Origin of the sequence: Streptomyces phyllanthi (assembly GCF_009377205.1) — a bacterium.
GTDB lineage: Bacteria > Actinomycetota > Actinomycetes > Streptomycetales > Streptomycetaceae > Streptomyces > Streptomyces phyllanthi.
Map to the genome: position 1 here is coordinate 1 of NZ_VJZE01000009.1, position 57,081 is coordinate 57,081.

Consider the following 57,081-nt stretch of genomic DNA (forward strand, 5'->3'; position numbering starts at 1 on the left):
GTGCGGCAGTTTTGAGACGGAGCTGAAGGAGTTCAACGGCGAGCGCGATCACGTGCACCTGCTCGTGCACTACCCGCCCAAGGTGGCCTTGTCGAAGCTGATCAACAGCTTGAAGGGCGTCAGCTCCCGATACCTGCGCGCCGAGTACACCGGCCGCATCAACCACATCGGACTGGGCTCCGTCTTCTGGTCCCGCTCCTACTTCGCCGGGTCATGCGGCGGTGCACCGCTCAGCATCGTCCGCCAGTACATCGAGGGCCAGAAGCGGCCTACCTGACCGTCACCCCAAGGCGCAGCGAACTCCGGCGCTGCGCGCCTCCGGCCCGAGGATGCGTTTCCCTCCCCGGCTGAAGCCGGGGATCCCCACACAAGATCAGGGATGGACCGAGCCGTCGAGCATGGGGGTGACGTGCACGCCGAGGAACGGAAGATCGGGATCGGGCACCGGGTAGACGGGGTTGGTGATCAGTGCGCGGCGTGCGGGCCGTATCTCGGCGTACTCACCGCGGAACGGCATGATCCGCACCGATGGCCGGTCACCTGCCGCTTCGGCGATCTTGTCGCTGTGCAGGCCCGCGCAGTTGACGAGGACTGGCCCGGAGTTCGCCCCTGGGCGTGTGGATCACCGTGCGGTCGAAAAGGGGTGGCCCCTAACGGGAAGGGACGAGCGGAAGGGCGTCCTCGTATGCGTTCACCGGCCGGGCGACCTTCTTGACGGTGTCGGCGTCGAGCGCGGCCGGGGCGGACCTCGTGCCCAGAGTCCCGCCGGGGTGCCAGGTGCCCGTGACGGACACCCAGGTGTTGGTGCGCACAGCCGGGCCCCCGTGGATCCGCACCTTGACGAACTGGGCGTCCGCCGCGCAGCACAGGAAAATGGTCCGTGTCAGGTACCAGCCGTCACCCTGCTTGTCGGGCGTGACGAAACCGGTCATCCGGACCCGGCGTCCCTTGATGGCCTGCTCGGAGTCCTGCTGCACGCGGCTGGTGAAATCGGTGAGGGTCATCGGGACCGGCGAGGTCGCGGGAAGCGGATCGAAGTGTTCCTGCTCCGTGACCGCCTTGGGTGCCTCGCGGGAGGCGGTGTACGCGCCCAGGGCCGGCGGTGCGTAGAAGAGCAGACTCAGCGCGGGGAGGAACAGCAGCCACGCGGCGCGGGGCGCGGTGGAGTGGTCGTGATCATGACCGCGGTCGCTGTCGTCGTGGCCGCCGTGCTCAGGTCGCTCGTCACCTCCGCCCGGCCTCCGGTACGACCAGGCCTCCGCCGCTCCCAGCAGGAGCAGCAGCACTCCCGACGCGATCAGCAGCGGACGCATCCCCTCCTTCACGTACCTGAGGCACAGGTCGGTGAAGAGCGAGGCGTGCAGCAGACCCAGACCGATGAGGACGAGCAGGATCACCTGGAGGGGACGTCTCACAGCAGCACCCCTCCGACCAGCACGCTGCACAGGACCGCGACGACCGCCGTGGCGGCGGAGAAACGGACCGCGAAGTTCCGGCCGAACGTACCCGCCTGAAGGGCGATCAACTTCAGGTCGACCATCGGCCCGACCACCATGAACGCCAGTTGCGCGAGCGGGGAGAACCCGCTGAGCGAGGCCGCGACGAACGCGTCGGCCTCGGAGCACACCGCGAGCACGATGGCGAGCACGGCCAGGAACAGCACCGACAGCCAGAGCGAGCTGGAGAACGTGTCGAGCACGGAGCGCGGGACCATCACGTTGAAGGTGGCCGCCGCCATGGCCCCGACGACCAGGAAGCCGCCGGCGTGCAGGAAGTCGTGCTGGAAGCCGCGCCGGAACTCGGTCCAGCGGTTGTGTCCCGGCTGGTGTCCGGTGTGCCGCGCGACCGGCCTGAGCCACTCCTCACGGCCCAGGAGAAGCCACAGCCAGCCCATCACGGCGGCGGTGGCGAGCGAGGCGAGCAGCCGGGCCGGCACCATCACGGGACTGCCGGGGAAGGCGATGGCTGTCGCGGTCAGGACGACCGGGTTGACGGCGGGCGCCGACAGCAGGAACGCGAAGGCGGCGGCCGGGGGGACCCCCCGGCCGATCAGGCTGTTGGCGACGGGTACCGACGCGCATTCGCAGCCGGGCAGGACGACCCCGGCGGCTCCGGCGACCGGGACGGCGAGCACGGTCCGCCGGGGCAGCATCCGCTGGAACAGACGGGCCGGCACGAACGCGTTGATCGCGCCGGACAGGGCCGTTCCGAGCAGCAGGAAGGGCAGCGCCTGCAGGGTGACGGCGAGGCAGACGGTCCGCCATGCCTGCATGGCCGGTTCGTCCCCCCACCGGCCGATGACGAAGAACGCCGTACCGGGAAGGGTGGCCGCCGCCAATAACAGGAGCGGCCAGAACCGTGGCCAGCCCCGGGGGGCGTCATCGGCCGCCGCGGGAGCCGCGACGGCCGCCTCCGCTTCCTCGACCAGGTCACCTGTCTTCTGCACGCCAGCTCCGAAAGCCAGATATTCGGATCGAACACAACGGACTCCGGACCCCACACCCGCCTCCCCGGCACGCCTGCTCCGGGGCCTCTGGAGGGGATCCATGCGAAGGCAGACCCTAGCCGCAGCGCCGGCAACTCGAGGAAGTGGGTCGGGACTTCACGGGACGTCGGTCACAGCGCCGCAGGCAGTCCGGGCCCCGTGCGGCGCAGTCGCAGCCGAGGTCGCAGGGCAGCACCGTGCGGCGCGCAGGCCGGGTCGCGAACTTTCTCCGGCGAAGTTCGATCCAGGACCTGACAATGAAAATGATTATCGATAGCGTCTTCCCGTGGCACAGCCGGCCGCCTCCCCTCAGAGGCGTCGTCGGGCTGCCCTGATGCCAGAACCACGCAGCGCGAAACGGGACGAAAAGGGGAGCCGTGGCTCATCTGTTGGTGGTCGAGAGCTGGGTCGGTTCGATGAGCAGGCTGCTGCCACGGGCGATACGGGAGGGCGGGCACGAGTTCACGTTCCTCACGCGGGATCTGCACCACTACCTGCGCTCGGCGCCCGAGGGCACAGCGCACCCGCTGCTCGGGGCGCGCAACGTGATCACCGCGGACACCAACGACATCGAGGCCCTGTTGCCCGAGGCCGAGCGGCTGCACGCGGTCCTCGGCTTCGACGGGGTCATCACGTCCTGCGACTACTACCTGCCGACGGTGGCGCGGATCGCCGGGCGGCTCGGCCTGCCCGGCTCCAGCCCCGAGGCGGTCGAGAACGCCTGCCGCAAGGACGCCACCCGCCGGGTCCTCAGTGACGCCGGGGTGCCCGGGCCGCGTTTCGCCGTGCACGAGGAGTGGGCCGACATCGCGCGGGCGGCACGGGAGATCGGCTACCCGCTGGTGGTCAAGCCCGTCGACCTGTGTGCGGGCATGTACGTGCGGCGGGTGGACGGCGAGGAGCAGCTCGCCGCCGCCGTACGGGCGCTGGCCGGCTTCCCGGTCAACGCCCGTGGACAGCATCGGGAGCCCGCCGTCCTGCTGGAGGAGCTGCTCGACGGCCCCGAGGTGAGCGTCGAGACGGTGTCGCACGCGGGAGCCGTCCACGTGGTGGGCGTGACCGACAAGAGCGTCGGCGGGGCGCCCGCGTTCGTCGAGACAGGGCACATGTTCCCGGCGGCCCTCACGTCCGCCGACACCGAAGCCGCCGAGCAGACCGCACTGGGCGCGCTCAAGGCGCTCGGGCTGGTGGACGGCGTGGTGGCGCACACCGAGATCAAGCTGACCTCCGCCGGACCGCGCGTAGTCGAGGTCAACCCGCGGCCCGCCGGCAACCGCATCACCAAGCTGGTCCGCCATGTCACCGGCGTCGACCTGGCCGCGGCCTTCGTGGAGGTGTCCCTCGGCCGTGCGCCCGACCTGCGGCGCCGGGAGACCGGGCTGCGCAGTGCGGCCATCGGCTTCCTCGTACCGGGCACCTCGGGCACCCTCGAGTCACTGGACGGCGGCCGGCTGCGGGACGCACCGGGAGTGCTGGAGACACAGCTCGCCGAGCCCGGCAGGCAGGTGAAGGCGGCGGGCAGCAACAACGAGTACCTCGGGCACGTCATGGCGGGCGATGCCGAGGGGCTGGGCGCCCGCGACCGGGTCGAGGCCCTGCTCGGTGAGCTGCGGTCCGGGCTGGTGATCCGATGACGGCCGCCACCGGCACAGCCCGCACGGCGGCGTTCGCGACATGCGCGTCGTACGACGAGCTCGTGGAACGCGTCCGCGCCGGTGAGCTCGGCCCGGACCCGGCCGCACAGCGGATCGCCGTGGCGTTCACCACCCGGCAGGCCGTACGGCACGACGGGCGCGGCACCGGCTACCGCAACGAGGTCCTCAGCCTGCGGCTGGCCGGGGCCGTCGGCTCGTGCGCGGTCGAGCCGGGGGCTCTGCCCTGCGGCGCGATCGACGACTGCGTCGGCGCCGACGTGCCCCGCCTGCTGGAGCATCCGCTGCTGCCGGTGCGCGTGGCCGCCCTGGACGCCTACCTGATGCACGTCGCCCCGCACGGCCCGGCTCAGGGGGCGCGACCCGTCCCGCTGCCCGCCGGGACGTCGCTGGAGAAGTCCCGGGCCCGGGCGCGGGCCGTCGTCGAGCTGCTCGATCTGCCTCCGGGCACGACGGTGCTCGTCGTCGGTGTCGTCAACTCCCTGCTGGAGGCGCTGCGTTCGCGCGGACTGGGCTACGTTCCGTGCGATCTCAAGGGCGGGGCGACGGAGTGGGGCGAGGAGGTCGTCACCGGCGCGCTCAGCGAGGCCGGCCGCTGCGACGCCCTGCTCGTCTCCGGGATGACGCTCGGCAACGGGACCTTCGAACCGCTGCGGCGGCACGCGCTGGCGCACGGCAAGCAGCTGGTGATGTTCGCCCAGACCGGCAGCGCCGTACTGCCCCGCTTCCTCGGCCACGGGGTGAGCGCGGTGTGCGCCGAGCCGTACCCCTTCTTCTGGCTCGACGGCGGTCCCGGCACCCTGCACCGCTACGGCGGCCCGCGTCCGGGGGGCGAACGATGACCACGACGGCCGTACGGCCCGCCGCGCGCCCGGAACTGCTCTCCCTGCTCGGCCGCACACCCCTGGTCCGCGTCACCGCCGAACTGCCCGGCCCACACCCCGGCTTCTGGGCCAAGCTCGAAGGGCTCGCGGCGGGCGGTATGAAGGCCCGGGCCGCCGTGTCGATGCTGCTGGGCGCCCGTGAGCGGGGCGAACTGCGGCCGGGTGCCCCGGTGGTGGAGTCCACCTCCGGCACCCTCGGCATCGGGCTCGCCTTCGCCGGCCAGGCCCTCGGCCACCCCGTCGTACTGGTCGGCGACAGTGAACTGGAGCCGTCCATGCGGCAGTTGCTGCGAGCCCACGGGGTGCGGCTGGAGCTCGTGGACCGCCCGGCGCCACGGGGCGGCTGGCAGGCCGCGCGGCTCGCCCGGCTCCAGGAGCTGCTCGCCGTCCTGCCCGGCGCGTACTGGCCCGACCAGTACAACAACCCCGACAACAGCGCCGGTTACGCCTCCCTGGCCGCCGAACTCATCGACCGGCTCGACCACCTGGACATCCTGGTGTGCAGCGTCGGCACCGGCGGCCACAGCGCCGGCGTCATCGGGCCACTGCGGCGCCGCTGGCCCGCACTGCGGCTGATCGGCGTGGACTCGACCGGCTCGACGATCTTCGGCCAGCCCGCCCGGCCACGGCTGATGCGCGGCCTGGGCAGCAGCATCCATCCGCGCAACGTCGCCTACGAGGCGTTCGACGAGGTCCACTGGGTCGGCCCGGCCGAGGCCGTGGACAGCTGCCGTTGCCTCGCCCACTCCAGCTTCGTCAGCGGCGGATGGAGCACCGGCGCCGCCGCCCGCGTCGCCGCGTGGGCCGCCCGCGTCCACCCCGGCGCGGTCGTCGCCACCGTCTTCCCCGACGGCCCGCACCGCTACCTCGGCACCGTCTACGACGACGACTTCGCCGCGGCCCACGGCCTCGACCCCGCCACGGCGGCCGCCCGGCCGGTGGAGATCCCGCACCCCCGCGCGGCCGAAGCCACCGGCTGGGTGCGGTGCACCCGCGTCACCGACCCGCTGAAGGCCCTCCCCCATCCGGAAAGGAAGCCGTGAAGACCGGCCTGCACACCGTACGTCTGGACCTCAGCGAGCCGCTGCGTATCTCCCGCTCCACCATGACCGCCCGCGAAGCCGTGTGGCTGACCGTCGAACACGACGGCGTCACCGGTCACGGCGAAGCCGTCACCAGCGTCTACTACGGTCTCGACACGCGGACCCTGGAACGGCTCCTCGCGGCTGCCGGTACGGACCTCGCCCGCTTCCCCGGTCCCGAGAGCGCCCTGGAGGCGCTGAACGCGGGCGAGTTGGCCGGTGAGGGCACTCCCCCGGCCGTGACCGCCGCCGTCGAGGCCGCGCTGCTCGACCTCGTCGGCAAGCGGGCGGGCAGCCCTGTCCATCGGCTCCTCGGCGCCGTGGCACCTCCGGCCGCGGCCACGGCCCGCACCATCGGCATCACGTCCCCCGCCCACGCGGCGGCACAGGTACGCGGTCTCACGGCGAGCGGCTTCGAGGTCGTCAAGGTCAAGGCCGGATCCCCCGACCCCGAGGACGACGTGGAGCGCGTCCGCGTCATCCGCGACGCCGCGCCCCGGGCCCGGCTGCTCCTGGACCCCAACGGCGCCTGGACCGTGGCGCAGACCGAGGCGCTGCTGCCCCGGTTCGCCGACCTCGGTGTCGAGGCCGTCGAACAGCCCCTGGCGCCCGGCACCCCGGAGGCACTGGGCGCGCTGGCCGCACGCTCGCCACTGCCCGTCATCGCCGACGAGGACGCCGTGACCCTGGAGGACGTCCGCCGGCTGGCCGGACGCGTCCAGGGCGTCAACGTCAAGCTCGCCAAGTGCGGCGGCGTGCACGCCGCGCTGCGTATCGCCGAGGCGATCGACGGCAGCGGCACGGAGCTGATGCTGGGCTGCCTGACCGCCAGCAGTCTGGGCCTCGCACCCGCCGTCCACCTCGCCGACCGGGCCCGCTGGACCGACCTCGACGGGCATCTGCTGCTCGCCCGTGACCCGTGGCGGGGCATCGGCGGCGAGGACGGCGTCGTACGGGCAAGTGACCTCCCTGGCCTCGGAGTCCAGGAGGTGAGGGCGTATGAGGACGTGGCGTGAGATCCGCCGCTTCCCGCTCGCGGTCCAGCTCCTGCTGGCCAACCAGCTCGGCGTCAACACCGGCTTCTACCTGCTCATCCCTTACCTCGCCACCCACCTCGGCGAGAACCTGGGCATGTCGGCCGCCGTCGTCGGTGTGGTCCTCGGCGTGCGCAACCTGAGCCAGCAGGGCCTGTTCATCATCGGTGGCTCCGCCTCCGACCGGCTCGGCGCGCGCGGCGTCATCATCGCCGGCTGCGCCCTGCGCACCCTCGGGTTCGCGCTGTTCGCGCTCGGCGACAGCCTGGCCGTCCTGCTCGCCGCGTCCGTGCTCAGCGGCTTCGCCGGGGCGCTGTTCAACCCCGCCGTACGCGCCTACATCGCCCAGGAGGCGGCCGAGCGCAAAGCCGAGGCGTTCGCCCTGTTCAACGTGTTCGCCACCGCCGGAGCCCTGATCGGACCGCTGTTGGGCAGCGCGCTGCTGCTGGTGGACTTCCGTACGTCGGCCCTGGCCGCCGCCGGGATCTTCGCGGTCCTCACCGTCGCGCAGGCCCTGGTGCTGCCCGCCCGGGAGGTCGAGCCGAGCAGGGGCACCGTGCTCGCGGACTGGCGCGAGGTCCTCGGCAACCGGGCCTTCCTGGCGTTCGCGCTCGCCATGGTCGGCATGTTCACCCTGGAGAACCAGCTGTACCTGCTGCTGCCCGACGGAGCCCGGCAGGCCACCGGCTGGGACGGCGCCGCCGGCCTCGTCTTCCTCGTGGGCACCCTCGCCAACCTGGCCCTGCAACTGCGCGTCACCCGAGCCCTCAAGGAGCGCGGGAACCGGGCACGTTGGATCTCGGCCGGGCTGGGCCTGATGGCGCTGGCGTTCCTGCCGCCCGCCGTAGTGGCGAGTGACCCCGGCGGCCCGGGCGGTACGGCCGACGCGGCGCTGCGTGCCCTGCCCGTCCTGGCCGGCGCCCTGCTGCTCCACCTCGGGGTGATGGTCGCCCAGCCGTTCGTGATGGAGATCGTCCCCGGCTTCGGCCGGTCCGAGCTGACGGGCACGTACTTCGGGATCTTCTACGTGGTCTCCGGGATCGCCGCCGCCGTCGGCAACACCGTCGTCGGCTGGGCCATGGACACCGGGGAGCGGGGCGACGCCGGCTGGCTGCCCTGGGCGTGCTGCGCCCTGTTCGGGCTCGCGTCCGCGCTGGGCGTGGCCTGGCTGCACCGGCTCGGCTCGCTGCCGACGGCGCCGAAGCCCTCCGTACCCGCGACGGCCTGAGGAAGGACACGCCATGCGCCCCTCGACCGTTCCGCCCAACCTGCTCACCGACAACCCCGAGCTGTACGAGGCCCGCTTCCCCGACCCCGACCGGCTGGCCGGGCGCTGGGCGGAGGACTGTCTGGGGCGGCACGGCGCGGGACCGTGCGTACTGGACGTGGGCTGCGGTACCGGCCGCGACGCCGCCCACCTCCACGGCGCCGGCCGCACGGTGACCGGCGCCGACATCTCCGAGGCGATGCTCACCCACGCCCGCGTCCATCACCCCGGGCCCGAGTACGTCCATGCCGACCTCCACGGATTCGACCTGGGCCGGAGCGTGTTCGACGCCGTCGTGTGCCTGGACAGCGCCCTGCTGTACTGCCACACCAACGAACAGCTCGACGCCTTCCTGTCCTGCTGCCGCCGCGCCCTGACCCCGGGCGGTCTGCTGGTCGCCGAGATGCGCAACGGCGCGTACTTCCTCGGCCGTACCGAGCTGCTCGATGTGCCCACCGTCAAGGAGTTCACCTGGCGGGGCACCGTCCACCGTTCCACCACCGTCCTCACGGTGGACCGTACGGCCCAGCTCCTGCGCCGCAGTCGCGTGTGGACCACGGACGACGGGTCCCCGCCCGTCGAGCAGCGGTCCGCGTGGCGGCTGCTGTTCCCGCAGGAGTTGCGCCGCCTCCTGGCCGCGCAGGGCTTCGAGGTCCTCGAGCTCCACGACGGACCGGGCCCACGTACCGAGCCGCCCTGGCACGAGGGCCTGCTCCCCGGCCGTACCGCCGACGCCGACCGGCTGCACCTGGTGGCCCGCCTGACCGGGTCGGCCTGACCGGGCCCGCCTCCGCCTCCTGACGCGCGAGAACCTGCCGCCTCCTCTCTCTTTTTTCCCGCCGCGACCGCAGCAGCCACCCACACAGCAGCCGTCCACACAGCAGCCGTCCACACACATGGAGGAAACCCGCATGCACGACGAATCCACCCGCCGTCTCCCGTCCCAGGAGCGCTTCCCCGGACTGCGCCGCCGCGGCTTCCTCGCCGCGACGGGCGCCGCCTCGCTCGGTGTCGTCGCCCTCGCCGGATGCGGTGGCGGCTCCGGCCCGGGCGCCGACGAGAGCAAGGGCGATGGCGCTCCCAGGAGAGGCGGGCGGCTGCGCGCCGCGTTCGCGGGCGGCGGTGCCAGTGAGACCCTCGACCCGCACCTGGCCAACCTCTTCGCCGACGCCGCCCGCGCCAAGGCTCTCTTCGACAAGCTCGCCGACTACGGCGCCGACCTGTCGGCCCAGCCCCGCCTCGCCGAGAAGTGGGAGGCGAACAAGGCCCTGGACCGCTGGCAGGTCACCCTGCGCGAGGCCGCCTTCCACGACGGCAAGCCGGTCACCGCCGAGGACGTCCTCTACAGCTACCGCCGTATCGCCGACCCCGGGCAGGCGTTCCGCGCCAAGGCGTCCCTGGAGCCCATCGACCTCGACGCCAGCCGCGCCACCGGGCAGCGGTCGATCGAGTTCGTCCTCAAGCGCCCCACGGCCGAATTCCCCAACATCCTGGCCGCGTTCGGCGCGTACATCGTGCCCGAGGGCGCGACCGGGTTCGACAGGAAGCCGATCGGCTCCGGCCCCTTCCGCTTCGTCTCCTTCGCCCCGGGCCGCTCCGCCGTCTTCCGCCGCAACGACGACTACTGGGACGGCGCCCCGCACCTCGACGAGATCGAGTTCGTCGTCGCCAACGAGGAGTCCGCCCGCGTCAACGCGCTCCTCGGCGGCCAGGTCGAGTACGCCCATGAGCTCAACCCCGCCACCGCCCGCGCCCACGAGGGCAAGGGACAGATCGAGATCGTCCGGCTCCGCAACAGCGCGATGCAGGGCTTCGCCATGAAGACCGACCGGGCGCCCTTCGACGACAGGCGGGTGCGTGAGGCGTTCTTCCTCATCGCCGACCGCGAGGAGCTCGTCGACGGCGCCCTGTCCGGCGCGGGCGTCGTCGGCAACGACCTGTTCGGCAAGGGCTACGAGTACTACGCCGACGGCCTCCCCCAGCGCGAGCAGGACCTCGACCGCGCCCGCGCCCTGCTCAAGCGGGCCGGCGCCGAGAAGTTGAAGGTCACCCTCGACACCTCGGCCGTCGCCGCCGGGTTCACCGAGGCCGCCGGCGTCTTCCGCGACCAGGCGAAGGAGGCGGGCGTCACGATCGACGTCAAGACGGGCAGCAAGGACTCGTACTGGAGCGACATCCTCGACAACGGCGCCCTGTGCTGCTACCGCTCCGGCGCCATGCCCATCGAGGCCCACATCTCCCAGCGCCTGCTCACCGGCTCCACCACCAACGCCACCAAGTGGCAGCACAAGGACTTCGACGCCCTCTACCAGCAAGCCCAGTCCACCAAGGACAGGACCGGGCGCGCCGCGGTCTACGAGCGGATGCAGCGCCGCCTGTACACCGAGGGCGGCTTCCTCATCTGGGGCTTCGCCGACTGGATCCTCGGTATCGCCCGCAACGTGAAGGGAGTGGAGGAGAACGCGCCCGCCAACACGCTCGACTGGGCCCGCTTCGACAAGGTGTGGCTCACGTGAGCGGACTGCGCTCCTTCGTCGCCCGGCGGCTACTCCTCGGCGTCGCGCAGACCGTGGCCGTGGTGCTGCTGGTCTTCGCGCTCACCGAGGCGCTGCCGGGCGACGCCGCCGTCGCCCTGGCCGGCGACCAGCCCGACCCGGCCCGTATCCAGGCGATCCGCGAGGCCATGGAACTGGACCGGCCCGCGTACGAACGGCTGGCCGACTGGGCGGCGGGTCTGCCGCACGGCGACTTCGGCACCTCCCTGGCCTCCGGACGCCCGGTCAGCCGGTACGTCGCCGAGGGCTTCGGCCCCACCCTGCTGCTGGCCACGCTCACTGTGGCGCTGCTCGTGCCGGTGGGCTTCGGCCTCGGCGTGCTCGCCGCCCGACGCGTTGGACGCCTCGCCGACCGGCTGATCAGCTCGGTGACCCTCGCCGTGTACGCGGTGCCCGAGTTCGCCCTCGGCGTGCTGCTGGTGACCGTCTTCGCGCTCCGGCTGGGCTGGCTGCCACCGACCGCGGTCGGCTACGGCACCGACCTGCTCGGCCACCCGGCCGCACTCGTCCTCCCCGTGCTCGTCCTGCTCTCCCGGCCCGTGTGCTCGCTGGCCCGCCTGGTGCGCGCCGGCATGATCGACGCGCTCGCCTCCCCGTACGCGGCGCAGGCCCGCCGCTACGGCGTTTCCGGCGTCCGTATCCACTACGCGCACGCCCTGCCCAACGCCCTCGCCCCCGCCGCGCAGCAGCTGGCCCGCACCATCGACTGGCTGCTGTGCGGTGTCATCGTCGTGGAGGCGCTGTACGTGATCCCCGGACTCGGCACCGTACTGCTCAACGCCGTCGCCGAACGCGACGTACCCGTCGTGCAGGGCCTCGCCGTGGTGTTCGGGGTGCTGACCGTCGTCCTCAACCTCGGCGCCGACCTGGTTGCCCACCGCCTCGCGCCACGGGCGGGGGTGGCCGCGTGAAGAACCCGCGCACCGGCCGCTTCGCCCTCGGCCTCGCGGTCGTCGCCGTACCCCTCGTCCTCGCCCTCCTCGGCCCGGTGTTCGCGGAGGAACCGGGCCGGCGCGCCGTGTCCTTCACCGCCGGCGACGGCCACTGGCTCGGCACCGACTTCGTCGGCCGCGACGTATGGCAACAGGTCCTGCACGGCGGCCGCCCAGTCGTGCTGACCGCCCTGGCGGCAACCACTCTGGCCTGTCTCGTGGCCCTGCCCATCGGCCTGGTCAGCGCGCTCACCCACCGCCGCCTGCTGGAGGAGCTGCTGATGAGGCCCCTGGACATCCTGCTCGCCGTCCCGTCGCTGCTGCTGATCCTGCTGGCCGCCACGGTGTTCTCCCCCGGCGCCGTCGGTCTCGCCCTGCTGGTCGCGCTGATCAACGTGCCCGACGCGGCCCGCCTCGTACGCGCCGCCGCCATGGAGGCCGCCGCCCGTCCCGCCGTCGAGGCGCTGCGCATGCAGGGCGAGACCTGGTGGCGCCTGGCCGTCGGCTACGTCGGCCGGTCCATGCTGGGCACCCTGGCCGCCGACGTCGGCACCCGGCTGACCGGCGTGCTGTACCTGGTCGCCACGGCCGCGTTCCTCGGCGTCGGAGTCGCCCCGGACGCCGCCGACTGGGCGGTCATGGTCGACCGCAACCGCACGGGCCTGTTCCTCCAGCCCTGGGCCGTGGTCGTACCCGCCCTGCTGATCGTCGCCCTGACGATGGGCACCAACCTCCTCTTCGACGCCGCGCTGGCGGGCGACCGCCGAAGCACCCGGGTCCAGGACACGAAGCGCCGGGGCGCACCCGAGTCCCTCCGCAGCCGAGCAGGGAGTGAGGCACGCCGGTGAACCTGGAGAACCACCACGACGACACGACGGAGCCGGCCGCCACGGGCGGCGGACCCGGCGACACCGCCGAAGAGCCCGTGGCCGGGATCCGCGACCTGCGCGTCGAGATCGACGGCAGGTCCGTCGTCGACGGAGTGACCCTCGGAGCCCTGCCCGGCAAGGTCACCGCGCTGGTCGGCGCCTCCGGCAGCGGCAAGACCACCACCGGCCTCGCCCTGCTCGGCGAGTTCCCACGCGGCGCCCGCGTCACCGGCGACATACGGCCGGCAGCCGACGGCCTCGTCGGCTACATCCCCCAGCACCCGGCGGCCGTCCTCAACCCCGCCCGCCGTGTCTCCGCCCTCCTGACCGACATCGCCCGCGCCCAGGTCCGCCACCTGCCCCTGGGCAAGCGCCGGGCCGCTGCCCGCGAACGCGTCCTGCGGGCGCTGGCCGATGCCCAGCTCCCGGACGCCGAGGCCCTGTCGCGGCGCTACCCGCACCAGCTCTCGGGCGGCCAGCAGCAGCGCGTCGTCCTCGCCCAGGCCCTGCTGCTCGGTGCCCGCGTCATCGTCGCCGACGAGCCCACCACCGGACAGGACGCCCTGACCAAGAGCCGCGTCGTCGACCAGCTCGCCGCCGTCGCGGCACGCGGCATCGCCGTCGTCCTGCTCAGCCACGACCTCGACGTCGTCCGCGCGCTCGCCGACGACGTCCACGTCATGCGAGCGGGCCGGGTCGTGGAGTCGGGCCCCGCACAGCACCTGTGGCTGGAGCCCCGACACGAGTGGACCCGCCGGCTGCTCGACGGGCAGCGGGAGCTCCCGCGGCCCGAGCCCGCAACCACTGCCGCACGACCGGTCCTGCGGATACGCGACCTGACCGCCCGCCACCGTGACAGGGCACACGGCACGACCGTGGTGCTGCGCGTTCCCGGACTCGATCTGCACACCGGCGAATGCCTGGCCGTCGTCGGCCGCTCCGGCAGCGGCAAGACCACCCTCGCCCGCTGTCTGGCGGGACTCCACCGTGCCCACGACGGGGAGATCCTCCTCGACGGCACTCCGCTGCCTCGCAGCCTGCGCGACCGCAGCCGCGCGCACCTGGCAGCCGTGCAGTACGTCTTCCAGGACGCGCGCGCCGCCTTCGACGAGCACCGCCCCGTCCTGCACCAGGTCGCCCGCACCGCGACCCGGCTGCGCGGCACCGACGGCCGCGCCGCCAGGACCGAGGCCCTGACCACCCTGACCCGCCTCGGGCTCACGGAGGACCTGGTCCGCAGACGCCCCGGCCGGCTGTCCGGCGGCGAACTCCAGCGCGCAGCCCTCGCCCGCGCCCTGCTCGCCCGTCCCCGCGTCCTCGTCTGCGACGAGATCACCTCCGGCCTCGACACGGTCACCCGCCGCGGCATCCTCGACACCCTCGCGGCACTGGTCCGCGGCCACGACGACCTCTCCCTGGTCCTGATCACCCACGATCTGGGCACCGCGGCCCTCGCCCACCGCATCGCCGTCCTGGACGCGGGCGAACTCGTCGAACAGGGCCCGGCACACCGCGTCCTGACCGAGCCGAGCCACCCGTTCACCGTCTCGCTCATGGAGACCACGGCACGTCTGGCGGCACGAACGGGCCTCTCCCGGTGATCAGCGCCGAGCCCCGGGCCGGGACCGTCCGCATCCCCTCGCTGCCGGGGCGCGTGCCGCCAGCGCCTCCAGCAGCAGGTCCACGGCCTCCTCGAAGGAGCTGTCCGCCATCCCGGGCAGCTCCGGACGGACCGCGGTGAGCGCCGGGTACGCCACCGGGTCCAGGTCCTGGTAGACATCCCTCCACGCCCGGTGATCGGCCTCGCGCTGTTGCCGCGGCAGTGCCTGGAACGCCGCGTCCGCGGCCGCGTGGCTGAGGACGGTGTCGATGAAGGCCAGATAGAGCCGTGCGGCGGAGGCCGGCTCGAAGCCCGCCGACAGCAGCAGGCCGATTCCCGTCTCCACGGCCCGGATCTCGCTCTTGCGCCGCGTCACCCGGTGCGCGGCCATGGCAGCCGCCCGGGGATGGGCGACGTACCCGGCACGGACCCGCAGGGCCATCTCGCGCAACGAGGCCACCCAGTCGTCTCCGGGGACGAACCCCTCCATCGCGTCGCCGATGATCCGGTCGGCGATGGCCAGCACCAGGTCGTCGGTGCCGTGGAAGTAGCGGTACAGAGCGGTCGGGTCGCAGCCCAGTGCCGTACCGAGCCGGCGCACGCTCAGCGCCTCGGGGCCATGCTCGCCGATCAGCCGCAGGGCGGTCTCCACGATCAGGTCCTCCGACAGCAGGACCCCGGAGCGGGTAGGTCGTCGGCGTCTGCGCTCCTGCGGGACACGGGTGGCCATGGCTGTGTTCCTCCCGGTCCTCTCGTTCCTCACACCGACGGGGGCTTGCGTACCGTTCAGTGAACGGCCCTCGGCCGCCTTACGTCAACAGGGTTGACCCAATGCGGACGGCGGCTGTTCCATCACCTCACCGCGCGGCTCTTCCCCGTCCTCCGTCCCCCGAGGAGCCCTCCATGTCGTCCGCACCGCCCCTGTCCTCCCCGCCGAGCCCGTCCGCCGGATCCGGCCCCGTCCTGCGCCGTTCCCTCGGCGTCGTCGACGGCGTCGCGATCGCGGCGTCCAGCACCGCGGCCACCACGAGCATCGCCATCGGCATGGGCACGATCGCGACCATCGTGGGCCTTCAGGCCCCGGCGCTCCTGCTGCTGGCGTTCCTGCCGGTACTCGGCATCGCCACCGCCTACGCCCGGCTCAACCGCTCGGAACCGAACATGGGCAACGGCTATGTCTGGGTCGGCAAGTCCCTAGGCCCCTGGCCCGGCTTCCTGACCGGTTGGGTCACCCTGGTCGGCTCGATCATCTTCTGCGCCTACACCAGCGCGATCATGGGCTCGGTCGTCCTGATCTTCGCCAACAAGGCGGGCCTGCACAGCCTCGCCGGCATCGCCCTCGATCCGACGTCCACCGGTGTCACCACGGCGGTCGGGCTGGTGATCCTCGTCGCCCTCACGGCCATGGCCGTCACCGGGATGCGGGCCACCGCCCGGTTCCAGTTCGCCCTGCTCGTCTTCGAGTACGCGGTGCTGCTGGGCTTCTGCGGCTGGGCCCTGGTCACCGGCGACCACGCCTTCTCCCTCTCCTGGTTCAACCCCTTCGAGATCACCAGTGGCACCGCCTTCGCCCAGGGCATGGTCCTGGCGGTGTTCTTCTTCTGGGGCTGGGACGCGGCCTTCAGCGTCACCGAGGAGACGAAGAGCCCGGGCGACTCGGCCCGGGGAGGTTTCATCGCCCTCTTCGCCATGCTCGGCCTGTTCCTCTTCGCCTCGGTCGCCTTCCAGCGGGAGATGAGCCTGGGCGAACTCGTCAGGAACGGCCCCCAGGCCCTCCCGTACCTCGGGGAGAAACTGGCCGCCGAGCCCTGGGCCACCCTGCCCCTGGTCGCGCTGATGTTCTCCGCGTTCGCCTCCGTGCAGGCCACCCTGATCCCCACGGCACGCGGACTGCTCGCCATGGGCCGCGACCGCACCATGGGACCGCTGTGGACCCGCGTCCACCCGCGGTACGGCACCCCTGCCGCCGGCACGGTCGTCGTGATGTCCGTCGCCGCCGTGATCGCCCTGCTCGCCGTCGCGATGCCCAGGCTGAGCGACATGCTGCTGGCCGCCGTCAACGCCATCGGCCTGATCGTCGCCCTCTACTACGGCCTCACCGCGCTCGCCTGCGCCGTGCGCTTCCGCTCCGCGCGGCACGAAGGACCGCGCGAGGCGCTGCTCGCCGTCGGCGTGCCCGCCGTGGCCGGTCTGGCCCTGCTGAGCCTGGGCGGATACCTCGGGTACCAGTACCTGACCATGAGCGACCACTTCGAACTGAGCCCGGACAACGGCTGGTTCATGTTCTCGCTGCCCGCCGTGATCGTGCTCGCCGGCCTCGGCATGGCGGCCGTCGCCAAGTACGTGCGGCACTCGCCGTACTTCACGACCGGCCACGGCACCGACGCCGACGCCCTCGCCCTCCCGATGGACCGCACCGCGGTCTGACCCTCGTCCCTCCCCCCCCATGGAGTTCACCCCCATGTCGCACACCCGGGTCACGGGGCCGGCCGATCTCGTCCTCACGGGCGGCCCCGTGCACACCGTCGATCCCGCGCGCAGCCGCGCCACCGCCGTGGCCGTGCGCGGCGGGCGGATCGCCGCCGTCGGCCACGACGAGGTGCACGAGCTGATCGGCCCGCGCACCGAGGTCGTCGACCTCGCCGGGAAGCTGCTGCTGCCCGGCTTCCAGGACGCCCACGTCCACCCGCAGGGCGCGGGCCTCGAACTCGGCCTGTGCCACCTCGGCGACACCGTCGATCCGGCCGAGTACCTGCGCAGGATCAGGGCGTACGCGGACGAGCACCCGGACGTCGAGTGGATCGCCGGCGGCGGCTGGTCCCTGGAGGCGTTCCCGGGCGGCTCCCCCACGGCCGCCGCCCTCGACGCGATCGTCCCGGACCGGCCCGTCTTCCTGCCCAACCGCGACCACCACGGCGCCTGGGTCAACAGCCGGGCACTGGAACGCGCGGGCATCGACTCCCGCACCCCCGACCCCGCCGACGGCCGGATCGAGCGCGACGCCGAGGGCAACCCCACCGGGATGCTCCAGGAAGGCGCGGTCCACCTCGTGGGCCGACTCGTACCGGACCCCACGCCCGGGGAACAGCTCGCCGCCCTGCTGCGCGCCCAGGCCGTACTGCACTCCCACGGCGTCACCGCCTGGCAGGACGCCATCATCGGCACGTACACCAACATGACCGACCCGGCGCCCGCGTACCGTGCGGCCCTCGACCGGGGTCTCCTCACCGCCCGCGTCGTCGGCGCCCTGTGGTGGGACCGCGAGCGAGGTGCCGAGCAGATCGCCGACCTCGCCGCCCGTCGTGGGGAGCTGAGCGGAGGCCGGTTCCACGCCACCACCGTGAAGATCATGCAGGACGGCATCACCGAGAACCACACCGCCGCCCTGCTCGACCCGTATCTGACCGGCTGCGGCTGCGCCTCCGGGAACAGCGGCATCAGCTTCGTCGAGCCCGGAGAGCTGAGGAAGTACGTCACCGAACTCGACGCGCTCGGCTTCCAGGTCCACTTCCACGCGCTCGGTGACCGCGCGGTGCGCGAGGCGCTCGATGCCGTGGAGTCCGCCCGTACGGCCAACGGATGGCGCGGCACACGGCACCACCTGGCGCACCTCCAGGTCGTCCACCCCCACGACATTCCGCGTTTCCGCACGCTGGGCGCGAGCGCCAACCTGCAGATGCTGTGGGCCGCCCACGAACCGCAGATGGACGAACTGACCCTGCCCTTCCTCGGCGCGGAACGCGGGACACGGCAGTACCCCTTCGGCGATCTGCTGCGCGCGGGCGCGACGCTCGCCGCGGGCAGCGACTGGCCGGTCAGCAGCCCCGATCCGCTGCAGGCCATCCATGTCGCCGTCAACCGGATCGCCCCCGCCGCGCCCGAGGGCACCCCGGTCTTCCTGCCGGAGCAGCGCCTCGACCTGGGGGCCGCCATCGCCGCGTACACGGCGGGCAGCGCCTACGTGAACCATCTTGACGGCACCACCGGCAGCATCACCCCCGGCAAGTCGGCCGACCTCGTCGTCCTCGACCGTGACCCGTTCGCGGGCCCGCCCGAGGAGATCGCCGCCACCCGCGTCCTGGAGACCTTCGTCGACGGGCGACGCGTCCACGCGGCACCCGACGCCTGAGCCCGGGTCATGGCCGTCGAGTCAGCCGCGGAGGGCCGCGCGATAGGCGTCGGCGAGCGCGTCGAACTTCTTTCGCTGCTCGTTCCGCAGGTCGCGGGCCTCCGTGGTCCCGGGGTCCAGGAGATGACCGAGCGGGTTGGCGCGGCGCCGGAAGCCGATGCTCTCCCACAGTGCCGTGATCTTCTCGTTGGCCCGCGTCCACTGTTCGTGGGTCGGCGAACGACGCTCGTCCCCGGCGTACTCGCTGATGTGCGTCGCCACGGTAACGGCGCTGCACCCGTCAGCCAGGGCCCAGATCGCCTGGGATGCGAGGATCGGCCCCAGCCCGAAGCCGCGCCAGGCGCTGTCCAGTCGGATGTCGTAGAGGACGAGCAGGTCCCCGTCGGAGGACACCACGCTGTCACGGAACGCCTGCCGGTAGCCGCCGTTGCCCAGGTCGTAGAGACCGAGGACCAGATGGAAGAGATCCTCGTCGTACGTTTGCGCATCGGCCCACGGGAAGGGGCTGAACCGGTCGTCGTGACGCAGGCGGAAAAGCGTCATGGAGCCGATGACGCCGCCCGCGGTCCTCTCCTTGAACCGTTCCACGCGTGGGGACACCGTCCACTCGTCGAGGCCGTCACGGTCTCCCTCGGGGCTCACGTGCTGCGAAAGGTGGTACTCCAGGGTCAGGCGCCGGGGATCGCCCGGCAGGTCGTCGACAGAGCGCTTGAACGGCATCATGTCTCCGCACCCTAGTGATCGGACCTGGTCGACGAGTCCGCCCGGGCCCGGCGCGATGCCGGGCTCCTGGCGAGGTGGCTCAGCGCACGACGAGGACGATCTTCCCCGTGGTGCGGCCCGTCTCCCCGTGGGCGTGTGCCTTGGCGGCCTCGGCGAGCGGGAAGGTCGCGCCGATGGGGGCGCGGAGCCTGCCTTCCTCGACGAGTTCCGCGATGGCGCGCATGCCCGCGTGGTCGGCCTCCACGAGCATCCCGTCCAGCCGAACGCCCAGTTCGGCGGCCTTCCTCTAGTCGGCCTCGTTGTCGCGTGGGCTTCGCCACGGGCACGTCCCTTCGACAGCACCTCCACGCGGCCATCGGGGTGTCACCGCCGGCTTGTCGGCGGACGTTCCGGGCGGAGGGCTGGAAGGTCGACTCCGGCTGAGCCGCGGTCGTTCCTTGCGGGCCGACGCGGTCGGCACCATCGGCCTCGCCCGGTTCCCGGCCCTGACCGCCTCGGGCGCCGACCACCTCAGCACACGCTTACGGACCGACCGGACGTTCCGCGCCCTGTCCGCGGCCCCGCGCATCGGCTGCGCCGCCGCCTTCACCGCCTGGCGCGGCGGCTGCTTCCGTTCCGTTCACCGGCGCGGGGATCGTGCGTCGCGGGCCTCGGGCGAGGACGTGGAAGAAGAGAACGGCCATGACGGCGACGCCTGCCCACATGGCCTGCTGCCAGCCATCGACGAAGGACTCCCGGGCGGCGCGGACCAGCGCCCGCGTGTGTGAGCCTGCCCCGTTCGCGGCCTCGATGGCGTTGGCGACGCCTTCGCGTGCGGTGTCGGCGGCACCCTGTGGAACGCCATCGAGCCGGGAGTCGATGGCGTCGCGGTAGCCGGCGGACAGGAGCGCTCCGAGGAGGGCGACACCGAGCGCGGTGCCGAATTCCCGGGTGACGTCGTTGAGTGCGGACGCGACGCCCTGGCGCCGGCTGGGCAGAGCGCTGGTGATGGCTTCGGTGGCGGGTGTCATCGACAGGCCCATGCCGATGCCCATGGCGAGCATGCCGGGAAGGACGGAGGGGTAACCGCCGTCGACGGAGACGAGGGCGGCCATGAGAGCAAGTCCTGCGCCGGAGAGGAGGATTCCGGTCGCCATGGTCGCTGTGGGACCGACACGCGCAGCGAGTCGCGGGGCGAGGCCGGAGGTCGCCATCATCAGCACGGCCATGGGCATGAGCGCCAGTGTGGACAGCAGCCCCGACCAGCCGAGAACGGCCTGGAGGAACGGGAAGAGGACCACGAAGATGCCCGCTTGGACCCCGAAGACCCCCAGGAGCGTGATCGAGCCGCCGGCCAGACCGCGTTCGCCGAACAGGCGCACGTCCAGGAGCGCGGCATCCCGGCGGCGCACTTCCCAGACCACGAAGCCGATGGCGGCGACGAGGCCGACGGCGAGGCCGAGCAAGGTCGCGGGGGCCGTCCATCCCCGCTCGGGCCCTTCCTGAAGGACGAAGATGAGTCCGACCACGGCGACGACGGAGGTCAACGCGCCGACGGTGTCGAACGTGTGCCCGGACGTCTCGCGGGAGTCGGGGACGCAGCGCAGCGTCATGGTGAGAGCGACGACGGTGAGCGCGACAGGCAGGACGAACAGCCACCGCCAGCTCGCCACGTCGACCAGGGCGGCCGAAAGGAACATGCCCAGGATGCCGCCACCGCCGGCCACACCGGTCCACACACCGATCGCCTGTCCCCGTTCCTCCTCGGGGAAGGTCGAGGTGATGACGGCGAGAGTGATGGGCATGATCATCGCCGCGCCCACGCCGCTGAACAGGCGTGCGGCGAGCATGACTTCCGCCGAGGGGGCGAGTCCGGCTGCCGCACTGGCGAGGCCGAAGACGGTCAGGCCGGTGAGCAGTACGGGCTTGCGGCCGAAGCGGTCTCCGACCGCGCCGAGCGGCAGGAGGAGCGCGGCCAGGGTCAGGGTGTAGACGTTGATGATCCACAGGATCGTGCTCTGCGAGGCGCCGAAGGCGACGGCGAGGTCGGGCTGGGCGACGTTGAGCCCGGACACCGAGGCGATGACGGCCATCAACGCGACACAGACAGTGATCAGGATCGTGCGCCGCTGGTGCGCGTCCGGCACACCTTCGCCGGCGGCGGCGCTCCTCGGGTCAGCACTCGTGCGGGCAGGCTGGTTCGTACTCATCGTTCCTCTCAGAAGCACGTGAAGCAGGCAGGGGGAAGTCGGCGCTCACTCACCGGCATGGCGCCGGGTGAGTGGATCGGCGCGGGCCCCGCGTGCGTGGCGGTTACGAGGGCCGGTACAGCTGGGGGTGCTCAGACGTGAGCGATGCCGCGCCGGGCGGCGGCGAGGGCCGCCTGGGCCGACTCGGTGTCGGCGGCGGCCAGGTCCGCGTTCATGTGCGCCCCGGCCAGGGCGCCGACCGCGGCTCAGGCGCCTGCACGCGCGGTCAGGTCCGTGGCGTCGCCGGCCACCCACGCCCCCGGAACGATCTCATCCGGCGGCTTGCCCGCCACGGTCCCGACAGAGGTCACCGGCATGGGACACGCCCTTTCCTTCGCTTGAGGGGGACCCGAACACGGGCTCTGCGACGACCGTAGGCCCGCCTTGCGGAAGAGGCATACGATGTTGCCCATGACGCAAGAAAGCGGTGAGCTGGACAGCCTGGTACGCAAACGGATCCGCGCCCTGCGCGTGGCGCAGGGCTGGTCCCTGGAGGAACTGGCCGCACGCGCCCGGGTCAGCCAGTCCACGCTCAGCCGCATCGAGAACGGCCGGCGCCGCCTGGCCCTGGACCAGCTCGTCACCCTCGCCCGAGCCCTGGACACCTCTCTGGACCAGCTGGTCGAGACCGCCACGGACGACGTCATCTCCCACCCGATGGTCGACGCGACGCATGGGCTGATGCGCTGGCCCATCAAGGCGGAGCCCGGCATGACCGTCGTGCGCCAACGCATGACCGACCCACCGCCGGACAACCCCTCGCGTATGCGCGCCCACCCCGGCCGTGAATGGCTCGTCGTCCTGTCCGGCACCGCGACGCTGCTCCTGGGCAACAGGCGCTTCAGAGTCGAGACGAACCAGGCGGCCGAGTTCCCCACGATGCTCCCGCACGCCATCGGCGCCGACGGGGGACCGTGCGAGATCCTGGGCATCTTCGACCGCGACGCCCGTCGCGGCCACCACCGCGGAGAAGACGCCGGCAAGACGAGCCGCCCACCCCAGTGACCACTCAGTGACTACACAGTGACCAGCAGCGTCGCCCCACCGACCGAGAGCCGCTTGCGCTTTCGGCAGCCGAAGAGGTCATCGTCTTGCGCAGTGCGAAACCTGAGGAGCCACCAGCGCGTGATCGACCTAGCGTGAGGCGCATGAACCCCCTCTCGCCGCACACGGCACACCACGGCGCACACCCCGGCCACCAGCACGGGCACAGCACCGTCGACCAGTCGGAGATCCTCGACCTGGACGCGGAAGTGCTCGCCGAGCACACCGCCTCCCTCACCGAATGGCTGCCCGTCGACAGCAGCCCGCGTCACATCGTCGATCTGGGGTGCGGCACGGGGGCCGGCACGCTCGCCCTGCTCCTACGCTTCCCCGACGCGGAGGTGACCGCGGTCGACTCGTCCGCAGGCCACCTGCACCGTCTGCGGGAGAAGGCGGAGGCGGGCGGAGTGGCGGACCGGGTACGCACCCTCCAAGCTGATCTCGACGCCGTCTGGCCCGATCTCGGCAGCCCCGGACTCGTGTGGGCATCGGCCTCCATGCACCACATGGCCGACCCCGATCACACCCTGCGCCAAGTCCACCGAACGCTTGCGCCCGGCGGGCTGTTCGCCGTCGTCGAGCTGGCCGGCTTCCCCCGCTTTCTGCCCGAGGAGGCCCCGGAGGACGCGCCCGGCCTCGAAGAACGCTGTCACGCCGCCGGCGACCGCCACCACGCCGAGCACGTTCCCCACCGTGGCGCCGACTGGGGTCCGATGCTGTCCGCCGCCGGATTCACCGTCGAGGACCGACGGACCATCACCGTGAGCACCGATCGCGCTCACTCCGAGGCCATCGGCCGCTACGCCCTGCGCAGTCTGCAGCGCCTGCGCGGCACCGTCGCCGAGGCGCTCTCCCCCGACGACGTCGCCGCGCTCGACCGGCTGCTCGACACCGACGGCCCCCACAGCGTCCTGCGTCGCAGCGACCTCGCGATGCGTACCGAGCGCACCGCATGGGCTGCACGCCGCTGATCACCCCGCGCGGGCCCGCCCACGAGGAGGGGCCGGGGGCGCACCTCCTCCACGCGAGGCCGACGCGAGGCCGCCCTGGCCCAGGGTTCTGCTGCGTCAGGCGACCCGGGAGCGGGAGCCGGCCCAGGCCGTACCGGGACGGCGCCCCTGTCCTGCGCCCCCTTGAGGGGGCCCTGACCCCGGCCCCGGTCCTGGCCCTCGCGCCGAGCCGGGCGGTCGTCCCGGCGTCAGGAGCCGCTGGATTCCGGCTCATGGAGGGTGATCGCCCCGGAGGGGCAGACCCCGGCGGCCATCCGTGCGGCCGCGCGATGGTCGGTGGACGGCTCGCCGTGCAGCAGGAGCACGAGGCCGTCGTCGGGATCCTGGTCGAAGACCTCGGGGGCGGTCAGGGCGCACATCCCGGCGCCGATGCAGCGCTCACGGTCGACGCGCAGGCGCGGCGTCCTCATGACTCCTCCTTGTCCCAGGTGACCGGGAGGCTCTTCACCCCGTAGATGTCCGCGGTCTCCGGGCGCAGGCCGACCTCTTCAGCCGGTACGGCAAGGCGCAGCGTGGGGAACCGGTCGATCAGCGCGCGGAACGCGACCCGCATCTCGACGCGGGCCAGCTGCTGCCCCAGGCACTGGTGGATGCCGTGGCTGAAGGCCAGGTGCCCGCCCGCGTCCTGCCTCCGGAGGTCGAGCACGTGCGGGTCGGCGAAGCGCTCGGGGTCGCGGTTGGCGGTGTTGTACGACAGGACGACCGTCGTGCCGGCCTTGATGGTCTGGCCGCCCAGCTCGACGTCCTCGAGGGCCGTCCTCATGAACGTCTTGGCGACGCTCAGATACCGCAGCAGCTCCTCCACGGCCCGGTCGGTGAGCGAGGGGTCGGCGCGCAGCGCGGCCAGTTGCGCCGGGTTCTGCAGCAGCGCGAAGGTGCCGAGGGACAGCATGTTCGCGGTGGTGTCGAATCCGGCGGCCAGCAGGATCAGGCTGATCCCCCGCAGCTCCTCGTCGGTCAGATCGCTGTCGGTGAGTTCGCTGAGCACGTCGTCGGTGGGGTTCGCGCGCTTGGCGGCCACCAGCTCCGCGAGGTACTCCTGCGTCGCGGTATAGGCCGCTATCAGCTCCTCATCGCTTGTCGCCCCTCCCATGAACGTGTCGATCTGTTCCTGGAAGGAGCCCCGGTCCTGGTAAGGCACCCCCAGCAGCTCACAGATGACGATGGTGGGGATGGGCTTGGCGAACGCGGTCACCAGGTCCGTCGGCGGCCCGGCCTTCTCCATGGCGTCCAGGCAGTCGACGGTGATCTGCTCGATGCGCTCGGTGAGCAGTCGCATCCGCCGTACCGTGAACTTGCCCACCAGCGGCTTGCGATAGCGCCCGTGCTGCGGCTCGTCCATGAGGAGGAACTCGCCGGGCGGCGCCGGAGGAAGCTCGAAGTCGACCACGTTCATGAGCTCCTTGCGCGAGCTGAACCGCGAGTCGGCCAGGACCGACCTGACCAGGTCGTACCCGGTGATCAGCCAGCCAGGTTTTCCGCCGGGGTGGGTGCAGCGGCTGATGGGGCCGTGCCGACGGGCGTCGAGCAGCTCCGCCGGCGGGTCGAAGGGTAAGCCGGACCGACGCTCCGTCGGCAGCGTCGTGACGGTGTGGACGGACTCACTCATGACCATTCCTCATCTCGCGATACTACGTGTTTGACGGAGATCGAAAGCTACGTTGCATTCATGGCGCCGTCAATGCATCTAAAGGCGCTTCCCCAGGTGAACGGCGGCAAATTGATGCAATGACACTGACGCCGAATGCAACGACGCGTTGCAATGGATGATGGCGAAGGCAATACTGGCGGCATGGATCACCGAGCTGGCGGTCAGGTCGGGGATGCCGAGGATGACAGCGCGCGTGCTCGTCGACCTGTTGCTGTCCGAGGAGGTGAACTTCCTGGCCCAGCAGGGATATGTCCGGCGCGAGGGCGCTCCGCAGCGGCGTCGCGACATCTGGTGGGCGATCGTGTCAGCCTGCACTCAGCGCGCGCGGGACAGAAAGCACGCCCAGCGCGAAGGGCTGGTCGCGGGCATCCGGGCCGTGGCCGCAGGCGGCGCGGTCATGCTCCATGGAATTCCGTAGAGCATGGCCTTCAGGTAAGGGCCGAGCGCGTCTCGCCGGGAGTCCGGTCGAAACGTCTCCGGAAGACCCGGGTGAAGTGGGCCTGGCTGGCGAAGCCCCAGCGGTGGGCGACTTCGGCGATCGTCAGGTGGCGGGAGCCCGGATCGGCGAGTTCCTCGCGGGCCTTGGCCAGCCGCTGTTCGAGGATGTGGCGGGAGGGGCTCACCCCGGTCGGCTGGAAGACGCGGCTGAGGTGCCGGGCCGACACTCCGATCGCCTCGGCGACCTGCCCTGCGCTCAGTCCCGGGTCGGCCAGGTGCCGGTCTATGTAGTCCTTGGCCACGGCCAGCCGGGAGAGCGCGGCGGGCGGAGCGGAACCGCCACCCAGCCTCGCCGCGGTCAGCGTACGGACGAGGTCCAGCACAGTGGCCTCGGTGCTCACCGAATCATCGCTCCCGCGCCCCGTGGCCCAGTCGGCGAGTACCGCCCCCAGCGCGGAAGCCAGCGCGCCCTCGGCCGCCGAACCCCTGCCGAACAGCATCGGCGCCGACACCTCGCCGGAGGCACACCGTGTGGTGAACACCTCGCGGGGGATGTCCACCAGCAGCTGGCGCATGGGGGAAGGAAAACCGAACAGGTACGACCGGCGCGTGTCGTAGAGGATCAGGTCGCCCGCCTGCAGGGTGAGGCAGCCGCCCTCCTGGAAGAACACCCCCCGGCCGCCTGTCATCAACGAGACGAAGACCGAGTCCTTCGGCAGTGCCTGACAGGTTCGCGGGGTCCGTTCGATGACGTGCTCGTTGCCGGCGATGTCGGCCAGTCGCAGGCCACCCAGTTCGATGTTCGCCTGTGTGGCCAGCAGACCCTGCTGCGAGTAGGACGAGCAGGTCAAGCCCACCAGGGCCCGTCGGTTGTGCTCCTCCCAGAAGTCGATCCGGTCAGCCGGATCGACCGACTCCGTGGACACGCGGGAGACGATGGGCAGGGACACCCGAGTCTCCTTTCCGGTCCGGTCCTGTCCGGTCCGTTCCGTTCCGTTCCGTTCCGTCCATGATCGGTGCGGTACGGGGCCGGCATGCCGCGGCGACGACGAGTCGAAGCCGCCGCGAAGGTGGGTACAGCCACCGGCAGGAGAGTGAGCGACTGCGGTGCCGTGCCGGGCGCTCTGCCATGAGGGCCGTCGGCTGCGCCTGCCGTTCTCGCCGGGTCGTTGAGCGTACCCCGGTGCCGCGGCCGCGTCACGTGCGCGCTGGGGCGCCGCGGTCGGCCACTACGAGTCGGTCATCCTCGGGTTGCCGTTCGGTTCATCCTCGGGTTGCCGTTCGGTCGGCGGGGAGCCGGGGGGCTGGTGCCCCGGTGCGGTGGGCCGCTGGGTCGACCAGGATCTTGACCTGGTGTCCCGGGCCGTCCAGCAGTGCCTCGAAGCCGGTGGTGACCAGGTCGTCGAGGGCGATCGTCGAGGTGACGACCGGTGTCAGGTCCAGGCCGTGCTCCGCGACGAGCCGGATGAGTTCCGGATAGGTGTCGCGGTAGCCGACGCTGGCGACGATCGACTGCTCGTTGTTGACCAGTGCGAAGGCGTCCAGCGACACCTCCCGGGCCAGGCCGACGAGGACGACCCGACCGCCGCGCCGGGTCGCGGCCAGGCAGGTGCGCAGGGCGGCCTCGGAGCCGACCACCTCGAAGGCGACGTCGACGCCCTCACCGCCGGCCGACTCGCGGATCCGCTCTCCGGCGCCTTCCTCCCGGCGGGCGTCGATCAGGTCGGTGGCGCCGAGGCCGGCCGCGAGTTCCAGGCGGGCCGGGGACACGTCGACGGCGACGATCCGCCGCACCTTGCGGCCCGCGGCGAGCAGGACGGTGAGCAGGCCGACGGGTCCCAGGCCGACGACGGCCACCGTCTCGGGTGTGGTGCCGGCGCGCCGCAGTGCGTGCAGGGCGACCGAGGCCGGTTCGAAGAGCGCGGCCTGTTCCAGCGACACGGTCTCGGGGAGGCGGTGCGCCATGTAGGCGGGGATGGCGGCGTACTCGGCCATGCCGCCGTTCCCCATCAGCCCGGCGAACCCGAAGTGCCGGCAGATGTTGTACTCGCCGGCCCGGCACCGTGGGCATGCCCCGCACCGGTAGTTCGGCTCGACCGCCACTCGGTCGCCGATGGAGAGGCCGGTCACCGACGGACCGAGGGCCGCCACCGTCCCGCAGAACTCGTGGCCGAGGACGAGCGGAGCTGTCGCGCCGGAGGCCGGATGCGGCTCGGAGACCGGGATGGCGTGCGGCCCGTCGGCGTACTCGTGCAGGTCGCTGCCGCAGATGCCGCAGTAGGCCACCTCGATGAGCACCTCACCGCGCCGGGGTGCGGGAACGTCGACCTCGGCGATGCGGACGTCCCTGGCCCCGTACCAGACGGCGGCCTTCACCGCCGGGCCTCATGGCGGCGTGCTTCGCCGTCCCCGGCTGCGTGCGCTTCCGCGGCGGGCCGGACACCGGTACGGATACGGAGACAGATACGGGGCACCGTGGAACCTCGGTCGAGCGGAAGGACGGGGGTCACCGGAACAGTGAGTTGACGTAGTCGGCTCCGATGCCGACCTTCTCGTAGTGCGCGCGGCACAGCTCGATGTAGTCGTGGACGTCGAAGTAGCCGCTGGTCCCGCCGTTCTCGTCCAGCCAGATCAGTGGCCCCTTGACGATGAAGAACGCCTTCATCGGCTCGTCGCTCTCATAGGCCACCAGCGTGTGGCCCTCGCCCGGGGACTCGTAGACGAAGTCACCTGCCTGCGCGGTCCAGGGCCGCTCCAGGTAGCCCCATTTACCGGAGATCGTGTACGCGAACACCTCGTGCGGGTGGTAGTGCCGGTTGACGAGTCCCGCTTCCTTGGCTCGCAGGATGTCGGCCCACGAGTTGTCCTTGACGTTGATCCACAGCGGGCGTGAGCCGACGGTCTCGGTGAACGGCACGTAGTACCGGTCGTCGTCGGTGGCCACTTGGGACAGGTAGACCTCGGGCTGTGCGTCCGGCTTGAGGGAGTTCTGGATCGGCTTGAGGCCCTTCCAGAATTCGGACCTGGCTTCCTCGGGCACGTTTCGGCTCCTGGTGGTCGGGGGTGGCCGACAGTGAACCCCGAGAGCCGAGGACGGGTCTTTCCTCTGGGAGACATCACGGTTTGCCTGTTTGGGACGTGCCCGCGCCGCACGGGTGGCCCTTTCCGGCGGCCGCGGAGGGTCCGGCCCAAGAGGAGGGGGAGGGGCAACGCCGACGCCACCCGGAGCTCACCTCGGCGATCGTCAGCCGGGAAGCGGCTGCTCGGCCCAGATCGTCTTGCCTCGTTCGCCGTACCGAGTCCCCCAGCCCTGTGTGAGCTGGGTGATGAGGTAGAGACCGCGCCCGCCCTCGTCCGTGTCCTGGGCCCGCCTCACGTGGGGGGAGGTACTGCTGCCGTCCGACACCTCGCAGATCAGGTTGTGGTCCCGGATCAGGCGCAGCGTGATCGGCTCGCCGCCGTGGCGAATCGCGTTCGTCACCAGCTCACTGACGATCAGCTCGGTGGTGAACGACTCCTCCTCCAGCCCCCACCACTCCATCTGACGCGCCACCAGCTCCCTCGCCCGGCCGACCATCTTGTCCTGCGCCTCGATCTCCCAGGTGACATGAGAGTCCGGATCCAGGCCGCTCATCCGGGCCGTCAGGACGGCCACGTCGTCCTGACGGCCCGGCGGAAGCAGTTCACGGATCAACGTGTCGCACACCTCCTGCGGCGCGGCCGACGGAGGAGTGCGGGAGAGGATGTCGCGCATGCGGCGCAGCCCGGTCTCGAGATCCTGTTCGCGAGACTCCAGTAGTCCGTCGGTGTAGAGGACCAGGAGGTCCCCGTCGGCCAGCGTGATCTCGCGCTCCTCGAACACGACACCGCCCAGGCCCAATGGCGGGCCGCCGGGAAGGTCGACGAAGTCGACACCGCCGTCCGCCGACACCACCGCCGGTGGCGGATGACCGGCGCGTGCCAGGCGGCAGTCGCGCGACACCGGGTCGTACACCGCGTACAGGCAGGTCGCTCCCGTCACCAGGGACCCTTCGTCGCCCCACTCGTCGAGGAAGCGGTTCATCTGGTCGTCCAGGTGGGTGAGCAGCTCGTCGGGGGACAGATCGAGGTCCGCGAGAGTGCGTACGGTGCTGCGCAGTCGGCCCATGGTCACGGCGGACTGCAGATCATGTCCGACCACGTCGCCCACCACGAGCGCCACCCGGGCGCCGGACAGGGGGATGACGTCGAACCAGTCGCCGCCCAGCCCTGTGTGCTCGCTCGCGGGCAGATAGCGGGACGCCGTCCGCACCGCCGAGGGTGACGGCAGCCTCTGAGGGAGCAGACTGCGCCGGAGGGTCAGTGCCGTCGTCCGCTCCCGGCGGTACCGGCTGGCGTTGTCGACGCACACCGCCGCGCGGGTCACGATCTGCTCGGCCAGCAGCACGTCGTCGGGTTCGAACCGCCGGGGGCTGCGGGAGCGCATGAAGACGGCGGTGCCGAGCGCGACACCCCGGGCGAGCAGGGGGACAAGAAGCCAGGAGTGGATGTCCGGCCCGCCGTCCGGCGAACGGCACGGGCGGACGGCGGAGGGACAGGTGCGCAGCTGCTCGTCCGCGAGGAGGACGGACTCGCCTTTCGCAAGGACGTCGAGGAACGGCGAGCCGGGCGCCGTCGCCGGCACGTCGGGGTCGCCCACCATCACCGTCCTGACTCCGTCCGGACCCAAGTCCTCGGCTCCTCCGCTGTACGCGGCCCGGCGGAGCAGCGGGCGACGCGGCTGCCGGTCTTCGGTCGGCGCCGGACCGGGGAAGACGGAGTCCAGTAGGTCGACGTAGCAGATGTCGGCGAAGTGCGGCACCGCGACCTCGGCCAGTTCCCGGGCCGTGCACCAGAGGTCCAGGGTGGTGCCGATCCGGGTGGCGGCCTCGTTCGCCAGTACCAGCCGCTCGCGGGACCGGACCCGCTGGGTCACGTCGGAAACCACATGGGCCAGCGCGATCAGCGTCCCGGACGGGTTCCTGAGGGGCAGGATGGACTCCGACCACACGTACTCGCGCGGCGAATTGGGTACGGGGTGGCCGACGACCTCCGTGTCGATGAGGGCCTCACCGGTCTCCAGCACCTGCCGCTGCCGCGCCTCCAGGGCATCGAAGTCCAGCAGGCCGGGCGGGGCCATCTCGCGCATCGTGTGCCCGAAGTACTCGGCCCCCTGGAACACTCCGGCGCGTCGCTCGGTGAGGTTCTGGGCGACGAACCGCAGCTGTGTGTCGAAGAGGTCGATATGGAACGGCGAGTCGGTGAACAGTCCCTTCAGCAGGGCACTCCCGAACTCGTATGTGCGGAACACCTCCCCGCCGACCGCCTGCACGAGCCACTGGCGTTCACCGGTCACAGAGGTGAGGGAGCGGACCCAGACCTCGGCCTCCAGCGGTTCCCCGCTTCGCCGCCGCAGCACCAGCGACCGCCGACGGCCGCCCTCGTCCCACCAGCGGACGATGTCCGCCGCGTCAGCCGGGTCGTAGAGGAGCTCGTCCGCGCGACGGCCGAGGACCTCCCGCGCCGGGTAGCCCAGCATCTGCCGGGCTCCCGGCCCCCAGGCCGCCACTCGGGCGCGGGCGTCCAGCAGGGCATCCGCCTCGCCCCCGGGCTCCGGGAACTCACCGACGCCGCGGAAGGTGATGTCGCGCATCCTGCACCTCGAGCACATCCGTGCCGGACTAGGGATGTGAGCGTTTTATAGTAATTTTCCCCATAGATGATACCTGCGGCGCGGCGGCTCAGGCACTCAACGGTGTCGGACGGTTACGGTCCGTCGGCCCGGGCATTCCGGTCCCCGCGCGGCCGAGGGCAGGGCGGTCGGCCAGAGGGGCACGGTCACCGACGGATGGTCGACGCGGTGCCCTACGAGAACATCACCAGACCTGTCGCGCGCCGTGGACGCGTGGACGTGCCCGTGGTCACCGTGAGGCGACTCGTCGACCCGTGCCCACGGCCGCGCCCCCACAGCGGCGGTGTCCGTCGGCCGCGCGCGGCCTCGGCAGCCGACGCGCAGCCGGTGTTCAGCCGGTGTTCAGCGGTGGTACAGCCCTACGAGGGTGCCGCTGGCGAGCTGTTGCTCTTCGACGGCCCGATGCACTTGGTCGGCGCTGGGGGCGTCAGGGAGCACGCACGGTTCCGCCATGGCATAGAGCCGGAAGAAGTACCGGTGCGCTTCGTCTCCCGGAGGGGGATGCGGGCCGCCCCAGCCCCGCTCCCCGAAGCCGTTGACGAGTTCCGTGCCACCGGGCGGGCACTGCCCCGGCTCCGTACCGCCGCTGTGGGGATCGATGCCCACCACGATCCAGTGCGCGAAGGTTCCCGACGGCGCATCGGGGTCCTCGCACAGCAACACGAGCTCAGCCGCGTCGTCCGGCGCACCGCTCCACACCAGCGGAGGGGAGACGTTCTCCCCCTCCAGCGCGTACCGGCGCGGGACGAAGGAATGGTCGTTGAACGCACTGCTTCTGATGTCGATGTCAGCCATGTGGCCCGAGGTACCCGGATCAAGAGGGGGCGTACCGTGACAGCCGCGGCCCGCAGGGCGGCGTCCAGGTCGCCGTCGTCGAGCAGCGCGTCGGTCAGCACGGGCCCCGTACCGACCGTTGCGCTCGCTTCGCGCGGGCCCGGGTTCCCGGCGCACCGCCCCGACGCCGCACGACAGCGCGGAACACCGCGGCCCCTCACTTCAGAGATAGGTACTGTAGGGTTTCAGTTTCGCAAGCCGGATGAGCTCCGGAATCCTGCGCTCCGCCAGCAGTCGGTAGAATCTTCGATTCTCCGCACCGATTTTGTGCACCGCGCCTTCTGCGGAATCCTTCAAGAATGACTCCGTGAAGCGGAGGATCTCGGAACGACGAGTCTCATCAATATGAGGAAGCGCCACCAGCAGGATGAATACGTCGTGTTCCAGGGCGACCACGTCGTATGCCTTCTTCAAATCCAGGCTGTACTCCGCGAGGAAATCAGCGACGGTGCGTACTTGCATCATCCGACCAGCCAGTACGGTCGGCTCGAAGAGTCGCTGCGTGATGGACTGGGGCCCGTCATCCCGCACACGCCAGAAGTAGACGACGGAGGGAAGTACGTCGACGCCCCGGGCAAGGACGTGGGCCGGTACGGCGACCGGCGCGTCCTCCATCAGGTGGTGGGGGAATCTGAACCCGTGCCGGTCCCAGAAGGACCGACGATACACCTTGTTCCAGACCGTCCTGTCCCCCAGAAGTTCCGGCGCCCTGGTGATGTGCGTACCAATGGCCTCCTCATCGAATATCCCGTGGTGCAGGGATGAGGGCCAAGTGCGCTCACTGTTGAACCTCTGCACCCCTCCGCAGGCCATCTCCGACCCAGATCGCCGCAGTGATCCGATCAAGTATTCGTAGGCGGTCCCGGCTACGATGTCGTCGGCGTCGGCAAAGGACAAATAGTGGCCCCTCGCCTGTCGAATCCCCGCGTTGCGTGCCGCACCAACACCGGCTTGCCGCTGACAGATCAGCCGGAACCTACTGTCTTTCTGAACAAAATCCGAAGCTATTTCACAGCTGACATCCGTTGATCCATCATCGACCAAGACGACTTCAAAGTCGTCAAAGGTCTGACCTGCAATCGATTCGAGACACTCTGCAAAATAGCGTTCAACATTGTGGAAGGGTACGATCACGCTGAGCTGGGGCCGCACTCCCTGATCCTCCGCTCTGGGCCGCGGTCGGCCAATGCCGAAACCTGTCTGCTTAGAGGAGATCGACCTCGGTATCCAGCAGTGAAAGGGCTCCGGTAGCCGGCCACATCCGGTCGTTGGAGTGATTCAGCCGCGCCGAACGCAGGTCGCGGAAGGTCCGCTCAAGAGCAAGCGGCGCTGAGCGTGTGTAACCCAGGCCCATGCCCGCCGTCTGCAGCATCGCGTCCACGGCGCTGAAGGTCAGTTCCGACGCGGCGAGTTTCAGGGAGTTCAGCCGTAGTTGAGAGCGCGGCGAGGACAACGAAGCCTCCTTCGCACGTGCTTCCTCGACGTAGTCACAGACCCGGGTCAAGTACGCGCTCACCAGGTCGAGATCCACCCGGATCCGCCCCAGTCGCTCTCGCAGCAGTTCGGAGCGTGTGTCCGGACCGCCCTTCCGGCCCGGCGCTCGCAGCCAGCGGAGGAGCTCGCGATAAGCGCCCTCAGCGGCTCCCAGCCAGCAGGCCGACCAACCTATGTGCGCGGTCGGAACCATGCTGTCCCAGGCGACGCTGCGGAATTTCCCCGCTTCTCCCACGATGTTCCCGGCCGGGACCTCACCGGATATCTCCCAGCCGAAGCTCTCCGTCCCGCGCATGCCCATCGGGTCCCAGTTGCCGCTTCGGGTCAGCGTGAGCTGCCCCCGCCGGGCGTACAGCAGAGTGACTTCGTGGGGTTTGGCCTCCGCGTCCGCCCTCAGCGTCAGCAGGAAACCGTCCGCCTGCGCCCCTCCGGTCACCACCGGGGCACGCCGCCCGGAAAAAGATGCCCGCCCGTTGTCGACGGTCAGTGCCGTATCGGCGGTGAACAGGTCGGAGCCCCGGCCGCCCTCCGTGGTCACCGAAGCCAGGTATTCCTCACCTGCCGCGATACGCGGCAGGAGTTCCGACTTGAGTTCGCTCTTCGCATGGCGGATCACCCCGTCCGCCTGCGAGATGTGCATGGCCCAGATCATCGCAGTGGAGAGACAAGCCGGAGCGAGGGCACGGGCGACCTTCGTGACCTCCCGAAGAGACGCGCCGTGTCCTCCGTACTCTGATGGCACGTTGAGTCCCATGAGGCCGCTGTCACGCAGAACCTGGAGGCTGTCGGTCGGGAACACCGCCTCCCGGTCGGTGCGATCGGCGTTACTGCGCAGGACTTCCAGCAACTCCGGGGGCACCAGTCGACCGTTCACAGGCCCTCCCCCGACCTCTCGGGGGAGATCTGACCGCTGATGGCCTTCCACAACGCGGAAGGTGTGGCAAAGGTCTCCGGATGAATCGCCTCGTCAGGGAACACGATTCCGTATGTCTCCTCAACCTGGACTATCAGCTCCACGATGGCCATCGAGTCCACACCCTGCGCGGCCAGGTCGAGGTCGGGGACAATCTCTGCACCGGCAGGCAACCCTTTCAGCACTTGCCGCATCAACCCGTCGAAGTGTTCGTCCCATTCTCGAACCACTGCTTACTCCTTCGCCCCGTGCACGGGTCATCAGCCGTGGAATCAGTCACATGCCACGGCGAAAACAGATGGACATGCCCGCAGCCCGCGGGCCTTTACCTTGATCGTTCCTCATATGCCGCTGCGGACCCGGTCGGGCCAGTTGCCGGGATCCAGGCCGAACTGGCACAGAAAGGCATAGGCGATTCGCTCGAGACCGAACGCGGCACACCCGGTGAAAGCAGCAGCGCTGTCCGGGTTGCGCAGATCGAACGCACTGCCCAGATTCTGTCCATGAACATTGAAGGAGGCTGCTGCAACACTTCGACCGCCGCCAACCGGAAGCTGAAGCTCGTACTTGAGTTCGAGAGCCCGCTGGGACCATACTTTCTGAGCGGCCTGAACATTGAGGAAGAAGGGATCGCTTGCGGTCTCACAGCGCCCCGGCAACCCCATTTCCTCGATCACTTCCCAAACGGCTGCCATGATGTCATGGCGCGCCTGAGCCACATATTCTCGGGTGCCGATGAAAACCACCTCTCGCATAGTGAACTCCCATAGGCGTTCCAGCGACCGGTGATAGCGCGACTCGTGCCGGAAGCACTTCCCGACGGCCGTCACGGCTTTGCCCGGGCTGGAGATCAGTGCTCCCGCGTACTGCTGGTAGACGTGATAGCAGACCGCGGGGGACAGAACATAGCCGGCGTGAGTACCGTGTCGCTCCAGAGCTTTTTCCGCGAGCGCACCCGAGTCTTCCGCGGAAGCTGCCGATTCAATTTCGCCGACGAAGTCCTGATAGTGGTCGGCATCACTGTGAAGACGGTTGGCGGTCAGTAGGAACTGTGGAAACGAGGATATGTAACCGCTGCGGGACAGCACCTCCGTCCGAATCAGGGCCGGGTAGGTGCGCAACTCCGCTCCGAAGCGGTCCACCGCAATATCGCTGAATGTTTTGTCCAGGTAGGAGACAAGACCGATGAATGGCTCGCCGAAACCGAACTGCCCTTCTCCGCTTTCGGTGACAGAGCCTGTAGCAAGCATTTCCTCGAAAACGTCGTCACGGGTTCTCTCTTGGTGCGGGGAACGCCATATCTCGCGACTCCTGATCGCTCGCTGCGGGAGCACGTCACTGGCCACCATCTGACCTATTTTTCGCGTTAGTTCAGCTGAGTCGACGGAGCGCGAGGTGGACACTTGCACAGCTTCTACACCGGTGGAGCCAGTCTTCAAAGTGAACGACTCGATCTCCTCCGCGACAAAGAAGATCCGCTTGGAAAGTTCATCGGACAAGCGCAGAGGTACTGGCGGTTGAAGAGGCACTGAATAGTCGTGCACGCTGTCACCTCTCGGTGTTGGTTAGGGTGCCAAAATGCTGGGAACGGCTACCCGAACTAACGATCCGGGCGGACCAGGACGTCCACGAGGGACTGCTCCATGCTTCTCAGGAAAGCCTCGATGTCACCGCTGGAGAACATCTTTGTATTAGCCCTCAAGTAGGCCGTGGTATCGCCGGTTCTGGACGAGACGGAAAGGTAGAAGTTCATGTCCTCGTGCTCCAGCCCAGCGCCTTGGTAGACTTTTGTCGCCGGCAGCGCCTCTTGTGCTGCCCGAGCCGGCTCGGCCGGATCACCACTGAGATCCCCTGCGGCATCTGACGCCTCGGCCATGATGTTGACCGCGCAGGAGATGTCCGGCATGAAGCCTCTTCGTTCCGATAGCTCCGCCATCGCCGAGGCCAGATCATCCGGATCGTATTGGCCGTAGAAAATCCCTTTGGAGATCAAGGGGTGGACGGTCCTGATCACATCTACAAGGGGCCGGCCGTCGACGGCAACGTACAGCGGAAAGTTCTGCGTCAGGGTTCCGTACATGGCGGCCCACTTCCGGCCGTACCTGTTGTGATTGAACACCAGGAAACCGACTCCTGGGTGACCCGTGCGCTCACTGAGCAGATGGGCGGCCAGACCGGTGAACACGGCGTTGACGCTGACACCGAGTGTGTGTGCCACCGCACGGCTGGCCACTGACAGCGCCTGCGAGTTGATCCACACCTCCCTGAACTGTGGGTGTTCAGGTGCGTTTCGGGCCTCAGGAGCGCAGTCGCGTGCGAAGAGTCCCAGTTGTTCCTCCCAGTAGCGCACAGAAGCCGCCGATCGGCCCATTCCGGCGGACGTACGCTCGAAGTCGACTCGCTCGGACGGATGAGTCAGGATGTCCCGGGGTGGCAGATCGGCCTTCGATGCCAATGCTTGGAGTACCTGTTCGAAGTCCTTGGCCAGTCTATTGAGACCCCATGAATCAATCGCCATGTGAAAGATGCTGAGGACCGCACGACTCGGCGTCCCACCTTGCGTGACAATGGCAGGGCGAACGGATATTTCGGGAGGCGTGAAGGGAGTCTCTGAAATACTGTCCGACACTCGGCGCGTGAACTCAGAGAGCTCTGTCCCATCGGTTTCATATACCTCTAGCCGCAGGTTTCCATGTCCTGCTGTCGCTTGCCGGGGAGTTCCGTTCTCGTCGACGTAGAAGCGAGTTCTCAGTGTCTGATGGCGACTGATCAGCTCCCTGACCGCTTCGATCACCGTATCGAGATCGATCCCGGAGGGGATCTCGATGGTGGCTCGCATGTTCATTCTTTCTATGCGGGGCGCGTTCAGGTCGATCGTCCGCCACAGCCACTTCTGGGCCCAGGTCAGCGGATGGTTGCCCGACCCTTCGCCGGAGAAAGAGATCGTATGGACGGTCGTGGCTCGCATGGGAGAGGACACTTGCTGCAACCTCACTGCTGTTCTCTTTCTCCTGTTTGAGGAGGTGCCTTGCCGAATCTTTGAGGTACGCCGACCGGTGCCGACGGGTCCATGAACCTCAGGCGACGGGGCCCGTCACAGTCCGTCCTGTCGCCAGTCCACGTGGTGGAGACCACGCTCGCGTCGCCAGCGGACCAGGGTCGCCGAGATACGCATGGCCTCCCAGCGGCCTTCCGGGGTGCGCACAACGGGCACGTCGAAGGGAAGCTTCCGTCTCAACGCGCTGTCCTCGGCCTCGACCCGTGCGACCGAGGCGATCGCCTCGGCCTCTCCCGCGTCGAGCGGGCACGGCAACGCTCGCAGCGCCTGCGCCGCCGAGTCTTCGCAGGTCGCGAGGTGGAGCTGGAACTCCGGTTCCACGAGCCCGCCGTTGAAGCCCCTCATCAGCCGACGGCAGTACACGATGGCCCTGAGGGCCATGGCGCACGACTCCACGCACAGCGCCCAGTCCCCCTCGTCGCGCGCCGCGGTCAAGTCCTCGAGCGAGGCCTGGACCGATTGCGCGTACTGCCACGCCGCGTTCGCCCCGTGGGAGATCACCCACCCTGCGTCGAGCCCCTCATCGCCCAGAAGATCCGCGTCCACTACCGGACCACCTCCTGAAACACCGACTGGTCGACGATGAGATCGAGTTCTGCGCGCCGCACCGCCCGCACCAGGCAATCGGCCCCGTACACCGGCACCAGTTCGCCGACCGGGCCCTTCGCCGCCGTCCATTCGGCGAGCAGGCGATCATGACGGTTCATCAGGTAGGACTTTCCCGCGAGCGATGCCTCACGGGTCCCGGTCGCCGGCCGCAGAGCAGCCAGCTGCCACGCGTCCACCTCCGGGAGTCCGGATGCCGCAAGGGCCGTGCGGAACTCCCGGTCGCCCGTGAACGAGGGCCGGCTCAGGTTCAGCCGTCGGGAGCGGGCGGACAGCCACTTGTCACCTGTGGTGGCGTCGCCCATCAGCCGACAGCGCAGTTCGAGCAGCTGGCGTGCGGCCTGCCGCCACAGATGATCGCCCGCCGACCGTGGAAGTGACGATGCGTCGCAGAGACGGGCCAGTCCCACCAGGGTCACCATCCGGTCGAACGCCACTCGGGTCAGCAGCGCCAGAACGTGCGGGCGGTCCCCGTCGCCGAGCACCGGCGGGGACGACGCGTCGAGCGGCAGCGCGTGCATCCACCGGCCGGCCCTCCGTTGCTCCTGACGGTTCAACGGCGACTCGAGTGCGATCGAGCCCGCCGGGAAGTCCACCGTCGCGACCGCCGCCGCTCTGCCGGCGAGTTCACCGGGCCACGGTTGAGGGAAGTCCTCGATATCGACCGCGACCCCCCGAACCCGGAACATGCGTGGCCCCGCGTGCTCCGTAAGCCCTGGGCGCAGCACATGGATGTCCACGTCGCTGGCCGAGTTGCCGAGCCCTGACGCCAGGGCTCCGACGATGTACGCGTGCCCGCCCGCCGCTTCCGCTTCCACAAGGGTGCGCACCTCGTCCGCGGACAGTCCGACCACAGAGAGAGCCTCGCCGGGACGCATCACGCTCCATGGGCGGCTCTCATGGTGGGTCACTTGCATCGTCTGCTCTTCTCCGCATCCAGAGGGACAGATACACAAAGCGGACCGGGAGCACCGTTCCAGGACCCATGTCGCGGACACCTGCAACGTGTGCGTGCAACCTCTTGGTAATCGGCGCTTCGAGTTCGACCAATCGAACGGTTGCAACGCGGAGTGGACGCCGATCGCTACCTTTCCGGCCGAGCCAGCGGACCACTCTTCAGTCTCCCGCTTCAAGCTGTCAAGACTGCCTGCTACATGAGATCTGTGAGCACCCTCTTGCGCTTGATCGACAGGCATGCTTACATCTACATCGTTTCAAGAAAGCGCTTGTCTAAGATTTGGCTAATCAAGATACATGTCTTCATCGTTTCTGGTGGCATTGCTTGTGTTGGGCGCACTGAAGCAGGCTGGAGCGGCGACGTGGAATGAAGACGCATTCGTGACTGCTCAATCAACTCCACGGTCAAGGGATGAGGAAGCGTCGTGCAGTGGCAAAATTTTGTGCAAGCGCTGGAAAAAGAGGTTGACTGGTCCTCGGACAAGTATCTCGAAGAGCAAGCTCCGGTGGTCGAGGAGATCCTCGGGGAGGCCGGCCGCAACCGCCACATCCTCCAGGCCCGCACCGAGGAGATTGCAGGTGATGACGACCTGTTCCGGTCCTTGGCGCCGCATATGAACTATCCAAGGATTCTCATGGACAAGTTCGTCGTCTACATCGACCCGGAAGACCGGTTCCGAGTGCGTCTGCACCGCTTCAAGTCGAAGCGCCAGAACGGCGGTGCGGTGGAGAAGGTCCACTGCCACAAGTGGGACTGCAGCACGATCATGCTCAGCGGCTCCTACCGGGAGCGGCAGTTCGAGGTACGGGACCTGGACGAGGAGCAGCGGACCTGCCGGGTGTCACAGATCCGGGATCACGTGTTGGAGCAGGGGCAGACCAATTCCCTCCCGACCGGCCGCGCGCACCAGGTCATCAACGAGAGCGAGGACGAGGCGTGCATCACGCTGTTCGTCCGAGGGCCCGCCCGACAACCGAACGCCCGCATCTTCGACGTGCCCAACGGCACTTTCTACAACACCTACGGTCCCGACCGTCAGACGAAACTGGGGCTGCTGCACATGGGCAGGGTCGACCCCGCATTCCACTGACGCGAAGGAATCCGTAGGAGTCACAGCTGAACCGTAACGGGGAGCAGTGAATATGAAGCCCGAAACTTACTCCACCGTGTGCGATCTCATCCGGAAACACAGCCAGGCACTGGCAGGGCGTGACATCGAGCAGTCGGAAACGCTGTCCGACCTTGGGATCGACTCGCTTGAGCAACTCTCTCTTGTCGTGGACGTCGAGAACTGCTTCGACGTGAGCATCGACGATGAGGAACTGGCAGAAGTTCGCACGGTAAAGGATCTCGCCGAACTGGTGGATCGACATCGGGGGAAGGGATGAGGTAATCACCCATGCCTCAAGTCGTGATCACGGGGATCGGCTGTGTATCGCCTTTCGGTAATGGATTGAATGCTTTCATCAACGGTCTGCACGAAGGGCGGGATACGGAGGAACCAAAAACCTTCTCGACCGAGAACTACAGAATTCACGGCGTTTACCATGCGGAAACCCCGGATATTCGCCCTGGCGCCCGGGACTTTCCTCACGCATTGGCACTCCAGGCACTCACCGAGGCCATGGACGATGCGGATGTGGAACGCGGCCGGTTTCCGGAATGTGGTCTGGCATTGGCCTCCACGAGTGCCGGCTGGCACCTTCCCGGTGAATCGCTCGATCCAGGGCGGCTGTCGACGGCAGCAGAAGACGATGCCGTGCTCCTGCTCAAGCAAGGTCCTGGCCTCGTTCTCGCCGAGGAGTGGCGGCTCGACGGCCCTCACTGCACGACTTCGTCGGCCTGCGCCGCCTCAACGGGGGCGGTGGCCTGGGCCATGGAACGCATTCGGCGCCAGGAAACGCCCCTGATGGCGGTCGGTGCCGTGGACGTACTCACCGAGGTCGTCTTCGCCGGCTTCCACTCGATGAGGCTCCTGTCCCCCACGACCACGCGTCCCTTCGCGTCCCGTCGCTCCGGCTTCGTCCTCGCCGAAGGCGCTGCCTTCGTGATCCTGGAGGAGGCCGAGCATGCGAGGAAACGGGGTGCCACGGCCCTGGCGGCTCTCACCGGATGGGGCGGCAGCAGTGACGCCTCGCACCTCACCACTCCCAGCGCTGACGGCATCGCCAGATCGCTGCGGGCGGCACTCACCGACGGGGGGCGCGCCGCCGAGGACATCCGTGTTTACCACGCGCACGGAACCGCGTCCGCCGCCAGCGACATCGCCGAGGCGGATGCGGTCGCCAAGACACTGGCACCGGCAGGAGGATCACTGCGCGCCACCGCCATCAAGGGCATGTGCGGGCACACCGAGGGAGCCGCGGGCCTGTTCTCGGTCATCGCCGCGGTGGAATGCGCTCGTCGCGATCGGCTTCCTCCGCTCCGCGACGCCGATCAGATGGATCCCCGCTGCGCGGTCCTCTCCTCGGCCACGAACGAGCAATCAAATTCCTCTGCCCTCCCCGCACTGGTACACGCGTCGGGTTTCGGTGGGGCGAACTGCACGGTCCTCGTGGACAGGCCGGATGTCCGGCAGCTCGAATCCCGCCCCGGTGCGCGAGTGGTCATCCGACTGGCGGCTCAGGCGGACTCCGTGCACGGTGTCCGCACCACGCTGTTCGCGCCTGCGGCAGAGCCCTCGACTCCGCCGCGGGTCTCCCCATGGGAACGGACCGTCGCACCGGACAGAGTGACGGAACTCCTCGCCGAGGCAACCGGCGCGGCGCTCGGCTCGGTCACTTTGGACCTCGCGGAAAGGATTCGTGGCGGAGGTCTGCTCACCGGCACGGCGTTCGGCGGCCAGGCCCACCACGCCCGTATGCACGCCGCCCTCGGCAAGGCCCGGGGCCGGGGCGTGGATCCCCTGGACTTCGCCCGGTCGACGTTCAACGTGCCCGCCTCCCAATGTTCGATCGCCTACGGAATCCAGGGGCGTGTCGAGTCCTACATCGGCGGCTCGGCAGGGGTGGAAGCGCTGCTGTCGGCCATCGACCTGGTGGCCGCCGGCCGGTGCGACGCCCTGCTCGCAGCCGGCTACGACGCCCCGGAGAACCGCTTGTGGCGCATGGCCACGGAACCGGCCGTGCCTGCCGCCGCCACGGTGTTACTGGTCGAGGCGGAATCGGCCGCGGGTGCCCCGGCGATCGAAGTGGCGGGGCACAGGCGCCTCGCCCCCACGACCCGGCAGCGGACGGCCACAGCCTTGCACGCCGCGGTACTGGCTCTCGACGAGTCCGATCCGGTCGAGGAGATCTGGCTGGACGCCTCGGGTCTGACACCCGGCCAGGAGGAGTCGTTCCTGGGTATCGAAAGCCGTCACTGCCGAGTGCTGCGGTCCCTGGCAGGTGCGGCGTCGCCTCTGGACCAGCACGTGGCGGCCATGGCCCGTCTGCTCGCCGGCGAGGCGCGTGCGCTGACCCTGGTCACCACAGCACCCCATGCCGCGTCGGCGGCCATCCGGTATCAGAGGACCCTGCCATGAGCGATGTCTTCGTCGCGATGGTGCGCGACCACGCCCAGCGACTCCCTCACCAGCCGGCGCTGGCCGACAGCGACCGTTCCTACACCTGGCAGGAGCTCGACCGTGCGGTCAAGCACCGCGCACGCGCCCTGCCGGCGGCACACGAGATGCCGACACCGGTCGTGGCGCTCCATCGCCCGGGCGACTGTGAGTGGGTGGTCGACTTCCTGGCGCTGAGGTCCAACGGCGTCACCGTCATCAGCTTCCCCTCGGCGACGCCCCTGGCCTCGGTCCTGCGGCAGGCTGCGGAGATCCGGGCCGCGGGTGTCGTGGCCGGGCGGGGTGAACTGACGCCGTGTCGGCCGGACGGCTCCACGGCGCCCGCCCCGTGGTGGCGCGACATCTCGGTCGTCCAGCTGACGTCCGGTACGACCGGCGAGGCGCTGGGAGTGCCCCGAAGCGAAGAGAACCTGCTGGACGAGGCCCGGTCGGTGGCCGAAGCCCTGAAACTCACGCCGTCGTCTCCCGTGCTCTGCGGCACTCCGGTGGCGCACAGCTTCGCATCGGGGCTGTTCCTGGCCGCACTCGTGACAGGCGCCCCCACGGTGCTCGTTCCGTTCTTCCAACCCGCCGCCGTCTCCCTGCTGGCCGAACGCCACAGACCACGGCTCATATGCGGCACCCCGTACGTCTTCCGCAGCCTGATGCGAGACAGGCGTCGCTCCGGTGAGGCGCTGTCGAGGGTGGAGATACCCATGACCGGGGGTGCCCCGCTCCACGAAGGCCTCGCCGGGGCGTGGCTGGAGCAGTTCGGTGTTCCGTTGGTCCAGGAGTACGGGCTGTCCGAGGGGGGCATCGCGACGATGAACCTCTCGCACTCCCGTCAGTTCCCGACGTCCGTGGGCCCGGCGGTGCCCGGCGTCGACATCCATGTGGTGGACGACCAGGGCAGGGTCCTCGGACCAGGAGTCCAGGGCCACATCGTCATCAGGCGCAGGGGGAACCCCACCCACTACGTCGGTGCCGGAGGAACGACGTTGCCCACGCCCAGCCGTACGCCGACGGAAGGTGCCGAGATCGACACCGGCGACCTGGGCCGTCTGGACGAACGAGGGCTGCTGTACCTGAGCGGCCGGACCAAGGCCGTCATCAACGTGGCGGGGGCCAAGGTCTCTCCCAGATCGGTGGAATCGGCGCTGCTCGAACACCACACCGTCGACGACGTCGTGGTCCTCGGCGTTCCCGACGACCAGCGCGGTGAGGCCGTCGCCGCAGTCGTCGAGGGCGACCCGGACACGGTGTCCGTGGAGCATCTGGCGGGTCATCTGCGCGAGCGGCTGAGCCCCGTCATGGTGCCTCGGCGCTGGCACGTCGTTCCCCGACTGCCGCGCACCGCCTCGGGAAAGCCGGACCTCCGCGCCATCCGCCTCCACTTCGACAAGGACGTCACACCATGCTGAGAGATGTGTACCGCAAGGCCGGCGTGCTGGACACCGGCTCCTACCTCACCACTGTCAATGAACTGTGCGACCAGCTTCCGGCGCTCCGCCCCGAACTGCTGTGGTACGTGGCGTCGCATCTGCGGGCCCGCGTCGACCTGAACTCCATCAGCAAGATCCTTGTCGAGGAGGACAAGGGCGCCCCGATCGGCACGGCCGTCTCGCTGCTGTCCGGTCTGCCGCTCGCCATGGCCCGGCACTACACCTACGCGTTCCCCAGCCTGCGCGTCGACTTCTCGAGCGAGTACGACCGCAGCACCCTGCACGTCAACGGCATCGTGGCCGGAGACCGGGTCTGCATCGTGGACGACACCCTGTCCACCGGCGGGACCGTCGCGGCACTCGTCCGAGCCGTGCGGGCGGAGGGCGCGACCGTGGAGCACGTCGCCGTCGTGGTGGAGAAGGCCGGGAACGGCGGCCGGGAACTTCTGGAGGACGAACTGGGCGTCGCCGTGCACTCGTTGCTCAGCATCAAGGTCGTACCGGACGGCGTACACGTACTCGAAGGGATCGCCTGACCATGGCCTCGGCACCGACCGGCGACACGGCCATCCCCCTGCCTCGGCTGCGGGAGCCGGATCACCCCGGGTTCCTGCTGGTGATCGAGGGAACCGACGGAGCAGGCAAGAGCACCCTGCTGAATCGGGTCACGCACCGCCTGCAGAGCACCGGACACGACGTGCTCACGACCTTTCAGCCGACACCGGCCACTCGAGCCCACGGCGTCTTCCGGGCCCTCTCCGAAAGCGGCGGCGCCGATCTCGATCTCTACCGGGCGCTGTACCTGCTGACACTGGGCGACCGGCTCTTCCATGTCGACACGGTCGTCATGCCGCACCTGCGGGCAGGCGGTGTGGTGATCTGCGATCGGTACGTGTACACCACCATGGCCAACATCATGGCCCGGGAGCAGCAGTTCGAGCCTTGGTTCGCGGAAGCAGCCGGGCATCTGCTGCGGCCCGATCTGAGCGTCCTCGCGCACTGTCCGCTGGACATCGCCGTCCAGCGCATCCGTTCCCGGCCGGAGGAAGTGGACCGGCCGATCGACCTCGACCACATGGGCCGGGTCCATCAGGCCTTCCGCACCCTCGAGAAGGACGGCTGGCTCAGAGGCATCGACACATCCGTCCACGGGATCGACGAGTGTGCGGACCTCGTGACGGGCTGGGTGGCGGACGGGCTCTCCCACCGGTCGGCGAGATGACCCTTGAGCTGGCCGCCCTCGTGGCGGATGCCTCACCCTTCGTCACGGGCGAGCGCAGTGACGGGACCGTACTCCCCGACTACTTCGACGGCCACCGCGTGCTGGGGAACCCGGCACTGCTCACGCGCGTGGCCGACGCCCTCGCCCGGCGGGTCCAGCAGGTCGGCGCCGACTTCGTCGCCGGTGAGGCCACCGCGGGCAGCAGCCTGGCGGTCGCGGTCTCCCTGGCGTCGCTGCGCCACGGTGGCGGCACACCGTCCCGCATTGTGCGACGCGAGTCCAAGCCCTACGGAGTAACAGGAATACTGGGCACCGGTGTCCCGCCCGGCAGCAGCTTCGCCCTGGTCGACGACGTAGCGGGAACCGGGGCGAGCCTGGAGCGAAGCACCCGTCGGCTCCGACGCATGGGGCACCGTGTCGTGGGCGCGTGGGTCATCGTGGACCGGCACGCCGGCGCTGCGGAGCGCTTGGCTCGACTGGGCGTTCCGCTGTCCGCCCTTTTGACCCTGGACCAGATCAAATCAGCAAGGACGGCTAGTACAGCATGAAGAATCTCGCAGCGTTGCTCTCGGAGAATCCCTATCCGGGGCGCGGTGTCCTGTGCGCACGCACCCTCTCGGGCGAGGTGGTGGGTGGCTACTTCCTCACCGGGCGCAGTCCGGCCTCACGGGACCGAGCCGTACGGATCGACGGGGACGAGCTGGTGGTGGCGCCGGCGACAGTGACGGAACACGACCCCCTGCGCCACTACGTCGCGGCAGAGGCCACCGAGGACTGGCTGGTCTTCGGCAACGGTGAACAGGTGTCGACGGTGACCGGCCGGCTGCGGCGCGGCGTCTGTGCGGCCGAGGCGCTGGACGACCTCGAGTACGAGCCCGACCCGCCCATCCTCACGTCCCGCGTCACGGCCCTCCTGAGCAGGGACGGAGGTCGCACCGCCGTGCTCGGCGCGGCACGGCCGAGCAGCGGTGCCCGCACATCGACCAACATCATGACGCTCACCGTCCGCGACCTCGAACCGGGCGACGCCGTGTTGCTGACGACGTACCAGTCCGACGGTCAGAACGTCTCGGTGGCCGTGCCCTTCACCGAGGCGAGCACCGGAGCCGAGGACGCGGGACAACTGCTGGAGGAGATCTGGAACGGTCTGAACGACCGCTACCGGATCGCGGTCGCGGTACTGGATCCCGCAAAGGGCCCGGGCAACGCCCTCATCCGGGCCTCCTGACCGCCTCCCCCTCCCCCGGCCCGAAGTCGTCCCGGCAGTTTCCTTTCCACTGCAGGGGCGACGGGCCGCACCGGGGCGGACCCCCGGCCGCCACCCGCGGGCCCCAGGGCCTGCTCGATCCGGTAGGGCAGGCCGCCGGTGGCCGTGGCGTCGCGGGCGGCCGGCTCCGGCTTCGCCCCCGTACCTGACGCAGAGGGGCCCTGCCGCCGGCGAAGGTCGGTGAGGACGTACGGTCCGGGCCCGCCCTCCAGCCCCCCGTGTTGTCCGGGCAGGCCGAGGCATGGACCTTCCAACTTCCGGCGAGCCCATGGCCGCGTACAGTCAGGCGATGGCCTCAGGGTTGTCGGGCACGATCCCCCGGCCGGCTGAGGCCGTCGACGCGCCCCTCGGCGGTGGTGTCCCGCAATCCGCGCTCCGCCCGGCCACGCGGGCTGCGCCGCCGGCTACCGGGTGAACCCGCCGGCCGCCGCCGTCCGCATGGGGACTCACTGCCGGGGTTCTCGCACCGCAGACGCCCGGGAAGTGGGCCTAGGCTGTTGCCAGGGCCCGAGAAATAGGGGAAGCAAGGGATCATGGCGATTGGGGACAAGCCCGTGTCCAGACGGCCCCGGCCGTCGATGGCGGATGTCGCCCGTCACGCCGGTGTCGCGCCGCAGACGGTCTCGCGCGTGTCCAACGGCCACAGCAACGTCGATCCGGCGACCAGGCAGCGGGTCGTGGAGTCGATGCAGGCGCTGGGCTACCGGCCGAACGGAGCCGCACGCGCGCTCAAGAGCGGGCGGTTCAACACGATCGGTGTCATCACGTTCACGCTCAGGACGTTCGGCAATACGCGCACGCTCGACGCCATCGCCGAGGAAGCCGCACGCGCCAAGTACGCCGTCACCCTCATCCCCGTCTCGGACCCGACCATGGGCAGGGTTTCCGGTGCCTACGACCGGCTCAGCGAGGCGGCCGTCGACGGAGTGATCCTCATCTTCGAGGCGCATCTCCTGGACAATGCGGAGTTCAGCCTCCCACCAGGGGTTCCGATGGTGGTGGTCGACTCCGATACCGGCCCCGGCTACACCGTGGTGGACACCGATCAGGCACAGGGCGCTCGTCAGGCCACGGAGCACCTGCTGGAACTCGGCCACCGGCAGGTATGGCACATCGCCGGACCCCCGACCTCGTTCTCCGCGGCCCATCGGGTCGAGTCCTGGCAGCGCACCCTGCAGGACGTCGGCATCGTCCCGCCCCCGGTGCTGTACGGCGACTGGACCACCAGATCCGGATACGAGCACGGGCTGACCCTGGGGCGCAGGCCGGAGGTCACGGCGATCTTCGCCGCGAACGACCATATGGCGCTCGGTGTCATGCGTGCCCTGCACGAGCTCGGCCGCCGGATTCCCGACGACGTCAGCGTGGTGGGGTTCGATGACATGGAGGAAACCCATGCCTTCTGGCCGCCGCTGACCACCGTGCGGCAGGACTTCGCCGCGGTCGGCCGGCTCAGCCTTCAGAAGCTGCTGAGCAAGATCGGCCGTACCGGGCCCGACATGATCGACAAGACCTTGGTCCCCACCCGGCTGGTGGTCCGCGCGAGCACCGGAGCGCCACCGCCCTCGCCGGAAGGCGAAGCGCGGCGGCGCTGACCCGCACGGGCCCGGCGAGGGTACGCGAAGGGCCCGTGCGGTGTGGATCACTGGATCAGCGGTCGACGTGAACGGGTGCCGGCGTCAGCTCCTGGTCCACTGCTGGTTGCTGCCTCCGTTGCAGTACCAGACATCGATCGCCGTGCCGTTGCCGGTACCTGCTCCGGCTGCGTCCAGGCAGAGCGCCGGGTTCGCGACACTGGTCACGGAGAGGTCCGCGTTCACGTTCCACTGCTGTGCCGTCGCGCCGGTGCAGTCGGAGATGACCACGGGATCTCCCGCCGTGGCTCCGGTGCCGCCCACCGTCATGCACTTGTTGCCGTAGACGGTGAGTTGTTTGTCCGCGTTCCAGTCCCAGGTCTGGTTGCCGCCGCCGTTGCAGTCCCAGAGGTCGAGCTGGGTGCCGTTGGTCGTGCTGAAGCCGGGCACGTCGACGCAGCGGTCGGAGCCCACTCCGCGCAGGACCTCACCGGGAGGCGCGGGCGGCAGGTCGTTGACGGGCGGGGTCGTGCCGAAGCCGTAGCCCCAGCGCAGCTGCGCGACTCCGGTGGCGCTGTTGTCCACCAGGTTGCCCTCGGAGTCCAGCGACTCGATCGAGTAGGCGTCGCCGAACCTCAGCCCCGGCCAGTACACCAGTCCCATCCCCTTGCTGCGGGCGGTGTTGGTCACGGCGGCGAGATACGAGGTGTAGATGTTGCCGTCCCATGCGCCGTAGTTCAGTCCGATGGTCATCGGGGCGCCTGCCTCGTCGATGATGGTCCGGTGGGCGTAGCCGCCGATCCGGGCTTCGAGGTCGGCGACCCAGTCCGCCTGCCGGGTGTGGCTGGCCCAGAACCCGTAGAAGTGCAGTGACAGCAGCGTTCCCCGCAGTTCACGTGCCGCGCCGACACCGGTGACGTTGTCGTTGTAGCCGGTGCCGCTGATCACGACACGGCCGCGCGGGACGTCCTTGTGCCGGGCCAGCCAGCCACTGGTGACGGACACCCACTGGTCCAGGGTGTAGCCGTGCGGCTCGTTCATGGGCTCGAAGTAGACCCGCGGGTTGTTCCTGTACTCCCGCACCACGGTGTTCCACATCGTGTTCCAGGCAGCCGTGTCGTCGACCAGGCCGTCCTTGCTGGTGTTGGCCTCCCAGTAGCTGACGATGACCTTGTCACCGTAGGCCGTGGCCGCGTCTATCGTCGCCCGGTACGACTTCCACCACTTGGTGCCCACGGTCGCCGGGTTGATCGGCAGTCGCAGCGTGTTGGCGCCCAGGTTCTTCTTGAAGCCGCGCACCATGCGACCCGTGGTGCGGTACACGGTGCGGTAGTCGTCGGTCACCGACAGCCCGCTGGGCACCACGGCGTCCTCGGCGTAGTTGTCCCGCGGGTCCGCCCAGTTCACCCCGCGGAAGGCACTGGTACCGCTACCGCCCTTCGACGTGGTTTCCACCGGCGCTTGCGGGGCGGCTGATGCCGCGGCGGCCGACTGGGCGAGAGCGGGGGCGGGGGCGGTCAGGAACATGAGTGCCGCGCCGAAGCCGGCCATGATCACACCGGCCAGTTTTCTCGACCTCGTCAGGGTCTTGGTCATGTCGTCTCCAGTGACGTGAATCGCGGAGGGCGGAGTGCGGGTTCGTCACCTGAGCCGAGGCAGTGATGAGCCAGGGTCCGGGTACAGACACCCGGGCCCCTCAAACCGGCCATGGTTACGCAACCATGGCCGGGACACTGGCACGGCGCCCGCCCTGGTGACAAGACCCGTGACGGTTCCGACACACGACAGACCCCTGCACTGGACCCGGAGCGGTTCAGCGGCCGGTGGAGTCGAGGGCCGGGCAGCCCGGCAGGCCGTCGGCGAGCAGGGCGGCGACACGCTTCGGCCTGCTGCCACCGGTCGGCACCTTCCCCACACCGGCGCGTGCGGTGTCGGGCCCGCGAGCAGGGGCAGCCCGCCCGCTTGCTCCGTCGTTGCGCCGATCGCGTCCACCGGGTTCATCGGGTTCATCGGGTTCATCGGCCCGCATCCACAGGAACGCCCTGGGGACTGCGGCGTCGAAACCGTGGAGTCCGCAGATATGGCCGAAGGATTCGCCCGCCGCCCGAACCGGTTGCCCAGGCCCACCGCGGGTGGCGGTCGACCGGCCGTACTTCCGTGGGACACCGTTCCCGGACCGGACACGCCGTCCCACACTCGACGCGCCCACGGAACACCGCTACGGACAGCCCGCAGTTCGCCCCCGCGACGCGGGAAGGAGAGAGGCGGACCCCAACCGATGAAACCGTCACCAGGACAGTGGCTGGGCGCGGCGGGCATCCCCGAAGTTCGCCGCCGCGCCTACCTTCTCGCAGGCCGACCCTTCCAGCCCGGCAACCTGCGAGCGGCGGACATCGTCCCCGCCGGATCCGGAACGCGGCCGGGGGCCGGCGTCCGCATGGCGCCGATCAGCGGCCGGCCGACCGCGGAACGCATCAGCGGCCGCCTGAAGGGCGTGGGTGGACCGAGATGAGTACCCCGGACACGCACCCGGTCGTCCTCGGCGAGGACGCGCCCCTCTTCGAGATCATGGCCACGACCCGCGCCATGCGCCGCCTCGCCCCGGACCCGGTACCCGACCACCTGCTCCAGCGTTTGGTCGAAGCCGCCGTGTGGGGCCCTTCCGGCGGCAACGGTCAGGGCTGCCGGTTCGTCGTCGTCACCGACCGGGAGACGATGGCCAGGCTCGCCGACCTGTGGCGGGTGGCCGTCGACTGGTACCTGGACACGCTGGGCACCGTCACACCCCGCGCGATGAGCGACGCGGCGTACGCCCGGATGGTGGCCGCGATCCGCCACCAACGGGACAACTTCGCCGCCACCCCGGCCCTGATCGTGCCCTGCTACGACATGCACGTCATGTGGGACCCCGCCCACCGCGCCGGGCTGGGCGGCGTACTACGCCGGACCCTGGCCCTCGGCCCACGGCGAGTGCTGCGGATGGCGGCCAACAGCAGGATGCTCGGCGAAGGCGCGGCCGCGAGCGTCTATCCCGGGGTGCAGAACCTGCTCCTGGCCGCCCGAAGCCTCGGCCTGGCCGCGACCCTGACGATCTGGCACCTGGGCCTGGAAGCCGAGTTCAAGCAGGTCCTGGGCATTCCCCGACATGTACGTACCTACGGCATCGTCCCCGTCGGCCGCCCACTCGGCCGCATGGGCCCGGTCACCCGACCGCCCGCGCCGGAGGTGACGCACCGGGACCACTGGGGCGGGCCGTGGCAGCCGGCGGAGGGCACGGCCGAGGGGCCGACCGAGGGCACGGCCGAGGGCACGGCCGAGGGCACGGCCGAGGTCTCGTCCGTTGTCGTGCCTGAGGCCGGAGGTATGGACGGCGCCCCGTCCGCGGTCCCACCCGACGTGGGCGCCGCCGGTGCCCGGCCCGGGACCCAGCCCTGTCGGTGCGGCAGTCGGGTGAACCGGTGAGCGCGGCCGTCCCGGTACCGGCACGTGGGCCGAGCAGCCAGCGGCCACTGCCGGTCCTGCTCGGGCAGGTGACGTGGCTGTCGCTCGCGGTCGTCACGCTTGCCGTGGCGGTCTATCTCGCCGTACCCACTCTGCGCGGCGGGCACGACCTGCCGGAGCTTGCCGTACTGGCGCTGCTGTTCGGGACACCGCACGGGACCGTCGACCATCTGCTGCCGCAGTCGGGCGAGGGGCCGTTGCACGGGCGGGCGCTGGTGCGGACGGTCGGGCTGCATCTGGCGGGGGTGGCGGTCATCACGGCCGCGACGCTTGTCATGCCTGTGATCGGCCTCGGGCTCGTCATCGCTGTGTCGGCGGTGCACTTCGGCTCTTCCGACGCCGCACTGGCGCGGGAACGCCGTGGCCTTCCGCCGCGCTGGGGCACCGTGGCCGTGCTGGCGTACGGCGGCCCGCTCGCGTTCGTCTCGTTCGCCCGGTGGCCGGAGCACGTGCGGCGGCTCTTCGAGGTGATCTCGCCGGGCCTCGCCCGGGAGTTGCGGGGGCCGATACTGGTCGCGGCCGCCGCCACGCTCGTCGCGGTCTGTCTCTTCGTCGTCGGGGCGGTGCGGCGGCGCCAGTGGCTGGACGCCGTGGAGGTGTCGGCACTGCTGGCGCTGGTGCTGGTCCTTCCGCCGCTGGCCGCTTTCGGCGTGTACTTCGCGGCGTGGCACTCCCTGCGCCAGTACGTCCGCCTCTACGCGGACGCACGTGGCACCCCGTCGCCGTTCACCGCGGCGGACCTCGTCCGCACGATGGCCGTCGCCACCGCGGCGACCGTCGTCCTGGGCGCCGTGGCCGTCGTCCTCCTGCGCGCGAAGTCCGAGGCACTGCTTCACTTCGGGCCGGGCGACTGGCTGATCGTGCTGCTGGCGGCCGTCATCGTGCCGCACACGATCGCGGTCCTCCGCTACGACCGCTGGAAAGCGGCCCACACGTCGGACATTTGATGCAGGAGGAGTTCATGACCCACCCCGAGCACCGGCCCGGCCCGTCGGACACGCCCGGCACGGCATACCCGCCCGCTCCATGGGTGCTGCGCGGGGACATGTTCGGAGTGCTGCTGCGCATGGCGCCCGGAAGCGTCCCGGCGGAGCTGCTCCCCGAGCACATCCGGGTGCGGCGGCGCGACGGATCGGTGCTGGCCGCTGTCGTCTGGGTGGACTACCGGCGCGGAAGCGTCCTGGAATACCGGGAGTTGATGGTCACGGCCATGACCCGGCTGACGCTCCCGCTCACCGGCACCGTCCTGCGGATCTGGGTGGAGACCGAACCGTCCATGGAAGGCGGCCGCGCACTGTGGCGCATCCCCAAGGAACTGGCGGGTTTCTCCTTCCAGCAGCACGGGGGCACCGGCTTCGCCGGGTCGATCGCCGTCGGCGGCACGGAGCTTGCCTCCTACCGCTTCACCCCCCGCTTCACGGTACCGGGCCGCTGGCCGTCGAACCTGATCATCCGTCAGGACTGCGGGCCCGGGCTGCGCCGCACGGTCTGCGCCATGCGCGGGCGGCTCCAGGTCGGGCGCGGCGAGCTCGTCGTCCCCGAGGACAGCGAACTGGCGTTCCTCAACAGCGGATCCGTGATCACGCACATGGCGATCCGGGACTTCGACGCCCGGTTCGGCGTACGCAGCACGGATCTCCCGGCGGACCGGTGACCATGTCCTACCTCACCCTGCTGCTGCTCTTCCTGGTCGTGCCCACCCTCCTGCTCGGTACGGCCGTGGCCCGGCGCGTGGCCCACGAGCCGGCGCTGCGCCCGGCACTGCGCCGGACCCTGCCGGTCGTGGTCCTGCTGGTGCCGGTCTCCGCCGGCTGGTCGGCGCCGTGGGACCAGTGGATGATCGACCGGGGCATCTTCGTCTACCCGCCGGAGAAGGTCGTCGGCTGGATCGCCCGGATCCCGGTGGAGGACCTGCTGCTCTTCGCCTGCCAGGGACTGTTCGTCGGCCTGTGGGCGCTGCTGTTCGTCGGACGGCTGCCCAGCAGTGACATCCGCCCGGACCGGGCACGGGCGGCCATGCTGTCGACGGTGGGCCTGATCGTCGCGGTCACCGTGGCGATCGCGAGCAGCGGATCGCCGCACGCCACGTACACCATGAGCATCCTCGTCTGGTTCGGCCCGCTGATACTGGTCCAACTGGTCGCCGGAACGGGCGCGTTGCTCGCGCGGTGGCGGCTGTGGCTCGTCACGATCGTGCCGGCCACCCTGTGGCTGTGGTTACTGGAACTCGTCGCCATCAGGCAGGACATCTGGTGGATCGATCCGGCCCGGTCGGTCGGCTGGCGCCCCTTCGGCCTGCCCGCGGAGGACCTGCTGATCTTCCTGGTGGGCAATGTGCTCGTGGTGCACACGGTGCTCTTCCTGGACGATCCGGCGATGCGCGCGCGGGCCGCCGGATGGCTGCCCCGCCGTGTGTCGCAGGAAATACGAGCACGAGGCGACCGGCGCGACCGAAGCGATCGGCGCGGCCGAGGCGATCAGCGCGATCGGCGCGACCGAAGCGAACGACAAGAACGAAGCGGGCGAAGCGATCCGCGCGACCAACGAGAACGAGAGGAGACACGATGAGGTCCGCGCTCACCGGTGTCCGCCCCGCCGTCCCGCTCGCCCCCGGCGCACTGCCCGTGATCGGCCACGCGCCGGCGCTGGTCCGCGACCCGCTGGGCTTCCTGACCGGTGTGGGCTACGACGCGGACATGGTCGAGATCAGGCTCGGGCCGGATCCCGCGCTGCTCGTCTGCGACCCCGAGCTGACCCGTCAGGTCCTGGTGCACTCCAGGACGTTCGACAAGGGCGGCCGGATCTTCGACCGGATCCGGCAGAACGCCGGTGACGGACTGATCAGCTCGCCCTGGTCGGTGCACCGACGGCACCGGCCGCTGGTGCAGCCCGCCTTCCATCCCCGGCGACTGCCGCGCTACGCCGAGGAGATGCGCGAGGAGGCCGCCGCGATGACCGGCGCGTGGCGCTCCGGAAGCCGGATCGACGTCAGCTCCGCCATGCACGAGTACGCCGTGCGGGTGTTGCTCCGTACGCTCTTCTCTGCGGCCTCGGCCACCCACGTCCTCGACGACATCCGGCGCTGTATCCCGGTCATGCTGCGTGGCGCGTACCAGCGCGCCATGAACCCGGTGGCCCTGCTGGAGCGGCTCCCGACCCCGGGCAACCGGCGGTTCGAAGCGGCGGTGAGTCTGACCAAGCGGCATGCCGCCGCCCTCATCGACGAGTACCAGCGTTCGGGGACCGACCACGGCGACCTGCTGTCGATGATGCTGGCCGCGCGTGACGAGCGGACCGGCGAGGGGCTGACGGCACGGGAGATCAACGACCATGTCTTCACCCTGCTGGTCGCCGGCACCGAGACAACCGCCGCACTGCTCGGCTGGACCTTCCACCTCCTCGCCCGGCATCCCGAGGCCCTCGAGCGGCTGCACCGCGAGCTGGACGCCCTCGGCGACGGCCCCCTCGGCCTCGACACGCTGCGCGGCCTCGGGTACACCCACCGCGTCCTCACCGAAACCATGCGGCTGTACCCGGCGTCCTGGATGCTGACCCGGATCACCACCGAGGAGCACGTCCTGGGCGGCCGTCGGCTGCCGCCGGGCACCACGGTCGTCTACAGCCCGTACCTGATCCACCGCCACCCCGGCGTCTATACGGACCCCGACCGTTTCGACCCCGACCGCTGGCTCCCCGAGCGGGCCGCGACCGTTCCGCGCGCCGCGTTCATCCCGTTCGGCGCGGGTGCCAGGAAATGTATCGGCGACGAGTACGGCCTCGCCGAGGCGACGATCGCCCTGGTCACCGTGGCACGTGCCTGGACCCTGGAGCCGGACGACGACCGCCCGGTGCGCCCGGTGCCACGGATCGCCCTGGCACCGGGCCCGCTGCCGATGACCGTCCGGGCGCGGCGGCCCGACGCTCCCCGGCCCGTTCAGGGATGAGGCGACACCACCGCTCCGGCGGAAGACCAGCCGAAGGCTGGTTCAAAGGCTGGTTCACCGCGAAGGTGCCGAGCTGAGCTGCCGGCTCCGGTCCGCCGCCTCGTCCTGGCCCATGACCAGCCGGTCGGTCACAGCACCGTGCTGATCACTCAGGACATCTACCCGTCGGTGCTGGACGACCTGTCCCTCGACGCGGTCCGCAACCCCCGACCGGCGGTGCCGGCCGGGGGCCGGGGCCCGGGGATCCGCCCAGGAACCAGGCGCTAGGTTCGGGCGGCGCAGATCACGTCGTACGGTCTGCCGACGGCCATCGTCAGCTCAAGGGGATCCGTGGTCTTCGACGGGCACTGGTCCGCGGTCTTGGTCAGGTCCAGCACCTTGAGCACATCACTTCCGCCTTCTCCGCACGCGACCTCGGCAGCCTGCGAGTTTATGCAGTCGCCCTTGACCAGTTGCCCGCCTCCCGCGCCAGGATCGCCGGGGTGGTCGCCCGAGAGATTGCGACCGCAGACCGTCTGACCGGGCAGCCCCGAGCCGCCGTCGGACGAGCTGAACGAGATCCGCACCTCGATGATCTCGTCCGTACCGCCGGGGCACTGGATGGAGTCGGGCAGGATGCTGCCGCTCATGATCTTCAGGGCCTTGATCTTCGCCTTGGAGTCGTCGCAGTCCAGCTTCTGGTAGGCGTCCGCGCCGTCGTCGGGATCGGGCCCCGCACAGTCCCCGACCTTCCACTCCTCGCTCTGGGACGAAGAGCCGCCCGCGCCGCCGCCGGAGCCGCCGGTCGGCTCCTTGTCGCCCTCGAAGAACTGCCGGCCCACGGCAACCACCGCGAACAGGAGAACGATCCCGAGGATGGGCTTCAGACAACCCAACACCGCCTGGCCCGCCGTGGACCTACCGGACGGCGCTGAGGGGTTCCCGGATTCCGGTCCGAAGATCGACCCGGGCGGTTGGCTGTTCATACGACGGTCTCCTTGGGGGGATTGCGCTTCATGCCGGGGGGGACGGGCCGTCAGGTCCCCCGAGGGGGGAGAGTGGCCCGATGGTGCCCGTCCCCCCGGGAGGACGGGCACCACACGTCATTCAGGAGGGTGCGGTGCTGCCTCAGCTGCAGGACCGGTAGTTGTAGCCGGCCTTCCGCCAAGCTCCGTCACCGTCGATGAACTCGTAGTTGCCGTCGGGAAGGCGCCTCATGGTGACGTCGCCGAACACGCCGACATAGCGCAGATTCAGGGTTTGGCCGGCGGCGGTACTACCACTCAGGTAGGAGACGTACCGGCCCGCCCAGGTGAAGGTTTCCTCGCCGACCGAGCCGTCGACCTCCAGGTCGGCACCCCACTCGCTGGTCTCGGTTTGCTGCCAGGCCCTGGTCGCGTTGTAGGTCTTGGTGCCGAAGACCCCGTCGATCTCGGAGGGGGAGGTGAGCTTGCC

The 57,081-nt window shown here is 70.1% G+C and carries 52 protein-coding genes and 4 pseudogenes (1 of these 56 only partly in view); 32 read left to right on the forward strand and 24 right to left on the reverse strand.

Going from position 1 to position 57,081, the window contains the following annotated elements; translation table 11 throughout:
* Positions 1-277, forward strand: a 277-nt coding sequence (tnpA, locus tag FNH04_RS02910; protein WP_152779988.1) for an IS200/IS605 family transposase, incomplete at its 5' end; no start/stop codon positions are given.
* Positions 278-379: 102 nt separating this feature from the next.
* Here the strand turns inward: tnpA and FNH04_RS02915 are convergent.
* The 3 genes and pseudogenes from FNH04_RS02915 to FNH04_RS02925 all read right to left on the reverse strand — a co-directional run.
* Positions 380-632: pseudogene (locus tag FNH04_RS02915) on the reverse strand (FAD-dependent oxidoreductase); the annotation flags it as partial.
* Positions 633-650: 18 nt separating this feature from the next.
* The gene (locus FNH04_RS02920; protein ID WP_322722528.1) at positions 651-1,415 is read right to left on the reverse strand and encodes a TIGR03943 family putative permease subunit; all 765 of its coding nucleotides are present in this window, start codon (positions 1,413-1,415) and stop codon (positions 651-653) included.
* Positions 1,412-2,446, reverse strand: a complete 1,035-nt coding sequence (locus FNH04_RS02925; protein ID WP_386575944.1) for a permease — start codon at positions 2,444-2,446, stop codon at positions 1,412-1,414. The genes FNH04_RS02920 and FNH04_RS02925 overlap by 4 nt, the downstream gene beginning before the upstream one ends.
* 416 nt (positions 2,447-2,862) lie before the next feature.
* Between FNH04_RS02925 and FNH04_RS02930 the strand changes: the two genes are divergently transcribed.
* The 10 genes from FNH04_RS02930 to FNH04_RS02975 all read left to right on the forward strand — a co-directional run bounded on the left by FNH04_RS02930 (position 2,863) and on the right by FNH04_RS02975 (position 14,361).
* Entirely contained in the window at positions 2,863-4,119 is a 1,257-nt protein-coding gene (locus FNH04_RS02930) for an ATP-grasp domain-containing protein (protein ID WP_322722529.1), read from the forward strand.
* Positions 4,116-4,979 (forward strand): Rossmann-like domain-containing protein, encoded by an 864-nt coding sequence (locus tag FNH04_RS02935; RefSeq protein WP_152779992.1) that lies wholly within the window; start codon positions 4,116-4,118, stop codon positions 4,977-4,979. The genes FNH04_RS02930 and FNH04_RS02935 overlap by 4 nt, the downstream gene beginning before the upstream one ends.
* The gene (locus FNH04_RS02940; RefSeq protein WP_152779994.1) at positions 4,976-6,064 is read left to right on the forward strand and encodes a PLP-dependent cysteine synthase family protein; all 1,089 of its coding nucleotides are present in this window, start codon (positions 4,976-4,978) and stop codon (positions 6,062-6,064) included. Before FNH04_RS02935 ends, FNH04_RS02940 begins: the two co-directional genes overlap by 4 nt.
* Positions 6,061-7,119 carry a mandelate racemase/muconate lactonizing enzyme family protein gene (locus FNH04_RS02945; protein ID WP_322722530.1) on the forward strand — a complete coding sequence of 353 codons (1,059 nt, stop codon included), beginning with the start codon at positions 6,061-6,063 and terminating at the stop codon, positions 7,117-7,119. The genes FNH04_RS02940 and FNH04_RS02945 overlap by 4 nt, the downstream gene beginning before the upstream one ends.
* Positions 7,103-8,365, forward strand: a complete 1,263-nt coding sequence (locus tag FNH04_RS02950) for an MFS transporter (RefSeq protein ID WP_152779995.1) — start codon at positions 7,103-7,105, stop codon at positions 8,363-8,365. Before FNH04_RS02945 ends, FNH04_RS02950 begins: the two co-directional genes overlap by 17 nt.
* A gap of 13 nt (positions 8,366-8,378) precedes the next feature.
* Positions 8,379-9,182, forward strand: coding sequence for a class I SAM-dependent DNA methyltransferase (locus tag FNH04_RS02955; protein WP_152779996.1), 804 nt, complete (start codon positions 8,379-8,381; stop codon positions 9,180-9,182).
* Positions 9,183-9,315: 133 nt separating this feature from the next.
* Positions 9,316-10,920 (forward strand): ABC transporter substrate-binding protein, encoded by a 1,605-nt coding sequence (locus tag FNH04_RS02960; RefSeq protein ID WP_152779998.1) that lies wholly within the window; start codon positions 9,316-9,318, stop codon positions 10,918-10,920.
* Positions 10,917-11,870: an ABC transporter permease gene (locus FNH04_RS02965; RefSeq protein WP_322722531.1), complete on the forward strand. Its 954-nt coding sequence runs from the start codon at positions 10,917-10,919 to the stop codon at positions 11,868-11,870. The genes FNH04_RS02960 and FNH04_RS02965 overlap by 4 nt, the downstream gene beginning before the upstream one ends.
* Complete coding sequence (locus tag FNH04_RS02970; protein WP_322722532.1) at positions 11,867-12,739, forward strand: ABC transporter permease; 873 nt, start codon at positions 11,867-11,869, stop codon at positions 12,737-12,739. Before FNH04_RS02965 ends, FNH04_RS02970 begins: the two co-directional genes overlap by 4 nt.
* A gap of 77 nt (positions 12,740-12,816) precedes the next feature.
* Positions 12,817-14,361: an ABC transporter ATP-binding protein gene (locus FNH04_RS02975; protein WP_322722538.1), complete on the forward strand. Its 1,545-nt coding sequence runs from the start codon at positions 12,817-12,819 to the stop codon at positions 14,359-14,361.
* On the opposite strand, the gene FNH04_RS02980 is transcribed toward FNH04_RS02975, so the two are convergent.
* A complete protein-coding gene (locus FNH04_RS02980; RefSeq protein ID WP_152780000.1) occupies positions 14,362-15,090 on the reverse strand; it encodes a TetR/AcrR family transcriptional regulator in 729 nt (242 codons plus the stop codon). It lies immediately after the preceding gene.
* A gap of 173 nt (positions 15,091-15,263) precedes the next feature.
* On the opposite strand from FNH04_RS02980, the gene FNH04_RS02985 reads away from it, so the two are divergent.
* Entirely contained in the window at positions 15,264-16,787 is a 1,524-nt protein-coding gene (locus FNH04_RS02985; protein WP_152780002.1) for an APC family permease, read from the forward strand.
* Positions 16,788-16,821: 34 nt separating this feature from the next.
* Positions 16,822-18,489 carry an amidohydrolase gene (locus tag FNH04_RS02990; RefSeq protein WP_152780004.1) on the forward strand — a complete coding sequence of 556 codons (1,668 nt, stop codon included), beginning with the start codon at positions 16,822-16,824 and terminating at the stop codon, positions 18,487-18,489.
* Between the two features lie 21 nt (positions 18,490-18,510).
* Here FNH04_RS02990 and FNH04_RS02995 read toward each other — a convergent pair whose 3' ends face one another.
* Together FNH04_RS02995 and FNH04_RS03000 are read right to left on the reverse strand one after the other, a co-directional pair.
* Positions 18,511-19,212 (reverse strand): hypothetical protein, encoded by a 702-nt coding sequence (locus FNH04_RS02995; RefSeq protein ID WP_152780006.1) that lies wholly within the window; start codon positions 19,210-19,212, stop codon positions 18,511-18,513.
* 79 nt (positions 19,213-19,291) lie between these two features.
* Positions 19,292-19,495: pseudogene (locus FNH04_RS03000) on the reverse strand (zinc-binding dehydrogenase); the annotation flags it as partial.
* 20 nt (positions 19,496-19,515) lie between these two features.
* Between FNH04_RS03000 and FNH04_RS47295 the strand changes: the two are divergent.
* Positions 19,516-19,635 (forward strand): annotated as a pseudogene (locus FNH04_RS47295) (AraC family transcriptional regulator); the annotation flags it as partial.
* 98 nt (positions 19,636-19,733) lie between these two features.
* On the opposite strand, the gene FNH04_RS03010 reads toward FNH04_RS47295, so the two are convergent.
* A complete protein-coding gene (locus FNH04_RS03010) occupies positions 19,734-21,401 on the reverse strand; it encodes an MFS transporter (RefSeq protein WP_152780008.1) in 1,668 nt (555 codons plus the stop codon).
* A 450-nt stretch (positions 21,402-21,851) separates the two neighbouring features.
* Between FNH04_RS03010 and FNH04_RS03020 the strand changes: the two genes are divergently transcribed.
* Both FNH04_RS03020 and FNH04_RS03025 read left to right on the forward strand, forming a co-directional pair.
* A complete protein-coding gene (locus FNH04_RS03020; protein ID WP_152780010.1) occupies positions 21,852-22,445 on the forward strand; it encodes a helix-turn-helix domain-containing protein in 594 nt (197 codons plus the stop codon).
* A 143-nt stretch (positions 22,446-22,588) separates the two neighbouring features.
* The gene (locus FNH04_RS03025) at positions 22,589-23,455 is read left to right on the forward strand and encodes a class I SAM-dependent methyltransferase (RefSeq protein ID WP_152780012.1); all 867 of its coding nucleotides are present in this window, start codon (positions 22,589-22,591) and stop codon (positions 23,453-23,455) included.
* A 227-nt stretch (positions 23,456-23,682) separates the two neighbouring features.
* Here the strand turns inward: FNH04_RS03025 and FNH04_RS03030 are convergent, their stop codons facing one another.
* Together FNH04_RS03030 and FNH04_RS03035 are read right to left on the reverse strand one after the other, a co-directional pair.
* Positions 23,683-23,904 carry a ferredoxin gene (locus FNH04_RS03030; protein WP_152780014.1) on the reverse strand — a complete coding sequence of 74 codons (222 nt, stop codon included), beginning with the start codon at positions 23,902-23,904 and terminating at the stop codon, positions 23,683-23,685.
* A complete protein-coding gene (locus FNH04_RS03035; protein ID WP_152780016.1) occupies positions 23,901-25,103 on the reverse strand; it encodes a cytochrome P450 in 1,203 nt (400 codons plus the stop codon). Before FNH04_RS03035 ends, FNH04_RS03030 begins: the two co-directional genes overlap by 4 nt.
* A gap of 223 nt (positions 25,104-25,326) precedes the next feature.
* Here FNH04_RS03035 and FNH04_RS47300 point away from each other — a divergent pair, with 223 nt between their 5' ends.
* On the forward strand, positions 25,327-25,563 hold the full coding sequence (locus tag FNH04_RS47300; protein WP_228031020.1) for a hypothetical protein: 237 nt from the start codon (positions 25,327-25,329) through the stop codon (positions 25,561-25,563).
* 10 nt (positions 25,564-25,573) lie between these two features.
* Here the strand turns inward: FNH04_RS47300 and FNH04_RS03045 are convergent, their stop codons facing one another.
* The 12 genes from FNH04_RS03045 to FNH04_RS03100 form a co-directional block, all read right to left on the reverse strand.
* The gene (locus FNH04_RS03045; RefSeq protein ID WP_322722533.1) at positions 25,574-26,533 is read right to left on the reverse strand and encodes a helix-turn-helix domain-containing protein; all 960 of its coding nucleotides are present in this window, start codon (positions 26,531-26,533) and stop codon (positions 25,574-25,576) included.
* A gap of 313 nt (positions 26,534-26,846) precedes the next feature.
* Complete coding sequence (locus FNH04_RS48870; RefSeq protein ID WP_322722534.1) at positions 26,847-27,959, reverse strand: 2,3-butanediol dehydrogenase; 1,113 nt, start codon at positions 27,957-27,959, stop codon at positions 26,847-26,849.
* Positions 27,960-28,089: 130 nt separating this feature from the next.
* Positions 28,090-28,623: a 2,4'-dihydroxyacetophenone dioxygenase family protein gene (locus tag FNH04_RS48875; RefSeq protein ID WP_322722535.1), complete on the reverse strand. Its 534-nt coding sequence runs from the start codon at positions 28,621-28,623 to the stop codon at positions 28,090-28,092.
* A gap of 204 nt (positions 28,624-28,827) precedes the next feature.
* A complete protein-coding gene (locus tag FNH04_RS03060; protein ID WP_152780019.1) occupies positions 28,828-31,254 on the reverse strand; it encodes a SpoIIE family protein phosphatase in 2,427 nt (808 codons plus the stop codon).
* A gap of 381 nt (positions 31,255-31,635) precedes the next feature.
* Complete coding sequence (locus tag FNH04_RS03065; protein ID WP_152780021.1) at positions 31,636-32,088, reverse strand: YbhB/YbcL family Raf kinase inhibitor-like protein; 453 nt, start codon at positions 32,086-32,088, stop codon at positions 31,636-31,638.
* A 201-nt stretch (positions 32,089-32,289) separates the two neighbouring features.
* On the reverse strand, positions 32,290-33,279 hold the full coding sequence (locus FNH04_RS03070) for a glycosyltransferase (protein ID WP_152780023.1): 990 nt from the start codon (positions 33,277-33,279) through the stop codon (positions 32,290-32,292).
* 52 nt (positions 33,280-33,331) lie between these two features.
* Positions 33,332-34,495, reverse strand: coding sequence for an acyl-CoA dehydrogenase family protein (locus FNH04_RS03075; RefSeq protein ID WP_322722536.1), 1,164 nt, complete (start codon positions 34,493-34,495; stop codon positions 33,332-33,334).
* Positions 34,492-34,764, reverse strand: a complete 273-nt coding sequence (locus FNH04_RS03080; RefSeq protein WP_152780025.1) for a phosphopantetheine-binding protein — start codon at positions 34,762-34,764, stop codon at positions 34,492-34,494. Before FNH04_RS03080 ends, FNH04_RS03075 begins: the two co-directional genes overlap by 4 nt.
* Before the next feature lie 111 nt (positions 34,765-34,875).
* Entirely contained in the window at positions 34,876-36,078 is a 1,203-nt protein-coding gene (locus tag FNH04_RS03085) for a class-II aminoacyl-tRNA synthetase family protein (RefSeq protein WP_152780027.1), read from the reverse strand.
* A gap of 56 nt (positions 36,079-36,134) precedes the next feature.
* Positions 36,135-37,502 carry a condensation domain-containing protein gene (locus FNH04_RS03090; protein WP_152780030.1) on the reverse strand — a complete coding sequence of 456 codons (1,368 nt, stop codon included), beginning with the start codon at positions 37,500-37,502 and terminating at the stop codon, positions 36,135-36,137.
* Positions 37,503-37,628: 126 nt separating this feature from the next.
* A complete protein-coding gene (locus tag FNH04_RS03095) occupies positions 37,629-38,138 on the reverse strand; it encodes a hypothetical protein (RefSeq protein ID WP_152780032.1) in 510 nt (169 codons plus the stop codon).
* Positions 38,138-38,938 carry a hypothetical protein gene (locus FNH04_RS03100; RefSeq protein ID WP_152780034.1) on the reverse strand — a complete coding sequence of 267 codons (801 nt, stop codon included), beginning with the start codon at positions 38,936-38,938 and terminating at the stop codon, positions 38,138-38,140. Before FNH04_RS03100 ends, FNH04_RS03095 begins: the two co-directional genes overlap by 1 nt.
* Positions 38,939-39,580: 642 nt before the next feature.
* On the opposite strand from FNH04_RS03100, the gene FNH04_RS03105 reads away from it, so the two are divergent.
* The 9 genes from FNH04_RS03105 (at position 39,581) to FNH04_RS03145 (ending at position 48,223) form a co-directional block, all read left to right on the forward strand.
* Positions 39,581-40,246 (forward strand): hypothetical protein, encoded by a 666-nt coding sequence (locus FNH04_RS03105; RefSeq protein ID WP_152780036.1) that lies wholly within the window; start codon positions 39,581-39,583, stop codon positions 40,244-40,246.
* Between the two features lie 52 nt (positions 40,247-40,298).
* Positions 40,299-40,544 carry an acyl carrier protein gene (locus tag FNH04_RS03110; RefSeq protein ID WP_152780038.1) on the forward strand — a complete coding sequence of 82 codons (246 nt, stop codon included), beginning with the start codon at positions 40,299-40,301 and terminating at the stop codon, positions 40,542-40,544.
* An 11-nt stretch (positions 40,545-40,555) separates the two neighbouring features.
* A complete protein-coding gene (locus tag FNH04_RS03115; protein ID WP_152780040.1) occupies positions 40,556-42,679 on the forward strand; it encodes a beta-ketoacyl synthase N-terminal-like domain-containing protein in 2,124 nt (707 codons plus the stop codon).
* Positions 42,676-44,118, forward strand: a complete 1,443-nt coding sequence (locus tag FNH04_RS03120; RefSeq protein ID WP_152780042.1) for a class I adenylate-forming enzyme family protein — start codon at positions 42,676-42,678, stop codon at positions 44,116-44,118. Before FNH04_RS03115 ends, FNH04_RS03120 begins: the two co-directional genes overlap by 4 nt.
* The gene (locus tag FNH04_RS03125; RefSeq protein WP_152780044.1) at positions 44,112-44,675 is read left to right on the forward strand and encodes a phosphoribosyltransferase family protein; all 564 of its coding nucleotides are present in this window, start codon (positions 44,112-44,114) and stop codon (positions 44,673-44,675) included. The genes FNH04_RS03120 and FNH04_RS03125 overlap by 7 nt, the downstream gene beginning before the upstream one ends.
* Before the next feature lie 2 nt (positions 44,676-44,677).
* Complete coding sequence (locus FNH04_RS03130) at positions 44,678-45,361, forward strand: dTMP kinase (protein ID WP_152780046.1); 684 nt, start codon at positions 44,678-44,680, stop codon at positions 45,359-45,361.
* Positions 45,358-45,909: an orotate phosphoribosyltransferase gene (locus FNH04_RS03135; protein ID WP_152780048.1), complete on the forward strand. Its 552-nt coding sequence runs from the start codon at positions 45,358-45,360 to the stop codon at positions 45,907-45,909. Before FNH04_RS03130 ends, FNH04_RS03135 begins: the two co-directional genes overlap by 4 nt.
* A complete protein-coding gene (locus tag FNH04_RS03140) occupies positions 45,906-46,589 on the forward strand; it encodes an IMP cyclohydrolase (RefSeq protein WP_152780050.1) in 684 nt (227 codons plus the stop codon). The genes FNH04_RS03135 and FNH04_RS03140 overlap by 4 nt, the downstream gene beginning before the upstream one ends.
* Before the next feature lie 593 nt (positions 46,590-47,182).
* Positions 47,183-48,223: a LacI family DNA-binding transcriptional regulator gene (locus FNH04_RS03145; RefSeq protein ID WP_322722537.1), complete on the forward strand. Its 1,041-nt coding sequence runs from the start codon at positions 47,183-47,185 to the stop codon at positions 48,221-48,223.
* Positions 48,224-48,307: 84 nt separating this feature from the next.
* Here FNH04_RS03145 and FNH04_RS03150 read toward each other — a convergent pair whose 3' ends face one another.
* Positions 48,308-49,798 (reverse strand): ricin-type beta-trefoil lectin domain protein, encoded by a 1,491-nt coding sequence (locus FNH04_RS03150; protein ID WP_152780054.1) that lies wholly within the window; start codon positions 49,796-49,798, stop codon positions 48,308-48,310.
* A 912-nt stretch (positions 49,799-50,710) separates the two neighbouring features.
* Between FNH04_RS03150 and FNH04_RS03155 the strand changes: the two are divergent.
* The 6 genes and pseudogenes from FNH04_RS03155 to FNH04_RS48525 all read left to right on the forward strand — a co-directional run.
* Positions 50,711-51,448, forward strand: a pseudogene (locus FNH04_RS03155) (nitroreductase family protein); the annotation flags it as partial.
* A gap of 212 nt (positions 51,449-51,660) precedes the next feature.
* Positions 51,661-52,650 (forward strand): Brp/Blh family beta-carotene 15,15'-dioxygenase, encoded by a 990-nt coding sequence (locus FNH04_RS03160; RefSeq protein ID WP_194236526.1) that lies wholly within the window; start codon positions 51,661-51,663, stop codon positions 52,648-52,650.
* A 14-nt stretch (positions 52,651-52,664) separates the two neighbouring features.
* Positions 52,665-53,357 (forward strand): acetoacetate decarboxylase family protein, encoded by a 693-nt coding sequence (locus FNH04_RS03165; protein ID WP_194236527.1) that lies wholly within the window; start codon positions 52,665-52,667, stop codon positions 53,355-53,357.
* A 2-nt stretch (positions 53,358-53,359) separates the two neighbouring features.
* Positions 53,360-54,271, forward strand: coding sequence for a lycopene cyclase domain-containing protein (locus FNH04_RS03170; RefSeq protein ID WP_152780060.1), 912 nt, complete (start codon positions 53,360-53,362; stop codon positions 54,269-54,271).
* A complete protein-coding gene (locus FNH04_RS03175; RefSeq protein ID WP_194236528.1) occupies positions 54,268-55,647 on the forward strand; it encodes a cytochrome P450 in 1,380 nt (459 codons plus the stop codon). The genes FNH04_RS03170 and FNH04_RS03175 overlap by 4 nt, the downstream gene beginning before the upstream one ends.
* A 138-nt stretch (positions 55,648-55,785) precedes the next feature.
* Positions 55,786-55,914 carry a hypothetical protein gene (locus FNH04_RS48525; protein WP_265579994.1) on the forward strand — a complete coding sequence of 43 codons (129 nt, stop codon included), beginning with the start codon at positions 55,786-55,788 and terminating at the stop codon, positions 55,912-55,914.
* Here the strand turns inward: FNH04_RS48525 and FNH04_RS03180 are convergent.
* Both FNH04_RS03180 and FNH04_RS03185 read right to left on the reverse strand, forming a co-directional pair.
* Positions 55,911-56,612 (reverse strand): hypothetical protein, encoded by a 702-nt coding sequence (locus FNH04_RS03180; RefSeq protein ID WP_228031024.1) that lies wholly within the window; start codon positions 56,610-56,612, stop codon positions 55,911-55,913. The two genes, FNH04_RS48525 and FNH04_RS03180, sit on opposite strands and share 4 nt — an antisense overlap.
* Positions 56,613-56,754: 142 nt before the next feature.
* On the reverse strand, positions 56,755-57,081 hold the 3' portion of the coding sequence (locus FNH04_RS03185) for a peptidoglycan-binding domain-containing protein (RefSeq protein ID WP_228031026.1). 243 nt of this gene lie beyond the right edge of the window; only the last 327 of its 570 coding nucleotides appear in the window; the start codon falls outside the window, past its right edge; its stop codon occupies positions 56,755-56,757.

Bases quoted from the DNA above. Each gene is read 5' to 3' on its own strand.
- FNH04_RS03140 (WP_152780050.1), top strand. From the start codon at position 45,906: ATGAAGAATCTCGCAGCGTTGCTCTCGGAGAATCCCTATCCGGGGCGC.
- FNH04_RS03125 (WP_152780044.1), top strand. From the start codon at position 44,112: ATGCTGAGAGATGTGTACCGCAAGGCCGGCGTGCTGGACACCGGCTCC.
- FNH04_RS03030 (WP_152780014.1), bottom strand. From the start codon at position 23,904: ATGAGGACGCCGCGCCTGCGCGTCGACCGTGAGCGCTGCATCGGCGCC.
- FNH04_RS02990 (WP_152780004.1), top strand. From the start codon at position 16,822: ATGTCGCACACCCGGGTCACGGGGCCGGCCGATCTCGTCCTCACGGGC.
- FNH04_RS03115 (WP_152780040.1), top strand. From the start codon at position 40,556: ATGCCTCAAGTCGTGATCACGGGGATCGGCTGTGTATCGCCTTTCGGT.
- FNH04_RS03165 (WP_194236527.1), top strand. From the start codon at position 52,665: ATGACCCACCCCGAGCACCGGCCCGGCCCGTCGGACACGCCCGGCACG.
- FNH04_RS03175 (WP_194236528.1), top strand. From the start codon at position 54,268: ATGAGGTCCGCGCTCACCGGTGTCCGCCCCGCCGTCCCGCTCGCCCCC.
- FNH04_RS47300 (WP_228031020.1), top strand. From the start codon at position 25,327: ATGACAGCGCGCGTGCTCGTCGACCTGTTGCTGTCCGAGGAGGTGAAC.
- FNH04_RS02950 (WP_152779995.1), top strand. From the start codon at position 7,103: ATGAGGACGTGGCGTGAGATCCGCCGCTTCCCGCTCGCGGTCCAGCTC.
- FNH04_RS02955 (WP_152779996.1), top strand. From the start codon at position 8,379: ATGCGCCCCTCGACCGTTCCGCCCAACCTGCTCACCGACAACCCCGAG.
- FNH04_RS02960 (WP_152779998.1), top strand. From the start codon at position 9,316: ATGCACGACGAATCCACCCGCCGTCTCCCGTCCCAGGAGCGCTTCCCC.
- FNH04_RS03060 (WP_152780019.1), bottom strand. From the start codon at position 31,254: ATGCGCGACATCACCTTCCGCGGCGTCGGTGAGTTCCCGGAGCCCGGG.
- FNH04_RS03035 (WP_152780016.1), bottom strand. From the start codon at position 25,103: ATGAGTGAGTCCGTCCACACCGTCACGACGCTGCCGACGGAGCGTCGG.
- FNH04_RS03065 (WP_152780021.1), bottom strand. From the start codon at position 32,088: ATGGCTGACATCGACATCAGAAGCAGTGCGTTCAACGACCATTCCTTC.
- FNH04_RS02980 (WP_152780000.1), bottom strand. From the start codon at position 15,090: ATGGCCACCCGTGTCCCGCAGGAGCGCAGACGCCGACGACCTACCCGC.
- FNH04_RS03130 (WP_152780046.1), top strand. From the start codon at position 44,678: ATGGCCTCGGCACCGACCGGCGACACGGCCATCCCCCTGCCTCGGCTG.
- FNH04_RS03120 (WP_152780042.1), top strand. From the start codon at position 42,676: ATGAGCGATGTCTTCGTCGCGATGGTGCGCGACCACGCCCAGCGACTC.
- FNH04_RS02985 (WP_152780002.1), top strand. From the start codon at position 15,264: ATGTCGTCCGCACCGCCCCTGTCCTCCCCGCCGAGCCCGTCCGCCGGA.
- FNH04_RS03025 (WP_152780012.1), top strand. From the start codon at position 22,589: ATGAACCCCCTCTCGCCGCACACGGCACACCACGGCGCACACCCCGGC.
- FNH04_RS03010 (WP_152780008.1), bottom strand. From the start codon at position 21,401: ATGAGTACGAACCAGCCTGCCCGCACGAGTGCTGACCCGAGGAGCGCC.
- FNH04_RS02995 (WP_152780006.1), bottom strand. From the start codon at position 19,212: ATGATGCCGTTCAAGCGCTCTGTCGACGACCTGCCGGGCGATCCCCGG.
- FNH04_RS03180 (WP_228031024.1), bottom strand. From the start codon at position 56,612: ATGAACAGCCAACCGCCCGGGTCGATCTTCGGACCGGAATCCGGGAAC.
- FNH04_RS03090 (WP_152780030.1), bottom strand. From the start codon at position 37,502: ATGCGAGCCACGACCGTCCATACGATCTCTTTCTCCGGCGAAGGGTCG.
- FNH04_RS02940 (WP_152779994.1), top strand. From the start codon at position 4,976: ATGACCACGACGGCCGTACGGCCCGCCGCGCGCCCGGAACTGCTCTCC.
- FNH04_RS03170 (WP_152780060.1), top strand. From the start codon at position 53,360: ATGTCCTACCTCACCCTGCTGCTGCTCTTCCTGGTCGTGCCCACCCTC.
- FNH04_RS03110 (WP_152780038.1), top strand. From the start codon at position 40,299: ATGAAGCCCGAAACTTACTCCACCGTGTGCGATCTCATCCGGAAACAC.
- FNH04_RS02935 (WP_152779992.1), top strand. From the start codon at position 4,116: ATGACGGCCGCCACCGGCACAGCCCGCACGGCGGCGTTCGCGACATGC.
- FNH04_RS03020 (WP_152780010.1), top strand. From the start codon at position 21,852: ATGACGCAAGAAAGCGGTGAGCTGGACAGCCTGGTACGCAAACGGATC.
- FNH04_RS03150 (WP_152780054.1), bottom strand. From the start codon at position 49,798: ATGACCAAGACCCTGACGAGGTCGAGAAAACTGGCCGGTGTGATCATG.
- FNH04_RS03135 (WP_152780048.1), top strand. From the start codon at position 45,358: ATGACCCTTGAGCTGGCCGCCCTCGTGGCGGATGCCTCACCCTTCGTC.